The organism is Streptococcus infantis (genome assembly GCF_021497965.1).
Lineage (GTDB): Bacteria > Bacillota > Bacilli > Lactobacillales > Streptococcaceae > Streptococcus > Streptococcus infantis_B.
The window spans coordinates 114,634-172,304 of the sequence record NZ_CP046525.1; the positions used below are offsets into that span (position 1 = coordinate 114,634).

General features: G+C 40.5%; 55 protein-coding genes, 11 tRNA genes, 3 rRNA genes and 1 riboswitch (2 of these 70 only partly in view). Of the genes, 64 read left to right on the forward strand and 5 right to left on the reverse strand.

Annotated features, from left to right (window positions below):
- From secY to gap, 23 genes are all read left to right on the forward strand, one after another.
- On the forward strand, positions 1–1,153 hold the 3' portion of the coding sequence (gene secY, locus GOM46_RS00570; RefSeq protein ID WP_235083651.1) for a preprotein translocase subunit SecY. It extends 158 nt beyond the left edge of the window; 1,153 of the gene's 1,311 nt are visible here — the last part of the coding sequence; the start codon falls outside the window, past its left edge; the stop codon is at positions 1,151–1,153.
- Between the two features lie 155 nt (positions 1,154–1,308).
- Positions 1,309–1,947, forward strand: a complete 639-nt coding sequence (locus tag GOM46_RS00575) for an adenylate kinase (protein WP_045613186.1) — start codon at positions 1,309–1,311, stop codon at positions 1,945–1,947.
- 117 nt (positions 1,948–2,064) lie between these two features.
- A complete protein-coding gene (gene infA / locus GOM46_RS00580; protein WP_001029883.1) occupies positions 2,065–2,283 on the forward strand; it encodes a translation initiation factor IF-1 in 219 nt (72 codons plus the stop codon).
- Between the two features lie 24 nt (positions 2,284–2,307).
- Positions 2,308–2,424, forward strand: a complete 117-nt coding sequence (gene rpmJ, locus GOM46_RS00585) for a 50S ribosomal protein L36 (protein ID WP_001808836.1) — start codon at positions 2,308–2,310, stop codon at positions 2,422–2,424.
- A 17-nt stretch (positions 2,425–2,441) separates the two neighbouring features.
- Positions 2,442–2,807, forward strand: a complete 366-nt coding sequence (rpsM, locus tag GOM46_RS00590) for a 30S ribosomal protein S13 (RefSeq protein ID WP_006151054.1) — start codon at positions 2,442–2,444, stop codon at positions 2,805–2,807.
- A 17-nt stretch (positions 2,808–2,824) separates the two neighbouring features.
- Positions 2,825–3,208 carry a 30S ribosomal protein S11 gene (rpsK, locus tag GOM46_RS00595; RefSeq protein ID WP_001118385.1) on the forward strand — a complete coding sequence of 128 codons (384 nt, stop codon included), beginning with the start codon at positions 2,825–2,827 and terminating at the stop codon, positions 3,206–3,208.
- Between the two features lie 43 nt (positions 3,209–3,251).
- A complete protein-coding gene (locus GOM46_RS00600; protein ID WP_004251121.1) occupies positions 3,252–4,187 on the forward strand; it encodes a DNA-directed RNA polymerase subunit alpha in 936 nt (311 codons plus the stop codon).
- Between the two features lie 11 nt (positions 4,188–4,198).
- The gene (gene rplQ, locus GOM46_RS00605) at positions 4,199–4,585 is read left to right on the forward strand and encodes a 50S ribosomal protein L17 (protein ID WP_004251124.1); all 387 of its coding nucleotides are present in this window, start codon (positions 4,199–4,201) and stop codon (positions 4,583–4,585) included.
- A 258-nt stretch (positions 4,586–4,843) separates the two neighbouring features.
- Entirely contained in the window at positions 4,844–5,110 is a 267-nt protein-coding gene (locus GOM46_RS00610) for an ACT domain-containing protein (RefSeq protein ID WP_006151049.1), read from the forward strand.
- Between the two features lie 9 nt (positions 5,111–5,119).
- Entirely contained in the window at positions 5,120–6,457 is a 1,338-nt protein-coding gene (locus GOM46_RS00615) for a PFL family protein (protein WP_235083652.1), read from the forward strand.
- A gap of 305 nt (positions 6,458–6,762) precedes the next feature.
- Positions 6,763–7,134 carry a ribonuclease P protein component gene (gene rnpA, locus GOM46_RS00620; RefSeq protein WP_235083653.1) on the forward strand — a complete coding sequence of 124 codons (372 nt, stop codon included), beginning with the start codon at positions 6,763–6,765 and terminating at the stop codon, positions 7,132–7,134.
- A complete protein-coding gene (locus GOM46_RS00625; protein ID WP_235083654.1) occupies positions 7,109–7,924 on the forward strand; it encodes a YidC/Oxa1 family membrane protein insertase in 816 nt (271 codons plus the stop codon). Before rnpA ends, GOM46_RS00625 begins: the two co-directional genes overlap by 26 nt.
- A 14-nt stretch (positions 7,925–7,938) precedes the next feature.
- Positions 7,939–8,895, forward strand: a complete 957-nt coding sequence (gene jag, locus GOM46_RS00630) for an RNA-binding cell elongation regulator Jag/EloR (protein WP_235083655.1) — start codon at positions 7,939–7,941, stop codon at positions 8,893–8,895.
- Between the two features lie 54 nt (positions 8,896–8,949).
- Positions 8,950–9,570, forward strand: coding sequence for a ribonuclease P (locus GOM46_RS00635; protein WP_235083656.1), 621 nt, complete (start codon positions 8,950–8,952; stop codon positions 9,568–9,570).
- Between the two features lie 118 nt (positions 9,571–9,688).
- On the forward strand, positions 9,689–11,665 hold the full coding sequence (gene tkt, locus GOM46_RS00640) for a transketolase (protein ID WP_235083657.1): 1,977 nt from the start codon (positions 9,689–9,691) through the stop codon (positions 11,663–11,665).
- Between the two features lie 116 nt (positions 11,666–11,781).
- Positions 11,782–12,102, forward strand: coding sequence for a preprotein translocase subunit YajC (gene yajC, locus GOM46_RS00645; RefSeq protein WP_235083658.1), 321 nt, complete (start codon positions 11,782–11,784; stop codon positions 12,100–12,102).
- 48 nt (positions 12,103–12,150) lie between these two features.
- Complete coding sequence (locus tag GOM46_RS00650) at positions 12,151–12,588, forward strand: low molecular weight protein-tyrosine-phosphatase (RefSeq protein WP_235083659.1); 438 nt, start codon at positions 12,151–12,153, stop codon at positions 12,586–12,588.
- Positions 12,581–12,994 (forward strand): MORN repeat-containing protein, encoded by a 414-nt coding sequence (locus GOM46_RS00655; protein WP_235083660.1) that lies wholly within the window; start codon positions 12,581–12,583, stop codon positions 12,992–12,994. The genes GOM46_RS00650 and GOM46_RS00655 overlap by 8 nt, the downstream gene beginning before the upstream one ends.
- 353 nt (positions 12,995–13,347) lie before the next feature.
- Entirely contained in the window at positions 13,348–15,933 is a 2,586-nt protein-coding gene (gene adhE, locus GOM46_RS00660; RefSeq protein WP_235083661.1) for a bifunctional acetaldehyde-CoA/alcohol dehydrogenase, read from the forward strand.
- Positions 15,934–16,066: 133 nt separating this feature from the next.
- The gene (locus GOM46_RS00665; protein WP_235083662.1) at positions 16,067–16,978 is read left to right on the forward strand and encodes a helix-turn-helix domain-containing protein; all 912 of its coding nucleotides are present in this window, start codon (positions 16,067–16,069) and stop codon (positions 16,976–16,978) included.
- 161 nt (positions 16,979–17,139) lie between these two features.
- Positions 17,140–17,823, forward strand: a complete 684-nt coding sequence (locus tag GOM46_RS00670) for an ABC transporter ATP-binding protein (protein WP_235083663.1) — start codon at positions 17,140–17,142, stop codon at positions 17,821–17,823.
- Positions 17,792–19,093, forward strand: a complete 1,302-nt coding sequence (locus tag GOM46_RS00675; RefSeq protein WP_235083664.1) for an ABC transporter permease — start codon at positions 17,792–17,794, stop codon at positions 19,091–19,093. The genes GOM46_RS00670 and GOM46_RS00675 overlap by 32 nt, the downstream gene beginning before the upstream one ends.
- 164 nt (positions 19,094–19,257) lie before the next feature.
- Positions 19,258–20,268: a type I glyceraldehyde-3-phosphate dehydrogenase gene (gap, locus tag GOM46_RS00680; protein WP_006151032.1), complete on the forward strand. Its 1,011-nt coding sequence runs from the start codon at positions 19,258–19,260 to the stop codon at positions 20,266–20,268.
- A gap of 69 nt (positions 20,269–20,337) precedes the next feature.
- On the opposite strand, the gene GOM46_RS00685 is transcribed toward gap, so the two are convergent.
- Positions 20,338–21,213 (reverse strand): RluA family pseudouridine synthase, encoded by an 876-nt coding sequence (locus GOM46_RS00685; protein WP_235083665.1) that lies wholly within the window; start codon positions 21,211–21,213, stop codon positions 20,338–20,340.
- A gap of 88 nt (positions 21,214–21,301) precedes the next feature.
- On the opposite strand from GOM46_RS00685, the gene pbp2a reads away from it, so the two are divergent.
- The 26 genes from pbp2a to GOM46_RS00815 all read left to right on the forward strand — a co-directional run bounded on the left by pbp2a (position 21,302) and on the right by GOM46_RS00815 (position 40,387).
- Positions 21,302–23,527 carry a penicillin-binding protein PBP2A gene (pbp2a, locus tag GOM46_RS00690; protein WP_235083666.1) on the forward strand — a complete coding sequence of 742 codons (2,226 nt, stop codon included), beginning with the start codon at positions 21,302–21,304 and terminating at the stop codon, positions 23,525–23,527.
- A gap of 181 nt (positions 23,528–23,708) precedes the next feature.
- On the forward strand, positions 23,709–24,185 hold the full coding sequence (locus GOM46_RS00695) for a sigma-70 family RNA polymerase sigma factor (RefSeq protein ID WP_235083667.1): 477 nt from the start codon (positions 23,709–23,711) through the stop codon (positions 24,183–24,185).
- 69 nt (positions 24,186–24,254) lie between these two features.
- Positions 24,255–24,326: transfer RNA gene (locus GOM46_RS00700), tRNA-Glu, on the forward strand.
- A 226-nt stretch (positions 24,327–24,552) separates the two neighbouring features.
- A 16S ribosomal RNA gene (locus GOM46_RS00705) occupies positions 24,553–26,100 on the forward strand.
- Positions 26,101–26,150: 50 nt separating this feature from the next.
- Positions 26,151–26,223: transfer RNA gene (locus GOM46_RS00710), tRNA-Ala, on the forward strand.
- A gap of 125 nt (positions 26,224–26,348) precedes the next feature.
- A 23S ribosomal RNA gene (locus tag GOM46_RS00715) occupies positions 26,349–29,250 on the forward strand.
- Positions 29,251–29,327: 77 nt separating this feature from the next.
- Positions 29,328–29,443 (forward strand): 5S ribosomal RNA (gene rrf, locus GOM46_RS00720).
- Together the 16S, 23S and 5S rRNA genes with 11 tRNA genes alongside form the textbook arrangement of a ribosomal RNA operon.
- A 4-nt stretch (positions 29,444–29,447) precedes the next feature.
- Positions 29,448–29,520, forward strand: a tRNA-Val gene (locus GOM46_RS00725).
- Between the two features lie 2 nt (positions 29,521–29,522).
- Positions 29,523–29,595, forward strand: a tRNA-Asp gene (locus GOM46_RS00730).
- 18 nt (positions 29,596–29,613) lie between these two features.
- Positions 29,614–29,686: transfer RNA gene (locus tag GOM46_RS00735), tRNA-Lys, on the forward strand.
- 5 nt (positions 29,687–29,691) lie between these two features.
- Positions 29,692–29,773, forward strand: a tRNA-Leu gene (locus tag GOM46_RS00740).
- Between the two features lie 12 nt (positions 29,774–29,785).
- Positions 29,786–29,858, forward strand: a tRNA-Thr gene (locus GOM46_RS00745).
- Positions 29,859–29,885: 27 nt separating this feature from the next.
- A tRNA-Gly gene (locus GOM46_RS00750) sits at positions 29,886–29,957 on the forward strand.
- A gap of 7 nt (positions 29,958–29,964) precedes the next feature.
- A tRNA-Leu gene (locus GOM46_RS00755) sits at positions 29,965–30,050 on the forward strand.
- An 11-nt stretch (positions 30,051–30,061) separates the two neighbouring features.
- Positions 30,062–30,135 (forward strand) — tRNA-Arg (locus GOM46_RS00760).
- Between the two features lie 14 nt (positions 30,136–30,149).
- A tRNA-Pro gene (locus tag GOM46_RS00765) sits at positions 30,150–30,223 on the forward strand.
- Positions 30,224–30,411: 188 nt separating this feature from the next.
- A complete protein-coding gene (locus GOM46_RS00770) occupies positions 30,412–31,683 on the forward strand; it encodes a glycosyltransferase (RefSeq protein WP_235084130.1) in 1,272 nt (423 codons plus the stop codon).
- On the forward strand, positions 31,683–32,663 hold the full coding sequence (locus GOM46_RS00775) for an NAD-dependent epimerase/dehydratase family protein (protein ID WP_235083668.1): 981 nt from the start codon (positions 31,683–31,685) through the stop codon (positions 32,661–32,663). The genes GOM46_RS00770 and GOM46_RS00775 overlap by 1 nt, the downstream gene beginning before the upstream one ends.
- Positions 32,638–33,453 (forward strand): MBL fold metallo-hydrolase, encoded by an 816-nt coding sequence (locus GOM46_RS00780; protein WP_235083669.1) that lies wholly within the window; start codon positions 32,638–32,640, stop codon positions 33,451–33,453. Before GOM46_RS00775 ends, GOM46_RS00780 begins: the two co-directional genes overlap by 26 nt.
- Entirely contained in the window at positions 33,431–34,693 is a 1,263-nt protein-coding gene (locus tag GOM46_RS00785; protein ID WP_235083670.1) for a F390 synthetase-related protein, read from the forward strand. The genes GOM46_RS00780 and GOM46_RS00785 overlap by 23 nt, the downstream gene beginning before the upstream one ends.
- A gap of 14 nt (positions 34,694–34,707) precedes the next feature.
- A complete protein-coding gene (locus GOM46_RS00790; protein WP_235084131.1) occupies positions 34,708–35,652 on the forward strand; it encodes a 3-oxoacyl-[acyl-carrier-protein] synthase III C-terminal domain-containing protein in 945 nt (314 codons plus the stop codon).
- Positions 35,653–35,823: 171 nt separating this feature from the next.
- Complete coding sequence (gene cls, locus GOM46_RS00795) at positions 35,824–37,356, forward strand: cardiolipin synthase (protein WP_235083671.1); 1,533 nt, start codon at positions 35,824–35,826, stop codon at positions 37,354–37,356.
- 80 nt (positions 37,357–37,436) lie between these two features.
- A riboswitch (TPP riboswitch) is annotated at positions 37,437–37,539 on the forward strand.
- A 72-nt stretch (positions 37,540–37,611) separates the two neighbouring features.
- Positions 37,612–37,902, forward strand: a complete 291-nt coding sequence (locus GOM46_RS00800) for an MTH1187 family thiamine-binding protein (RefSeq protein ID WP_235083672.1) — start codon at positions 37,612–37,614, stop codon at positions 37,900–37,902.
- On the forward strand, positions 37,865–38,623 hold the full coding sequence (locus GOM46_RS00805; RefSeq protein WP_235083673.1) for an ABC transporter permease: 759 nt from the start codon (positions 37,865–37,867) through the stop codon (positions 38,621–38,623). The genes GOM46_RS00800 and GOM46_RS00805 overlap by 38 nt, the downstream gene beginning before the upstream one ends.
- A 34-nt stretch (positions 38,624–38,657) precedes the next feature.
- Positions 38,658–39,665, forward strand: a complete 1,008-nt coding sequence (locus tag GOM46_RS00810) for an ABC transporter substrate-binding protein (RefSeq protein WP_235083674.1) — start codon at positions 38,658–38,660, stop codon at positions 39,663–39,665.
- Positions 39,665–40,387, forward strand: a complete 723-nt coding sequence (locus tag GOM46_RS00815) for an ABC transporter ATP-binding protein (protein WP_235083675.1) — start codon at positions 39,665–39,667, stop codon at positions 40,385–40,387. The genes GOM46_RS00810 and GOM46_RS00815 overlap by 1 nt, the downstream gene beginning before the upstream one ends.
- Before the next feature lie 114 nt (positions 40,388–40,501).
- On the opposite strand, the gene GOM46_RS00820 is transcribed toward GOM46_RS00815, so the two are convergent.
- Complete coding sequence (locus tag GOM46_RS00820) at positions 40,502–41,062, reverse strand: DUF308 domain-containing protein (protein ID WP_235083676.1); 561 nt, start codon at positions 41,060–41,062, stop codon at positions 40,502–40,504.
- Between the two features lie 270 nt (positions 41,063–41,332).
- On the opposite strand from GOM46_RS00820, the gene GOM46_RS00825 reads away from it, so the two are divergent.
- The 3 genes from GOM46_RS00825 (at position 41,333) to GOM46_RS00835 (ending at position 45,077) form a co-directional block, all read left to right on the forward strand.
- Positions 41,333–41,791 carry a CtsR family transcriptional regulator gene (locus GOM46_RS00825; protein WP_235083677.1) on the forward strand — a complete coding sequence of 153 codons (459 nt, stop codon included), beginning with the start codon at positions 41,333–41,335 and terminating at the stop codon, positions 41,789–41,791.
- 6 nt (positions 41,792–41,797) lie between these two features.
- On the forward strand, positions 41,798–44,230 hold the full coding sequence (locus GOM46_RS00830; protein ID WP_235083678.1) for an ATP-dependent Clp protease ATP-binding subunit: 2,433 nt from the start codon (positions 41,798–41,800) through the stop codon (positions 44,228–44,230).
- A 73-nt stretch (positions 44,231–44,303) separates the two neighbouring features.
- Positions 44,304–45,077, forward strand: a complete 774-nt coding sequence (locus tag GOM46_RS00835) for an NUDIX domain-containing protein (protein WP_235083679.1) — start codon at positions 44,304–44,306, stop codon at positions 45,075–45,077.
- A gap of 49 nt (positions 45,078–45,126) precedes the next feature.
- Here the strand turns inward: GOM46_RS00835 and GOM46_RS00840 are convergent, their stop codons facing one another.
- The gene (locus GOM46_RS00840; protein ID WP_006144770.1) at positions 45,127–45,357 is read right to left on the reverse strand and encodes a hypothetical protein; all 231 of its coding nucleotides are present in this window, start codon (positions 45,355–45,357) and stop codon (positions 45,127–45,129) included.
- Between the two features lie 266 nt (positions 45,358–45,623).
- Between GOM46_RS00840 and GOM46_RS00845 the strand changes: the two genes are divergently transcribed.
- Positions 45,624–46,313, forward strand: a complete 690-nt coding sequence (locus tag GOM46_RS00845) for a hypothetical protein (RefSeq protein WP_235083680.1) — start codon at positions 45,624–45,626, stop codon at positions 46,311–46,313.
- 127 nt (positions 46,314–46,440) lie between these two features.
- Positions 46,441–47,127 (forward strand): YoaK family protein, encoded by a 687-nt coding sequence (locus GOM46_RS00850; protein WP_235084132.1) that lies wholly within the window; start codon positions 46,441–46,443, stop codon positions 47,125–47,127.
- A 52-nt stretch (positions 47,128–47,179) separates the two neighbouring features.
- Here GOM46_RS00850 and dusB read toward each other — a convergent pair whose 3' ends face one another.
- Together dusB and hslO are read right to left on the reverse strand one after the other, a co-directional pair.
- A complete protein-coding gene (gene dusB, locus GOM46_RS00855; RefSeq protein ID WP_235083681.1) occupies positions 47,180–48,160 on the reverse strand; it encodes a tRNA dihydrouridine synthase DusB in 981 nt (326 codons plus the stop codon).
- Positions 48,147–49,019, reverse strand: coding sequence for an Hsp33 family molecular chaperone HslO (gene hslO, locus GOM46_RS00860; RefSeq protein WP_235083682.1), 873 nt, complete (start codon positions 49,017–49,019; stop codon positions 48,147–48,149). Before hslO ends, dusB begins: the two co-directional genes overlap by 14 nt.
- Positions 49,020–49,304: 285 nt before the next feature.
- On the opposite strand from hslO, the gene GOM46_RS00865 reads away from it, so the two are divergent.
- The 10 genes from GOM46_RS00865 to GOM46_RS00910 form a co-directional block, all read left to right on the forward strand.
- Entirely contained in the window at positions 49,305–49,436 is a 132-nt protein-coding gene (locus tag GOM46_RS00865; protein ID WP_006150987.1) for a teichoic acid D-Ala incorporation-associated protein DltX, read from the forward strand.
- A 17-nt stretch (positions 49,437–49,453) separates the two neighbouring features.
- Positions 49,454–51,004 carry a D-alanine--poly(phosphoribitol) ligase subunit DltA gene (dltA, locus tag GOM46_RS00870; RefSeq protein WP_235083683.1) on the forward strand — a complete coding sequence of 517 codons (1,551 nt, stop codon included), beginning with the start codon at positions 49,454–49,456 and terminating at the stop codon, positions 51,002–51,004.
- Positions 51,001–52,245: a D-alanyl-lipoteichoic acid biosynthesis protein DltB gene (gene dltB / locus GOM46_RS00875; RefSeq protein WP_235083684.1), complete on the forward strand. Its 1,245-nt coding sequence runs from the start codon at positions 51,001–51,003 to the stop codon at positions 52,243–52,245. Before dltA ends, dltB begins: the two co-directional genes overlap by 4 nt.
- A 14-nt stretch (positions 52,246–52,259) precedes the next feature.
- On the forward strand, positions 52,260–52,499 hold the full coding sequence (dltC, locus tag GOM46_RS00880; protein ID WP_000351968.1) for a D-alanine--poly(phosphoribitol) ligase subunit DltC: 240 nt from the start codon (positions 52,260–52,262) through the stop codon (positions 52,497–52,499).
- On the forward strand, positions 52,492–53,760 hold the full coding sequence (gene dltD / locus GOM46_RS00885; protein ID WP_235083685.1) for a D-alanyl-lipoteichoic acid biosynthesis protein DltD: 1,269 nt from the start codon (positions 52,492–52,494) through the stop codon (positions 53,758–53,760). Before dltC ends, dltD begins: the two co-directional genes overlap by 8 nt.
- A gap of 248 nt (positions 53,761–54,008) precedes the next feature.
- Positions 54,009–54,449 carry a zinc-dependent transcriptional regulator AdcR gene (gene adcR / locus GOM46_RS00890; RefSeq protein WP_235083686.1) on the forward strand — a complete coding sequence of 147 codons (441 nt, stop codon included), beginning with the start codon at positions 54,009–54,011 and terminating at the stop codon, positions 54,447–54,449.
- A complete protein-coding gene (locus GOM46_RS00895; protein WP_235083687.1) occupies positions 54,449–55,153 on the forward strand; it encodes a metal ABC transporter ATP-binding protein in 705 nt (234 codons plus the stop codon). The genes adcR and GOM46_RS00895 overlap by 1 nt, the downstream gene beginning before the upstream one ends.
- On the forward strand, positions 55,146–55,952 hold the full coding sequence (locus tag GOM46_RS00900) for a metal ABC transporter permease (protein ID WP_006150990.1): 807 nt from the start codon (positions 55,146–55,148) through the stop codon (positions 55,950–55,952). The genes GOM46_RS00895 and GOM46_RS00900 overlap by 8 nt, the downstream gene beginning before the upstream one ends.
- 9 nt (positions 55,953–55,961) lie before the next feature.
- The gene (locus GOM46_RS00905; protein WP_235083688.1) at positions 55,962–57,464 is read left to right on the forward strand and encodes a zinc ABC transporter substrate-binding protein AdcA; all 1,503 of its coding nucleotides are present in this window, start codon (positions 55,962–55,964) and stop codon (positions 57,462–57,464) included.
- A 129-nt stretch (positions 57,465–57,593) separates the two neighbouring features.
- Positions 57,594–57,671, forward strand: partial view of a VOC family protein gene (locus GOM46_RS00910; protein ID WP_235083689.1) — the start only. 777 nt of this gene lie beyond the right edge of the window; the window shows 78 of its 855 coding nt (coding positions 1–78); it begins with the start codon at positions 57,594–57,596; its stop codon lies beyond the right edge, outside the window.

Sequence of the window (57,671 nt, forward strand, 5' to 3'; positions counted from 1 at the left end):
CTTGAATATGTTGAGCTTGGTGTCAGGGAATGCCATGAAAAACTTCTCAGTTTTTGCACTTGGTGTTAGTCCCTACATCACAGCCTCAATCGTCGTCCAACTCTTGCAAATGGATTTATTGCCAAAATTTGTAGAGTGGGGCAAACAAGGGGAAGTAGGTCGTAGAAAGTTAAATCAAGCGACTCGATACATTGCCCTTGTGCTTGCATTTGTTCAATCAGTCGGGATTACTGCTGGTTTTAACGCTCTGTCTGGAGCTAAACTATTGACTGTACCACTTACACCACAAGTATTCCTTATAATTGGTGGAATTTTAACAGCAGGAAGCATGATTGTAACCTGGTTGGGAGAGCAAATCACAGATAAAGGATATGGGAATGGTGTTTCAATGATTATCTTTGCAGGGATTGTTGCTTCAATTCCTGATATGATTAAGGGCATCTATGTAGATTACTTTGTCAATGTACCAAGCAGTCGTTTGACATCGTCTCTCATTTTTGTTGCCATCTTAATCATTGCTGTATTGGTAATTGTTTACTTTACAACTTACGTTGAACAAGCTAAGTACAAGATACCAATTCAGTATACAAAGGTAGCTCAAGGTGCACCATCAAGTTCCTATCTTCCTTTGAAGATTAACCCTGCTGGGGTTATCCCTGTTATCTTTGCCAGCTCAATTACAGCAGCGCCGGCAGCAATCTTACAATTCGTAAGTGCATCTGGTCTTAACTGGGAGTGGGTAAAAACAGCTCAAGAGTTGGTATCTACATCAACTCCTTCAGGTGTTGCTTTGTATGCTCTGTTGATTATTCTCTTTACATTCTTCTATACATTTGTACAGATTAATCCAGAGAAAGCTGCAGAGAATTTACAAAAGAGTGGAGCTTATATCCATGGTGTCCGTCCAGGTAAAGGGACAGAAGAGTACATGTCAAAACTTCTTCGTCGTCTCGCTACTGTCGGATCCCTCTTCCTAGGTGTTATTTCTATCTTACCTATAGTAGCTAAAGATTTATTTGGCCTTTCAGAAGTTGTTGCTTTTGGGGGAACAAGTTTGCTCATCATTATCTCTACAGGTATTGAAGGAATTAAACAATTGGAAGGTTATCTATTGAAACGTAAATATGTTGGTTTCTTAGATACAACAGAATAATTGTAATAGAAAATAAAATTCACTATTGCTCAGAGAGTGGAGTGTAAAAATCAAAGACCTAGTCAGATTTTTATCTCCTCTCTTCTATTTTGTTTTTAAATAGGAGTTGAAATGAATTTTTGCTTCTATTTAAAAATAAAAAAGGAGTTTGAATCATGAATCTTTTGATTATGGGTTTACCTGGTGCAGGTAAGGGAACACAAGCAGCAAAAATTGTTGAACAATTTCACGTTGCTCACATCTCAACAGGTGACATGTTCCGTGCAGCAATGGCTAACCAAACTGAAATGGGTGTGTTAGCGAAGTCATATATTGACAAAGGCGAGTTGGTTCCAGATGAAGTTACAAACGGAATCGTTAAAGAACGTCTTTCTCAAGATGATATTAAAGAAACTGGCTTCTTGTTGGATGGGTATCCACGTACTATTGAACAAGCACATGCTTTAGATAAAACATTGGCTGAACTTGGTATTGAGCTAGAAGGTGTCATCAACATCGAAGTAAATCCAGATAGTCTTTTAGAGCGTTTGAGCGGACGTATCATTCATCGTCAAACTGGAGAAACTTTCCATAAAGTATTCAATCCACCAGTTGATTACAAAGAGGAAGATTACTACCAACGTGAAGATGATAAACCTGAGACAGTAAAACGTCGTTTGGATGTTAATATTGCTCAAGGCGAACCAATCATTGCTCACTATCGCGCTAAAGGTCTTGTACATGATATCGAAGGTAACCAAGATATCGATGATGTCTTTAAAGATATCGAAAAGGTATTGACAAATTTGAAATAAAAGCGTTTTTCAGACTTGCAAAATGTCTTGACAAATGTTATACTGAGTTAGTCTGACTTATAATTGTTGTCTCTGTGTCTAGAGGCATCAAATCGAAATTTAGGGAGGTACTTTTGCGTGGCAAAAGACGATGTGATTGAAGTTGAAGGCAAAGTAGTCGATACAATGCCGAATGCAATGTTTACGGTTGAACTTGAAAATGGACATCAGATTTTAGCAACAGTTTCTGGTAAAATTCGTAAAAACTATATTCGTATTTTAGCGGGAGATCGTGTTACTGTTGAAATGAGTCCATATGACTTGACACGTGGACGTATCACTTACCGCTTTAAATAATCGAAAAACTTGGAGGGATAAGAAATGAAAGTAAGACCATCGGTCAAACCAATTTGCGAATACTGTAAAGTAATTCGTCGTAATGGCCGTGTTATGGTAATTTGCCCAGCAAATCCAAAACACAAACAACGTCAAGGATAAGATAGAAAGGAGAAAACATGGCTCGTATTGCTGGAGTTGACATTCCAAATGACAAACGTGTAGTTATCTCATTGACTTATGTCTATGGTATCGGACTTGCAACATCTAAGAAAATCTTAGCAGCTGCTGGAATTTCAGAAGATATTCGCGTTCGCGACCTTACATCAGATCAAGAAGATGCTATCCGTCGTGAAGTTGATGCAATTAAAGTTGAAGGTGACCTTCGTCGCGAAGTAAACTTGAACATCAAACGTTTGATGGAAATCGGTTCATACCGTGGTATCCGTCACCGTCGTGGACTTCCTGTCCGTGGACAAAACACTAAAAACAACGCTCGCACTCGTAAAGGTAAAGCTGTTGCGATTGCTGGTAAGAAAAAATAATATAGGAGGTAAAAGTCTTGGCTAAACCAACACGTAAACGTCGTGTGAAAAAGAATATCGAATCTGGTATTGCGCATATTCACGCTACATTTAATAACACTATTGTTATGATTACTGATGTGCATGGTAATGCAATCGCTTGGTCATCAGCTGGTGCTCTTGGTTTTAAAGGTTCTCGTAAATCTACACCATTTGCTGCTCAAATGGCTTCAGAAGCTGCTGCTAAATCTGCACAAGAACACGGTCTTAAATCAGTTGAAGTTACTGTAAAAGGTCCAGGTTCTGGTCGTGAGTCAGCTATTCGTGCTCTTGCTGCCGCTGGTCTTGAAGTAACAGCAATTCGTGATGTGACTCCAGTGCCACACAATGGTGCTCGTCCTCCAAAACGTCGCCGTGTATAATCATTACCTTTACACTGCTTTTCGTTTAAGAGGGAGTAACTAAATGATCGAGTTTGAAAAACCAAATATAACAAAAATTGATGAAAATAAAGATTATGGCAAGTTTGTAATCGAACCACTAGAACGTGGATACGGTACAACACTTGGTAACTCTCTTCGTCGTGTACTTCTTGCTTCTCTTCCAGGGGCAGCTGTTACATCTATCGACATTGATGGAGTATTACATGAGTTTGATACAATTCCAGGTGTTCGCGAAGACGTGATGCAAATCATTCTGAACATTAAAGGGATTGCAGTTAAATCATATGTAAAAGACGAAAAGACTATTGAACTTGATGTTGAAGGACCTGCTGAAGTTACAGCTGGAGACATTTTGACTGATAGTGATATCGAAATCGTAAATCCAGATCATTATCTTTTCACAATCGGAGAAGGTGCTTCATTTAAAGCGACTATGACTGTAAACACTGGTCGTGGCTATGTACCTGCAGATGAAAATAAAAAAGATAATGCACCTGTTGGAACACTTGCTGTAGATTCTATTTATACACCAGTTACAAAAGTTAACTATCAAGTTGAACCTGCTCGTGTAGGAAGCAATGATGGTTTCGACAAATTAACCCTTGAAATCTTGACAAATGGAACTATTATTCCAGAAGATGCTTTAGGGCTTTCAGCACGCATTTTGACAGAACATCTTGATTTGTTTACAAATCTTACAGAGATTGCTAAATCTGCAGAAGTGATGAAAGAAGCTGATACTGAATCGGACGACCGTATTTTGGAACGTACGATTGAGGAACTTGACTTATCTGTACGCTCATATAACTGTTTGAAACGTGCTGGTATCAATACTGTGCATGATTTGACAGAAAAATCTGAAGCAGAGATGATGAAAGTAAGAAATCTTGGACGCAAGAGTTTGGAAGAAGTGAAACTCAAACTCATTGATTTGGGTCTTGGATTAAAAGATAAATAAAGGAGGAATACATGGCTTACCGTAAACTAGGACGCACTAGCTCACAACGTAAAGCAATGCTTCGCGATTTGACAACTGACCTTTTGATCAACGAATCAATCGTGACAACTGAAGCTCGTGCTAAAGAAATCCGTAAAACTGTTGAAAAAATGATTACTCTAGGTAAACGTGGTGATTTGCATGCACGTCGTCAAGCTGCTGCTTTCGTACGTAATGAAATCGCATCTGAAAACTATGATGAAGCAACTGATAAGTACACTTCTACTACAGCACTTCAAAAATTGTTCTCAGAAATCGCACCTCGTTACGCAGACCGTAACGGTGGATACACTCGTATCCTTAAAACTGAACCACGTCGTGGTGATGCAGCGCCAATGGCGATCATTGAATTAGTATAAAATCATCAATTTTGTTGAGTGTTATGATGATGGAGCCCTGTGCTCTTAGTCTAGCTCTGGTCTACCGCTAGGACTTTTGTCCTAGCGGGAACACTCATCATAAGATGGTCGGTAGACGCTTGTTTACGAAATTGTTTTTCTTTTAAGAACAATTTCGTAAGCAGGCGTTTTTTAGTTTTTTTGTTGTAAATGTGCTATACTGAGAAAAAAGAAAATCACAAAATTAGATTTTCTATAGTTTAAAAATGGAGGGTCGATATGAAAGCTATCATAACTGTAGTTGGAAAAGATAAAGGTGGGATTGTTGCAGGTGTTGCGACTAAGATTGCTGAATTAGGCTTAAATATTGATGATATTTCACAAACTGTCTTGGACGAGTTCTTCACAATGATGGCTGTGGTATCTAGTGAAGAAAAACAAGATTTTACTCATTTGAGAAATGAGTTTGAGGCTTTTGGTCAGACTTTGAATGTCAAAATCAATATTCAGAGTGCTGCGATTTTTGATGCTATGTATAATATCTAGGAGGCGTGTATGGATATTAGACAAGTCACTGAAACAATCTCAATGATTGAAGAGCAGAATTTTGATATCAGAACAATTACCATGGGAATTTCACTTCTAGATTGTATAGATCCAGATATTAATAAGGCTGCAGATAAAATTTATGATAAGATAACTAGCAAGGCCGCAAATTTAGTTGCTGTCGGGGATGAAATTGCAGCTGAACTTGGGATTCCAATCGTTAACAAACGCGTATCGGTAACGCCTATTTCTTTGATTGGAGCAGCAACAGATGCGACAGATTATGTAGTGTTAGCAAAAGCTTTGGATAGAGCTGCTAAAAAAATAGGTGTTGATTTTATTGGGGGATTTTCTGCCTTGGTACAAAAAGGTTACCAAAAAGGTGATGAAATTCTCATAAATTCTATCCCTCGTGCTTTGGCTGAAACGGATAAGGTCTGCTCCTCTGTCAATATCGGTTCAACCAAGTCAGGAATTAACATGACTGCTGTAGCTGATATGGGACGAATTATCAAGGAAACAGCTGAACTTTCAGAAATGGGAGCTGCGAAGCTAGTAGTTTTTGCCAATGCAGTCGAAGATAATCCTTTTATGGCGGGTGCCTTCCATGGTGTTGGTGAAGCAGATGTTATCATCAATGTAGGTGTTTCTGGTCCGGGTGTTGTTAAACGTGCCTTGGAAAAGGTTCGTGGGGAAAGTTTTGATGTAGTTGCTGAAACTGTTAAAAAGACAGCTTTCAAGATTACCCGTATCGGTCAACTAGTTGGACAAATGGCTAGCGAGCGCCTTGGAGTTGACTTCGGGATTGTAGATTTGAGCTTGGCGCCAACTCCAGCAGTAGGTGATTCTGTAGCTCGAGTTCTCGAGGAAATGGGGCTGGAAACTGTTGGCACTCACGGAACTACTGCAGCCTTAGCTCTGTTGAATGATCAGGTTAAAAAGGGTGGAGTTATGGCTTGTAACCAAGTTGGTGGCTTATCCGGTGCCTTTATCCCAGTATCTGAGGACGAGGGTATGATTGCTGCTGTGCAAAATGGTTCTCTTAATCTTGAAAAATTAGAAGCCATGACAGCTATTTGTTCGGTTGGTTTAGATATGATTGCTATCCCTGAGGATACTCCTGCTGAAACCATTGCGGCTATGATTGCTGATGAAGCTGCTATCGGGGTTATCAATATGAAAACAACTGCAGTTCGCATTATTCCTAAAGGTAAAGAAGGGGATAAGATCGAGTTTGGTGGTCTTTTAGGAACTGCTCCAGTTATGAAAGTAAACAAAGCATCATCTGTTGATTTTATTTCTCGTGGGGGTCAGATTCCTGCTCCAATCCATAGCTTTAAAAATTAGAGAAAAAAGTGAAGCTTTAAGTTCAATTTAAGGAAAACGGTATATACTACAATCATTAAATAAAGACCTCCTAACTTTATTTAATAGAATCCTAAACTTTTTCATAATAATCTCCGACAAAAGTCACTCTAAGAGTGACTTTTGTTTTTGATTTTGAAAACAGTAGTAAATTTTCGCTGAATTCTGGTCATTCATTTTTTAAATGGCCATTTTTTATGGCACAAATAGCCCGAAACCTTGCTATGATTGGCTTTTTGAAATTTTATGGTATAATAGTAGTAGTTTTATTAGATGGAGTATGATTTTTGAGAAAAAACTTTCGTGTAAAAAAAGAGAAAGATTTCGATGCCATATTTAAAGAGGGAGAAAGTGTAGCTAATCGAAAATTTGTTATTTATCGGTTAGAGAATCAGCAACAACATTTTCGAGTAGGGTTATCAGTTAGCAAGAAGTTAGGAAATGCTGTAACAAGAAATCAAATCAAGAGAAGAATTCGTCATGTTTTGATTGAAAATAGTAACCAGATAGTTGATAATGTAGACTTTGTTGTTATTGCTCGAAAAGGCGTTGAAACTTTAGAATATGCAGAAATCGAAAAAAACTTACTTCATGTTTTGAAATTAGCAAAGATATACCAGGAAGGAAATAGGAGTGAAGAAGAAATTACAATTGACTAGTTTGTTAGGTTTGTCCTTATTGGTAATGACTGCTTGTGCAACTAGTGAAGTCTCTGCTGATTCGTCAGATGTTTGGAGTAAACTTGTTTATTTTTTTGCTGAAACCATTCGTTTTTTGTCCTTTAATGTAAGTATTGGTTTAGGGATCATTATTTTCACAGTCTTGATTCGAACAATCTTATTACCGGTCTTTCAAACACAAATGGTAGCATCCAGAAAAATGCAAGAAGCGCAACCGCTAATAAAGGAATTGCGCGAACGTTATCCTGGTCGCGATATGGAAAGTCGTACTAAACTAGATCAGGAAACACGTAAATTATTTAAAGAATTAGGGATTAAGCAGTCTGCATCATTATGGCCACTTTTGATTCAAATGCCAATTCTATTGGCTCTTTTCCAAGCCTTATCGTACGTTGATTTTTTGAAGACTGGCCATTTTTTGTGGTTCAATCTAGGTGGAGTTGACACGACCTTGGTATTGCCAATTTTAGCTGCCCTGTTCACTTTCTTCAGTAGTTGGCTTTCAAACAAAGCCTTGCCCGAAAAAAATGGTGCAATGACAGCTATGATGTATGGAATGCCTGTCATCATCTTCTTTTTTGCAATGTCTGCACCAAGCGGTGTTGCTCTTTATTGGACGGTTTCAAACGCTTATCAAGTATTGCAAACTTACCTTTTGAACAACCCCTTCAAAATCATTGAAGAGCGTGAAGCGGATGTGAAGGCTAAGAAGGATTTAGAAGCTAAGAAAAGAAAAGCTCTGAAGAAAGCACAGAAAAAGAAAAAGTAAGGAGAAATCTGATAATGGTATTATTTACAGGTTCAACTGTTGAAGAAGCAATCCAAAAAGGATTGAATGAATTAAATATTCCGAGAATGAAAGCTCATATCAAGGTTGTTTCGAAAGAGAAAAAAGGATTTTTTGGGCTTTTCGGAAAGAAACCAGCTCAAGTTGATATCGAAGCAATTAGTGAGACTACTGTTGTAAAAGCAAATCAGCAGGCTATCAAAGGCGTTCCAAAAGAAATTAATGATCAAAATGACCCAGTTAAAACAGTCAGTGAAGCGACAGTTGATTTAGGGCATGTAGTTGCAGCTATCAAGAAAATTGAAGAAGAAGGTCAAGAAATTTCTGAAGAAGTCAAGGCTGAAATTCTTAAAAACGATAAAGAAGCAAGTACGATTTTAGAGGAAACAGGGCATATTGCTGTTTTAAAAGAATTGGAACCTGAAGAAACTCAAGATAATGATGACGAAGAGCAAAGTAGTGATTTAGAAAACCTTGGTTTGAAAGTCGAACCAACTTATGACACTGAAAAGGTTGTTGAAGAAGTGACGGACTATGTTCAAGCAATCATCGATGATATGGATGTTGAGGGAACTATTTCTAGTACCTCTAACCGTCGCTCTATCAATATGCAAATTGATACAAATGAGCCAGGTCGTATTATTGGTTATCATGGTAAAGTTTTGAAATCTCTTCAACTTTTGGCACAAAATTACCTTTATAACCGTTATTCAAAAACTTTCTACATCACTATTAACGTGAATGACTATGTGGAACATCGTGCAGAAGTGTTGCAGAGCTATGCGCAAAAATTGGCTACACGTGTCTTGGAAGAAGGACGTAGTCAGATGACAGATCCAATGTCAAGTAGCGAGCGTAAAATTATTCATCGCATCATCTCACGAATGGAAGGTGTAACGAGTTACTCGGAAGGTGATGAACCAAACCGTTACGTTGTAGTTGATACAGAATAAGATAAATGAAAAATCAGGTTTTCCTGATTTTTTTCTAACTAAAGAAGGAATCAAATGAAAGAAATCAAAGATTATCTTGCTTATCAAGGAGAACAGTACCGGAACCCTGACAAAGCAGGAGTTGAAAGAGATAAAATGTTATCCATGCGTAGCAAAGGGCAGGGAGCACGAAAGTCATTTACTCACCTAGCTGAATGTTTTCAAGCTAGGCATTCCGATTGGAAATTACACCCAACCAGTCAATGGATGAATCAAGCTCAACGTCTTCGCCCTCATTTTTGGGCTTATTTACAGGCAGAAGGATCAGTTGCGGACCCCATGATGGCTCTTCGTTTGTATGGAAGTCAGAATAATTGGGGAATCTCTTTAGAAGTTAGCTTTATAGAGAGAAAGAAGGATGAAGCTACCTTATCAAAACAGGCTAAAGTTTTGGATGTGCCAGTGGTTGAGGGAATCTATTATTGGGTTCAGAAAAACGATGAGAGTTATAGAGTACAAGCCACAGAGAAGAATAGGCAACTTTTGAAGCAAGAATTATCCAGTCAGGAGATTCGTAAGGTTTTAGTAAAAGCGGATGTTCTAGTAATTGATAAAGAAACTCTGGATACAGTTTTAGATGAACTGGACCAAACTTTTGAAAAATTATTGCCTTTTTATCAAGCGACTAGAAATTAGTTTAATCGGCTGAGTCATTTTATAGTAAATTGTTTTATTGCTATTCTAGGTATTTTTTCATATAATAGTAAAATAGGATGAGTGGTATACTTATCACCTCAAAGAGAAAGGAATTTCTATGTCAAATCTATCTGTTAATGCGATTCGTTTTCTAGGTATTGACGCTATCAATAAAGCAAACTCAGGTCACCCAGGGGTGGTTATGGGAGCTGCACCGATGGCATACAGCCTATTCACTAAAGAACTTCGTATCAATCCAGCTCAACCAAACTGGATTAACCGCGACCGTTTTATTCTTTCAGCTGGTCACGGGTCAATGCTCCTCTACGCCCTTCTTCATCTCTCTGGATTTGAAGATGTGAGCATGGATGAAGTGAAGAGCTTCCGTCAATGGGGTTCTAAAACACCAGGTCACCCAGAATTTGCTCATACAGCAGGAGTTGATGCAACAACAGGTCCTCTAGGACAAGGGATTGCGACTGCGACAGGTTTTGCACAAGCAGAACGTTTCCTTGCAGCTAAGTACAACCGCGAAGGTTATAACATCTTTGACCACTACACATATGTTATTTGTGGAGATGGTGACTTGATGGAAGGTGTCTCAAGTGAAGCTGCATCTTATGCAGGTTTGCAAAAACTTGACAAGTTGGTTGTTCTTTATGACTCAAATGATATCAACTTGGATGGTGAGACAAAAGATTCCTTCACAGAAAGTGTTCGTGACCGTTACAATGCCTACGGTTGGCATACAGCATTGGTAGAAGATGGGACAGACTTAGAAGCTATTCATGCTGCTATTGAAGAAGCTAAGGCTTCAGGAAAACCATCTTTAATCGAAGTGAAAACAGTTATTGGTTATGGTTCTCCAAACAAACAAGGGACTAATGCTGTACACGGCGCTCCTCTTGGAGCGGATGAAACTGCAGCAACTCGCCAAGCACTTGGTTGGAACTACGAACCATTTGAAATTCCAGCAGAAGTTTATGCTGATTTCAAACAAAATGTTGCGGACCGTGGTGCATCAGCGTATGAAGCATGGACAAAACTAGTTGCAGACTATAAAGAAGCTCACCCAGAATTGGCTGCAGAAGTGGAAGCCATCATCGAAGGACGCGATCCAGTTGAATTGACTCCAGAAGACTTCCCAGCTTTAGAAAATGGTTTCTCTCAAGCGACTCGTAACTCAAGCCAGGATGCCTTGAATGTAGTAGCTGCTAAATTGCCAACCTTCCTTGGTGGATCAGCTGACCTTGCTCATTCAAATATGACTTACATCAAAACTGACGGACTTCAGGACGATGCAAATCGCTTGAACCGTAATATCCAATTTGGTGTTCGTGAATTTGCAATGGGAACTGTTTTGAACGGAATGGCTCTTCATGGTGGACTTCGTGTTTATGGCGGAACATTCTTCGTATTCTCAGATTACCTTAAAGCGGCAGTTCGTTTGTCAGCCCTACAAGGTCTTCCTGTAACCTATGTCTTTACTCACGATTCAATCGCAGTTGGTGAAGATGGGCCAACTCATGAACCGATTGAGCACTTGGCAGGCCTTCGTGCGATTCCAAACCTCAACGTTTTCCGTCCAGCAGATGCGCGTGAAACTCAAGCAGCTTGGTATCTCGCAGTGAAGAGTGAGAAAACACCAACTGCCCTTGTCTTGACTCGCCAAAACTTGACTGTTGAGGGAGGAACAGACTTCGAGAAGGTTGCAAAAGGTGCTTACGTTGTCTATGAAAATGCAGCAGACTTTGACACTATCTTGATTGCAACAGGTTCAGAAGTGAATCTAGCTGTTGCAGCTGCTAAAGAATTGTCAAGCCAAGGTGGAAAAGTTCGCGTAGTCAGCATGCCATCTACAGATGTATTTGATGCACAAGATGCAGCATACAAAGAAGAAATCTTACCAAATGCAGTTCGTCGCCGTGTAGCAGTCGAAATGGGAGCAACCCAAAACTGGTATAAATACGTCGGTCTTGATGGAGCGGTTCTCGGTATTGATACCTTTGGTGCGTCTGCTCCAGCTTCAAAAGTTTTAGCAGAATATGGATTTACAGTTGAAAACTTAGTTGAAATTGTAAACAACTTGAAGTAAGAAAAATCAGAGCTTTGCTCTGGTTTTTTATTGTCCCAAAACCAGGGTATAATCTTGTAAAAACAAGTGAAATTTGATATAGTAGTTTTATCTGAATTACAAAGGAGTAAAAAATAATGGGTGGGAATTTAACATTCTTGATTATGCTTGTTTTGATGTTCGGCTTGATGTTCTTCATGCAACGTTCTCAAAAGAAACAAGCTGAAAAACGCATGGAGAGTCTCAATAAACTTCAAAAAGGTTATGAAGTCATTACTATCGGTGGTTTATACGGTACAGTAGATGAAGTTGATACCGAAAACAGAACGATCGTACTTGATGTAGACGGAGTTTACTTGACTTTTGAACTCGGAGCAATCAAATCAGTCTTGCCATTGAAAGAAGCTGTCACACCTGAAGGTACAGTTGTTGACGGCGAAAGTGCGATTGAAGAATAAAACGGGGTTGATCTTATACCCCTTTTTCTATGAAGATGAGGAACGATGATGAAAAAGATTGTTTTTGTTTGCCTTGGTAATATTTGTCGAAGCCCGATGGCAGAATTTGTGATGAAATCTTTAACCGATGATTATGAGATTGAAAGTCGAGCAACTTCTTCTTGGGAACACGGCAACCCAATTCACAAAGGAACTCAGAAAATCTTTAAAACTCACGGTATTCCTTATGATTCATCAAAAACATCACAACAAATCTCTAAGGATGATTTTGAATATTTTGATTATATCATTGGTATGGACGAATCGAATCTCCTTGACTTGACTCGAATGTGTCCTCAAAAACAACAGCACAAGATAGAAGCGTTCGCTTCTGAAAGTGTTCCAGATCCATGGTATACAGGTGATTTCAATGAAACTTATGATCGAGTTTTAGCTGGTTGCCAAGCATGGCTATCACGTTTAGAAAATGAGGCAAAAAATGGATAATTTAAAGAAACTCTATGATAAATACAGTGTCTATATAACGCGTCCTCGTTTAGAAATTGCGACGGTAGTAATCATAGTTCTTTGTGCAATTTTTGTATTTATAGGGAATATGCCCAAGCAAGGAGTCCTAAAGCTAGATGGTGACTCAATTGTATACGATGGGAGCATCGTCCGTGGAAAGATGAATGGTCAAGGCACAATGACCTTCTCAAATGGCGACACTTATACTGGTGAATTTAAAAATGGAGCATTTAACGGTAAAGGTACCTACCAAGCAAAGGATGGCTGGGTTTATGAAGGTGATTTTGTTAACGGCCAAGCTGAAGGAAAAGGAAAACTGACTACAGAGCAAGAAGTTGTCTATGAAGGTGACTTTAAACAAGGGCTCTTCCAACAAGCACAATAACCTCCTGATAAGGAGGTCTTTTATCAGGGTAAAAAGAAAGCGCTTCCTTAATTTTTGTATTAAAAATACCATAAAAAAGTTTGTGAAATAAAATAATTTCAATAATATTTTCACAAAGTTTGATAAAAGAGTGCATAAAAACAATAGTTTGATAAAAAATTCACAATAAAATGAAAATTCTTTGTGAAATATCTATGAAACTGTTTACAAAGTATAAAAAAAGAGTTATAATAAACTTGTGAAAAATTTAACAAAGGATTTTAACCCTTGATGGCTATGGAGGAAAATATGGCTGATAAAAAACTGTAACACCTGAACAAAGACAACTTGCTGCAGAGAAGCACGTAGATGGTTTGGTACAAAAAGGTTTAGTTGCACTTGAAGAAATGCGTAAGTTGAACCAAGAACAAGTTGACTACATCGTGGCAAAAGCATCTGTTGCAGCACTTGATGCACACGGAATTCTTGCTCAACATGCAATCGAAGAAACAGAACGTGGTGTATTTGAAGATAAAGCTACAAAGAACTTGTTTGCCTGTGAACACGTTGTAAACAACATGCGCGGTGTTAAAACTGTTGGAGTTATCGAAGATGATCCAATTACTGGCTTGACTAAAATTGCAGAACCAGTTGGGGTTATCTGTGGAGTTACACCTACAACAAACCCAACTTCTACAGCAATCTTTAAAGCATTGATCTCATTAAAGACACGTAATCCTATCGTCTTTGCTTTCCACCCATCTGCTCAAGAATCTTCTGCACACGCTGCTCAAATTGTTCGTGATGCTGCGATTGCTGCTGGAGCTCCTGAAAACTGTGTTCAATGGATTACAGAACCATCAATGGAAGCAACTGGAGCACTTATGAATCACGAAGGTGTTGCGACTATCCTCGCAACTGGTGGTAACGCTATGGTTAAAGCCGCTTACTCATGTGGTAAACCAGCTCTTGGAGTAGGTGCCGGAAACGTTCCTGCCTATGTTGAAAAATCAGCTGACCTCCGTCAAGCTGCTCATGATATCGTTATGTCTAAATCATTTGATAATGGTATGGTCTGTGCGTCAGAACAAGCAGTTATCATTGATAAAGAAGTTTACGATGAATTTGTAGAAGAATTCAAATCTTACCACACTTACTTTGTTAACAAAAAAGAAAAAGCTCTCTTGGAACAATTCTGCTTTGGCGCTAAAGCAAACAGCAAGAACTGTGCTGGAGCAAAATTGAATGCTGACATCGTTGGTAAACCAGCCACATGGATTGCGGAACAAGCAGGTTTCTCTGTTCCAGAAGGAACAAATATCTTGGCTGCAGAATGTGCAGAAGTAGGACCAAAAGAACCATTAACTCGTGAAAAATTGTCACCAGTAATCGCTGTCCTAAAAGCTGAAGATACTGAAGATGGTCTTAAAAAAGCTCGTCAAATGGTTGAGTTCAATGGACTTGGTCACTCAGCAGCTATCCATACAAAAGACGAAGAACTTGCTAAACGTTATGGTACAGAAATCAAAGCAATGCGTATTATCTGGAACTCTCCATCTACTTTTGGTGGTATCGGTGACGTATACAATGCCTTCATTCCATCATTAACACTTGGATGTGGTTCATACGGACGCAACTCAGTTGGTGATAACGTGAGCGCTATTAACCTTCTAAACATCAAGAAAGTAGGGAAACGTAGAAATAATATGCAATGGTTTAAAGTTCCTTCAAAAATTTACTTCGAACGCAATTCTATCCAATACCTTCAAACCTGTGAAGATATTGAACGCGTTATGATCGTTACTGACAAATCAATCGAAAAACTCGGTTTCGTTCAACGTATTATCGACCAATTGAACAAACGTAGCAACCGTGTAACTGTCCAAGTCTTCTCAGATGTTGAACCAGATCCAGATATCACAACCGTAGAACGTGGTACTGAAGTGATGAGAGCATTTGAACCAGACACAATCATCGCTCTTGGTGGTGGTTCACCGATGGATGCTGCTAAAGTAATGTGGCTCTTCTACGAACAACCAGAAATCGACTTCCGTGACTTGGTTCAAAAATTCATGGATATCCGTAAACGTGCCTTCCGCTTCCCATCACTTGGTAAGAAAGCGAAGTACATCGGTATCCCAACAACTTCAGGTACAGGTTCAGAAGTAACACCATTTGCCGTTATCTCTGATAAGAAAAACAACCGTAAATATCCATTGGCTGACTACTCATTGACACCAACGATTGCGATTGTTGACCCTGCTTTGGTTGAATCAGTTCCTGACTTCATCGCTGCTGATACAGGTATGGACGTGTTGACTCATGCTACTGAAGCTTACACCTCAAACTTCGCTAACGATTATACAGATGGTATCGCGCTTCAAACAATCAAGCTTGTCTTTGAATGGTTAGAAAAATCAGTTAAGACAGCTGACCCAGAAGCTCGCGAAAAAATGCACAATGCATCTACAATGGCTGGTATGGCCTTCGCTAATGCCTTCCTTGGTATGAGTCACTCAATGGCCCACAAGATTGGTGCTGTTCACCATACTGTTCACGGACGTACAAATGCAATCTTGCTTCCATACGTTATCCGCTACAACGGTACTCGCCCATCTAAGACTACTACATGGCCTAAATACAACTACTGGAAAGCTGACGAAAAATTCCAAGATATTGCTAGAATGCTTGGCTTGCCTCACTCAACTCCAGAAGAAGCAGTTGAAGCTTATGCCAAAGCGGTTTACGATCTGGGTGTTGCAGTAGGTATCAAGATGAACTTCAAGGATCAAGGAATTGATGAAAAAGCTTGGAAAGATAGCTTGCATGAAATTGCTTTGCTTGCATATGAAGACCAATGTTCACCTGCAAACCCACGCTTGCCAATGGTAGCTGACATGGAAGAAATCATGGCAGATGCTTACTATGGTTATGCAGAACGTCCAGGACGTCGTAAATAATAGATTATCAGCCTAGAGACAGGAGTAATCCTGTCTCTTTTTTTGTACATTTTATTGAAAAATGTTATAATAAGTGTATATGTTTGTTTGACTATCAAAGTTTTTGTATCGAGCTGAGAGAGAAATGTAAGAGATGAATGATTTAGGGGAAAAGGTAAGACTTCTTAGAGAAGAGAAAGGACTTAGTCGTCCAGTTTTTTGTGGAGATGAGTCAGAACTGTCAGTTCGTCAGTTGGTCCGCATCGAAAAAGGAGAATTTCGTCCTACGATAAAAACACTAGAATACATTGCGGATAGGCTAGGCATTCCATCTTATGTCTTGATGCCAGACTATAAGGAATTACCCAAGCGTTACCAAGAATTAAAATACTTTCTTCTTCATCATCCTGACTATGGAGACAAAGAGTTACAGGAACAGAAGGAAGAATATTTTGATGAGATTTTTGAATGTTTTTATGATGATTTGCCAAGTGATGAGAAAGTACTAGTGGATTGTCTTCAAGCTATAGATGAAGTGAGAGCGACTAGTAATTCCTTATACGGAAGCAGTGTGATTGAGGGCGGTCTTCAAGACTTACTATCCAGAGATGTATATAAAGTTGAGGACCTTTTGAAATTGAGACTGTATTTCAACTGTCAGTTAATGGATGGTTTAAATGTGGGTGAGATAAAAGAATCTGAGCATGAAACCATTCTTTGTTTTCATGAGAAACTAAGTTCGCAGATTGATAAGATAGAGTTCGATTGTTTGGACTTGCTTAGAGATTCCTTGTTAGCTTCTTTAGCTTGTATAGAAATTATGGGACTGTTTCATTATTTTAAGAGGGCAGTTGAAACGTTATATAAAATAGGACAGAAAACACGAGATTTTCAAAAACAACCGATTGTCTTGATGGTGGAGTGGAAATATTATATTCAGACAGATTATGATACAGCCAAACAAAAGTATGAGGAGGCAAAAATGATGGCGAGAATGTTTGGCAATGAGAAGTTAATCGTTAGTTTAGATAATGAATGGGCCGAGGACCTAGAAAGATACCGTTAAATAGTTTATAGGAGTGACATTTCTGTCATTGGGGGAATGTCGCTTTTTTGTTACAATGAATTCGTAAAAAAGAGAAAGGAATTTTTTGATTCCTTTTGAATCTGATTGATAAATATAGTTTGTATCGTTATACGATATCACAAGTGATTAAAGGAGATGCCATGTCCATTTTATCCATTAAAAATATTTCAAAATTTTACGCCTTGGATGGCAAGCATAAAGAGCAGGCTCTAAGAAATATTAACCTGCAGATTGCTGAAGGGAAAATCACGGCGATTTATGGTCCGTCAGGCTGTGGCAAAACCAGTCTACTCAATATCATCAGTGGTCTTGATAGAGAGTATGAGGGAGTTTTAGCTTTTAAAGGAGAACCTCTCAGGGATTTATCAGAGATTGAATTAACTCAATTTCGTAAAGATAATATTGGATTTGTCTTTCAAAACTTCAATCTCATTCCTCACCAGTCTGTTTTGGACAATGTTAAGTTGCCTCTCTATGTCAAAGATTTATCCGATAAAGAAATGACAAGGATAGCTCAAGAGCAACTAGTCAGTTTAGGTATGGAACCTTTTATGGCTAAAAATGTCAAGCAACTTTCTGGAGGTCAAAAGCAACGTGTAGCGATTGCGCGTGCTCTGGTCAATCAACCGGATATGATTGTAGCTGATGAACCAACAGGATCGCTGGATTCTCAATCCCAAGAAATTGTATTAGAAGTATTTAAAAGTTTGGCCAAATCTGGGAAAACAGTACTGATTGTGACTCATAACCCAGAAGTAGCTGAATATGCGGATGTAATTATCAAAATGAAGGATGGTGAAGTCGTTGAAGAAGTCAAAAAATAAAGGATTATCCTTTAAAAATAAATTCAAACTTTCTTTAAGTAACTTTATGGAAAGAAAATGGCGAAACTTGTTGATTGCAGTAGCAACCTCGATCGGTTTTGTAGGCGTGTTGATTTCTTTTGGTCTAGGGAATGCCTTGATTTCGATGATTGATGAAAATACCAACGGAGGTAAGCTCCCTTCCCAAGTTCAGATTGCACTGAATTCAAGCGTTGCTGGAAGAGGTTTTCTAAACCAAGAAGATAAGAACTATATCACAGATACAATTGGGAAAGAAAATATTAAATATCTAGAGAGTCCCTTTGGTATGACCATGTCAAAGATGAGCATAGACGGACACGAAGTGGATTTTAGCCAAGCCCTGCCTTCTTATGCTCAGGTCGTGAGTTTGTATGAAGATACAAGTATTTCTGTTACTAGCAATGAAAAAGAAAAAGTGCTAGCAGGCTCTCTTTATACGGATGTTAACGAACAGGGATTAACGATTCCGATGAGTTTGCTCAAAAATTGGAATGAACAAACAGGGAACAATCTGACAGCTAGTGATGTTATTGGCAAAAAAGTATCGGCAACCATTGTAGAAAATGCTGCTGAAGGTAGCAAGACTTCTCAATTTCAAACTCATATTGTACGTGTGATCAATGATGAAGATGACATGGAGGACAGTAACAGTTTTATGCCAGCCTATCAAATGGAAACGATTTTGAAAGAAGCTGGATTTACAAAGACTGTATCTTATTTTATTTTGGAACTCAAAGACCCATCTCGTACGAAAACAGTAACAGAAGAATTGCAGAAAAATAAGAAGTATACAGTTCTTTCTCAACAGGCTGTTCTTGATATTGTGATTACCTTTATTCGTGTCATCCAGGGATTACTGATTGTGCTTTCTTCACAAGCGATTGTGGTGGCAGCAGTTATGATAGGCATCATCATTTATATCAATATCATGCAACGTTCCAAGGAAATCGGTGTCATGAAGGCCGTTGGCTATCAAAATAGAGATGTGAAAGGAATTTTTATCTACGAAGCTCTTTGGATTGTAGGAATTGCCTTGTTTATAGCTTTCATCATTGCTCAAGGGATAGGCAGTCTAGCGAATGTTATTGTTCACCATTTCTATCCATCAATCTCTAAAGTTTTTGAATTAAATCTTCTCTCTATTTTAGGGACTTTGGTTTTTGCTTTCTTTCTTGGCTATGGTTCAGCCTTCTTCCCAGCACGTAAGATTAGCAAAATGGATCCAGTTGAATCTTTACGCTATGAATAGGGGGAGCACGGTATTAAAAAGAAAGTAGTTTGAAAATCAAGGCCAGTACTTGCAATTTAGCTTAAATAGTTATATAATAAGAACGTTGAAAGGTGATTTGTAGTGATTCAAGTTACTCTTTTCACAATAAAATTTTCATGATTTTCATAAGGAGGAAATCACTAATGGTAGTTAAAGTTGGTATTAACGGTTTCGGACGTATCGGTCGTCTTGCTTTCCGTCGTATCCAAAACGTAGAAGGTGTTGAAGTTACTCGCATCAACGACCTTACAGATCCAGTTATGCTTGCACACTTGTTGAAATACGATACAACTCAAGGTCGTTTCGACGGAACTGTGGAAGTTAAAGAAGGCGGATTCGAAGTTAACGGTAAATTCGTTAAAGTTTCTGCTGAACGTGATCCAGAACAAATCGACTGGGCTAACGACGGTGTAGAAATCGTTCTTGAAGCAACTGGTTTCTTTGCTAAGAAAGAAGCTGCTGAAAAACACTTGCACCCAGGTGGAGCTAAGAAAGTTGTTATCACTGCTCCTGGTGGAAACGACGTTAAAACAGTTGTATTCAACACTAACCACGACGTTCTTGACGGTACTGAAACAGTTATCTCAGGTGCTTCATGTACTACAAACTGTTTGGCTCCTATGGCTAAAGCTCTTCAAGACAACTTTGGTGTTGTAGAAGGATTGATGACTACTATCCACGCTTACACTGGTGACCAAATGATCCTTGACGGACCACACCGTGGTGGTGACCTTCGTCGTGCTCGTGCTGGTGCAGCTAACATCGTTCCTAACTCAACTGGTGCTGCTAAAGCTATCGGTCTTGTAATCCCAGAATTGAACGGTAAACTTGACGGATCTGCACAACGCGTTCCAACTCCAACTGGATCAGTTACTGAATTGGTAGCTGTTCTTGAAAAGAATGTTACTGTTGATGAAGTGAACGCAGCTATGAAAGCAGCTTCAAACGAATCATACGGTTACACAGAAGATCCAATCGTATCTTCAGATATCGTAGGTATGTCTTACGGTTCATTGTTTGACGCAACTCAAACTAAAGTTCTTGATGTTGACGGTAAACAATTGGTTAAAGTTGTTTCATGGTACGACAATGAAATGTCATACACTGCACAACTTGTACGTACTCTTGAATACTTCGCTAAAATCGCTAAATAATTCTTGAGTCGATAAAAGCAAGACCAACTGGTCTTGCTTTTTTGTTTATAATAAAAATGGATGGTTTTATCATCCATTTTGTTTTAATTCTCTTTCAAATGTATCTGATAGCGCAGTAAAACTTAACTTGTTTAAAGTTAGAGGGTGGACAAAGGATAGTTTGAATGCGTGTAGCATCAGTCTACTAACTTTTGAATGTGGGTTATAGAGAGGGTCTCCAAGAATTGGATGTCCGTGGTGAGCTAGATGAACTCGAATCTGATGAGTACGTCCTGTTTTCAATCTACACTGAACGAGACTGGTTTTGTTTTGAAATTGTTTCAAACGAGTTACTTGGGTTTCGGCGTATTGACCATTTTTTGGATCCACTACCCGTTTCCTACGGTCGTGTCGATTGCGACCGATTTTATCTCGGAAGACAAGTTCTTTAGCCTCGATTTTTCTGTCAACTAGAGCCCAATATTCTCGAGAAATTTCTTTTTTTTCTAATAGTCGATTTAGAATAGGTAATATAAACGGATTTTTAGCAAATAGTACGAGACCACTAGTTTCTTTATCTAGTCTATGGACAACATAGCAAGTTTGACCAACATAGGCACTAACATGATTGAGAAGAGCAATCTCATCGGGCTGATTCCCATGTGTTTTCATGCCCTCGGGTTTATTGACGATAATTAAATGTTGGTCTTGATAGATTTCTTTTACAAGTTTGGGGTTTCCAAAAGCAATTTCTTTTGTAGGATAATCTTCCTCATCGAAAATTAATTGGCATTCGTCTCCTGCTTTGATAGCTTGGTGCCAATGAACTTCTCTTTTGTTGATAAGGATATGTTTCTTAACTCTCAAGAAATGACGTATTTTTCTAGGGATTAACAGTTGCTCTTCCAGGAAAAGTTTAACTGTCATTTCAGGTAGAGACTCAGGGATAGTAAAGGTAAATTTCATACTGATATTGTAACAAAAATCAGTTTATTTGGACAGGGGAACTAGCAAAATTCTTGTCTTCCTATGGGGAAGATGATAAAATATACGCATGAAATTAGATACCTTATTTGAAAAATTTCTTTCCTTATTTAAGAAAGAAGAATCTGAAATTGAAGAAACAGAAATGAATGAAGTCGAACAAGAAGAAAATGTGTCGAGCAATTTACGGCGTTCAAGAGCAGGACGAAAGAAAGCTGGGGCAGTTGGTCCTATTCGAAAATTCTGGCGCCGTTATCATTTGACAAAGATCTTTCTGATTATAGGACTAAGTGCCAGCCTTTTTGTTGGGGTCTATCTATTTGCGCTAGCAAAATCGACAAATGTTACAGACTTACAAAATGCTTTAAAAACACGTACTCTGATTTTTGACAGAGAAGAAAAAGAAGCAGGCGCCCTGTCAGGTCAAAAAGGCACCTATGTCGAACTTTCGGATATTAGTGAAGATTTGCAGAATGCTGTTATTGCGACAGAAGATAGAAGTTTCTATAAAAATAGTGGAATTAACTATGCTCGTTTTTTCCTAGCGATAGTGACGGCTGGACGCTCAGGTGGTGGTTCTACAATTACTCAGCAGTTGGCGAAAAATGCCTATCTTTCTCAAGACCAAACTGTTCAGAGAAAGGCAAAAGAATTCTTTCTAGCTTTAGAGTTAACTAAAAAGTATAGTAAGAAAGAGATTCTGGCTATGTACTTGAACAATGCCTACTTCGGGAATGGGGTTTGGGGTGTTGAAGATGCAAGTAAAAAATACTTTGGGGTTTCAGCTTCTCAACTGACGCTTGATGAAGCTGCGACTTTAGCAGGAATGCTGAAAGGACCGGAATTATACAACCCTTTGAATTCTATTGAAGATTCTACTAACCGTAGAGACACCGTCTTACAAAACATGGTCGCTGCTGGCTATATTGATAAGGACAAAGAAGCGGAAGCTGCAAGCGTTGATATGGCCTCTCGGCTTCAGGATACTTACGAGGGGAAAATTTCAGACTACCGTTATCCTTCTTACTTTGATGCAGTTGTTAATGAAGCTATTGAAAAGTATAATCTAACTGAAGAAGAAATCGTGAACAACGGCTATCGTATCTATACTGAGTTGGATCAAAATTACCAAGCTAATATGCAGGTCATTTATGAAAACACAGCTCTCTTTCCAACCGCAGAAGATGGAACTCATGCTGAGTCTGGCAGTGTTGCTCTAGAACCAAAAACAGGAGGAGTTCGAGGAGTTGTTGGTCGTGTAGCAGGAGATGATAAAGCGGGCTTCCGAAATTTCAACTACGCAACTCAATCAAAAAGAAGTCCAGGTTCAACTATTAAGCCCTTAGTTGTCTACACCCCAGCGGTCGAAGCCGGTTGGGCTCTAAATAAAGAGTTGGATAATCATACTATGGAGTATGGTGATTACAAGGTCGATAACTACGCAGGAATCAAAACATCTCCTGAAGTTCCAATGTACCAAGCTTTAGCTGAGTCCCTAAACCTCCCTGCCGTAGCAACAGTTAAACAACTTGGCATCGACAAGGCTTTTGAATCAGGTGAAAGATTTGGACTTGATTTAACGAATGTGGATCGTGTGTTGGGTGTTGCCCTGGGTGGTGGAGTGGAAACTAGTCCACTACAAATGGCACAAGCTTATGCAGCATTTGCAAACGAAGGTTTGATGCCAGAAGCGCATTTTATTACTCGCATTGAAAATGCAAGTGGGGAAGTCATTGCTACGCATAAGAATTCTCAAAAACGAGTGATAGACAAGTCCGTAGCGGATAAAATGACTAGCATGATGCTAGGAACCTTCACAAATGGTACAGGAATAAGTTCTTCACCTGATGGTTATGTTATGGCTGGGAAAACTGGAACGACAGAGACTGCTTTTAACCCAGAATATACGAGTGACCAATGGGTTGTTGGGTATACACCTGATGTAGTCATTAGTCACTGGCTTGGTTTCCCGACTACCGATGAAAACCATTATCTAGCAGGTTCGACATCAAATGGCGCCGCTCATGTTTTTAGAAGTATGGCAGAAACAATTCTTCCATATACGCCAGGAAGTACCTTTACTGTTGAGAATGCTTATGAACTAAACGGTATAGCTCCTAGAAATTCTCAAAATCAAGCAACCGACAATGGTGGTGCGCAATCAAGTGATTCTATAACTGACATCCGAGATCGAGCCCAGAATCTTATTGATGAAGCAGAAAAAGCTATTTCAGATGCAAAAATTAAAGAAAAGGCAAAAACGGTCTGGGATACAATTGTAGATTTGTTCCAATAATTCTTAAATGACAAGAATAATTTCTTGTCATTTTTTTATCCTGAAATGACTTTAAAATAATCGAAGAGAGATGTATTGGTCTCCAAAGTGTCAATTTAGACAAGTATATAATCAGAATAAATCATAAAGGCATTTATGAAGGTTGACTCTGCTATACTAAATGCAGAAAAGGAGGGTAATCATGTTAGAAAATAATTACCAAGAAGTAAGAGCTATCGTACACAAGTGCCGAAAGGAGTACTATCTTCATTTATGGGAAAAAGAAGATTGGGACCAAGAAGGAATGATTTGTCTTCATGAATTAATGGAGAACCACCCAGAATTCAAGGAGAAAAAAAATAAACAATTCTATATTTACTTTAAAACAAAATTTCGAAATCGGATTTTAGATGCTGTGCGAAAGCAAGAGAGTTATAAAAGAAAATTAGATCGTCAAGCATATGAAGAAGTGGGTGAAATTAGCCACAGATTAAGGGAGGGAGGACTTGTCTTGGATGAATCGTACGCTCTACAAGAAATGCTTAAGAAATATCGAGCTGGTTTAGGAAAGGAGAAGTTGGAATATTTCGAGCGATTGATGGCAGATGAACGATTTAAAGGCAGAAAAGCTATGCTTAAAGAGTTGCAACTTGTCTTAAAAGATTTTGGACCAAAATAATAAAAAATCAGAAAAACCAGTTGACAAGCGTCAAAAAGTAGGTATAATAGAAAGAGTTGAAAAGCTCAAGGTCCGTTGGTCAAGGGGTTAAGACACCGCCTTTTCACGGCGGTAACACGGGTTCGAATCCCGTACGGACTATGGGTGTATCGCGGTTAAGGTTGATAGGATTTTAAAAAAGTTAAAAAAACCTGTTGACAGAGAAAAACGACTGTGATATACTAATATAGTTGTCGCAAGCGCGACAAAGACCTTTGAAAACTGAACAAGACGAACCAATGTGCAGGGCACTATAACTAAGGTTATAGTACTGAACAATGAAAAACAATAAATCTGTCAGTGACAGAAATGAGTGAGAACTCAAACTTTTAATGAGAGTTTGATCCTGGCTCAGGATGAACGCTGGCGGCGTGCCTAATACATGCAAGTAGAACGCTGAAGCTTGGTGCTTGCACCGAGCGGATGAGTTGCGAACGGGTGAGTAACGCGTAGGTAACCTGCCTGGTAGCGGGGGATAACTATTGGAAACGATAGCTAATACCGCATGACAACAGTTATTGCATGATAACTGTTTAAAAGGGGCAATTGCTCCACTACCAGATGGACCTGCGTTGTATTAGCTAGTTGGTGAGGTAACGGCTCACCAAGGCGACGATACATAGCCGACCTGAGAGGGTGATCGGCCACACTGGGACTGAGACACGGCCCAGACTCCTACGGGAGGCAGCAGTAGGGAATCTTCGGCAATGGACGGAAGTCTGACCGAGCAACGCCGCGTGAGTGAAGAAGGTTTTCGGATCGTAAAGCTCTGTTGTAAGAGAAGAACGAGTGTGAGAGTGGAAAGTTCACACTGTGACGGTATCTTACCAGAAAGGGACGGCTAACTACGTGCCAGCAGCCGCGGTAATACGTAGGTCCCGAGCGTTATCCGGATTTATTGGGCGTAAAGCGAGCGCAGGCGGTTAGATAAGTCTGAAGTTAAAGGCTGTGGCTTAACCATAGTACGCTTTGGAAACTGTTTAACTTGAGTGCAAGAGGGGAGAGTGGAATTCCATGTGTAGCGGTGAAATGCGTAGATATATGGAGGAACACCGGTGGCGAAAGCGGCTCTCTGGCTTGTAACTGACGCTGAGGCTCGAAAGCGTGGGGAGCAAACAGGATTAGATACCCTGGTAGTCCACGCCGTAAACGATGAGTGCTAGGTGTTAGACCCTTTCCGGGGTTTAGTGCCGTAGCTAACGCATTAAGCACTCCGCCTGGGGAGTACGACCGCAAGGTTGAAACTCAAAGGAATTGACGGGGGCCCGCACAAGCGGTGGAGCATGTGGTTTAATTCGAAGCAACGCGAAGAACCTTACCAGGTCTTGACATCCCTCTGACCGCTCTAGAGATAGAGTTTTCCTTCGGGACAGAGGTGACAGGTGGTGCATGGTTGTCGTCAGCTCGTGTCGTGAGATGTTGGGTTAAGTCCCGCAACGAGCGCAACCCCTATTGTTAGTTGCCATCATTCAGTTGGGCACTCTAGCGAGACTGCCGGTAATAAACCGGAGGAAGGTGGGGATGACGTCAAATCATCATGCCCCTTATGACCTGGGCTACACACGTGCTACAATGGCTGGTACAACGAGTCGCAAGTCGGTGACGGCAAGCTAATCTCTTAAAGCCAGTCTCAGTTCGGATTGTAGGCTGCAACTCGCCTACATGAAGTCGGAATCGCTAGTAATCGCGGATCAGCACGCCGCGGTGAATACGTTCCCGGGCCTTGTACACACCGCCCGTCACACCACGAGAGTTTGTAACACCCGAAGTCGGTGAGGTAACCATTTGGAGCCAGCCGCCTAAGGTGGGATAGATGATTGGGGTGAAGTCGTAACAAGGTAGCCGTATCGGAAGGTGCGGCTGGATCACCTCCTTTCTAAGGATAAGGAAAGCACATTGGTCTTGTTTAGTCTTGAGAGGTCTTGTGGGGCCTTAGCTCAGCTGGGAGAGCGCCTGCTTTGCACGCAGGAGGTCAGCGGTTCGATCCCGCTAGGCTCCATTGGTGAGAGATCACCAAGTAATGCACATTGAAAATTGAATATCTATATCAAATAGTAACAAGAAAATAAACCGAAAACGCTGTAGTATTAATAAGAGTTTATGACTGAAAGGTCAAAAAAGTAAGGTTAAGTTAATAAGGGCGCACGGTGGATGCCTTGGCACTAGGAGCCGAAGAAGGACGTGACAAACGACGATATGCCTTGGGTAGCTGTAAGTAAGCGATGATCCAGGGATTTCCGAATGGGGGAACCCAACAGGTACTACCTGTTACCCATATCTGTTAAGGATATGAGGAGGAAGACGCAGTGAACTGAAACATCTAAGTAGCTGCAGGAAGAGAAAGCAAAAGCGATTGCCTTAGTAGCGGCGAGCGAAACGGCAGGAGGGCAAACCGAAGAGTTTACTCTTCGGGGTTGTAGGACTGCAATGTGGACTCAAAGATTATAGAAGAATGATATGGGAAGATCAGCCAAAGAGAGTGAGAGCCTCGTATTTTAAATAGTCTTTGTACCTAGCAGTATCCTGAGTACGGCGGGACACGTGAAATCCCGTCGGAATCTGGGAGGACCATCTCCCAACCCTAAATACTCCCTAGTGACCGATAGTGAACCAGTACCGTGAGGGAAAGGTGAAAAGCACCCCGGGAGGGGAGTGAAATAGAACCTGAAACCGTGTGCCTACAACAAGTTCGAGCCCGTTAATGGGTGAGAGCGTGCCTTTTGTAGAATGAACCGGCGAGTTACGATATGATGCGAGGTTAAGTTGAAGAGACGGAGCCGTAGGGAAACCGAGTCTGAATAGGGCGCATTAGTATCATGTCGTAGACCCGAAACCATGTGACCTACCCATGAGCAGGTTGAAGGTGCGGTAAGACGCACTGGAGGACCGAACCAGGGCACGTTGAAAAGTGCTTGGATGACTTGTGGGTAGCGGAGAAATTCCAAACGAACTTGGAGATAGCTGGTTCTCTCCGAAATAGCTTTAGGGCTAGCGTCGACATTAAGATTCTTGGAGGTAGAGCACTGTTTGGGTGAGGGGTCCATCCCGGATTACCAATCTCAGATAAACTCCGAATGCCAATGAATTATGGTCGGCAGTCAGACTGCGAGTGCTAAGATCCGTAGTCGAAAGGGAAACAGCCCAGACCACCAGCTAAGGTCCCAAAATAATTGTTAAGTGGAAAAGGATGTGGGGTTGCACAGACAACTAGGATGTTAGCTTAGAAGCAGCTATTCATTCAAAGAGTGCGTAATAGCTCACTAGTCGAGTGACCCTGCGCCGAAAATGTACCGGGGCTAAAACAATTTACCGAAGCTGTGGATACCTTTATAGGTATGGTAGGAGAGCGTTCTATGTGTGGCGAAGGTGTACCGTGAGGAGCGCTGGAACGCATAGAAGTGAGAATGCCGGTATGAGTAGCGAAAGACAGGTGAGAATCCTGTCCACCGTAAGACTAAGGTTTCCAGGGGAAGGCTCGTCCGCCCTGGGTTAGTCGGGACCTAAGGAGAGACCGAAAGGTGTATCCGATGGACAACAGGTTGATATTCCTGTACTAGAGTATGTAGTGATGGAGGGACGCAGTAGGCTAACTAAAGCAGACGATTGGAAGTGTCTGTCTAAGCAGTGAGGTGTGAACTGAGTCAAATGCTTAGTTCTATAACATTGAGCTGTGATGGGGAGCGAAGTTTAGTAGCGAAGTTAGTGACGTCACACTGCCAAGAAAAGCTTCTAGCGTTAAACATACTCTACCCGTACCGCAAACCGACACAGGTAGTCGAGGCGAGTAGCCTCAGGTGAGCGAGAGAACTCTCGTTAAGGAACTCGGCAAAATGACCCCGTAACTTCGGGAGAAGGGGTGCTGACTTTAGGTCAGCCGCAGTGAATAGGCCCAAGCAACTGTTTATCAAAAACACAGCTCTCTGCTAAATCGTAAGATGATGTATAGGGGGTGACGCCTGCCCGGTGCTGGAAGGTTAAGAGGAGTGCTTAGAGGTAACTCGAAGGTATGAATTGAAGCCCCAGTAAACGGCGGCCGTAACTATAACGGTCCTAAGGTAGCGAAATTCCTTGTCGGGTAAGTTCCGACCCGCACGAAAGGCGTAATGATTTGGGCACTGTCTCAACGAGAGACTCGGTGAAATTTTAGTACCTGTGAAGATGCAGGTTACCCGCGACAGGACGGAAAGACCCCATGGAGCTTTACTGCAGTTTGATATTGAGTGTCTGTACCACATGTACAGGATAGGTAGGAGTCTATGAGATCGGGACGCCAGTTTCGAAGGAGACGTTGTTGGGATACTACCCTTGTGTTATGGCCACTCTAACCCGGATAGGTGATCCCTATCGGAGACAGTGTCTGACGGGCAGTTTGACTGGGGCGGTCGCCTCCTAAAAGGTAACGGAGGCGCCCAAAGGTTCCCTCAGAATGGTTGGAAATCATTCGCAGAGTGTAAAGGTATAAGGGAGCTTGACTGCGAGAGCTACAACTCGAGCAGGGACGAAAGTCGGGCTTAGTGATCCGGTGGTTCCGTATGGAAGGGCCATCGCTCAACGGATAAAAGCTACCCTGGGGATAACAGGCTTATCTCCCCCAAGAGTTCACATCGACGGGGAGGTTTGGCACCTCGATGTCGGCTCGTCGCATCCTGGGGCTGTAGTCGGTCCCAAGGGTTGGGCTGTTCGCCCATTAAAGCGGCACGCGAGCTGGGTTCAGAACGTCGTGAGACAGTTCGGTCCCTATCCGTCGCGGGCGTAGGAAATTTGAGAGGATCTGCTCCTAGTACGAGAGGACCAGAGTGGACTTACCGCTGGTGTACCAGTTGTCTTGCCAAAGGCATCGCTGGGTAGCTATGTAGGGAAGGGATAAACGCTGAAAGCATCTAAGTGTGAAACCCACCTCAAGATGAGATTTCCCATGATTTTATATCAGTAAGAGCCCTGAGAGATGATCAGGTAGATAGGTTAGAAGTGGAAGTGTGGCGACACATGTAGCGGACTAATACTAATAGCTCGAGGACTTATCCAAAGTAACTGAGAATACGAAAGCGAAGTTTTTTCTAAGTATTTGATAGATATTCAATTTTGAGTAGGTATTACTCAGAGTTAAGTGACGATAGCCTAGGAGATACACCTGTACCCATGCCGAACACAGAAGTTAAGCCCTAGAACGCCGGAAGTAGTTGGGGGTTGCCCCCTGTGAGATATGGAAGTCGCTTAGCTCTAGGGAGTTTAGCTCAGCTGGGAGAGCATCTGCCTTACAAGCAGAGGGTCAGCGGTTCGATCCCGTTAACTCCCATAGGTCCCGTAGTGTAGCGGTTATCACGTCGCCCTGTCACGGCGAAGATCGCGGGTTCGATTCCCGTCGGGACCGTAATAACGAAAGTTATTTGACTCGTTAGCTCAGTTGGTAGAGCAATTGACTTTTAATCAATGGGTCACTGGTTCGAGCCCAGTACGGGTCATATTTGCGGGTTTGGCGGAATTGGCAGACGCACCAGATTTAGGATCTGGCGCTTAACGGCGTGGGGGTTCAAGTCCCTTAACCCGCATAATAGAAATCAGCCGGCTTAGCTCAGTTGGTAGAGCATCTGATTTGTAATCAGAGGGTCGCGTGTTCAAGTCATGTAGCCGGCATTTTTTTTAGGTTAAAGCAGAGTCGATGCGAACGTAGTTCAGTGGTAGAACACCACCTTGCCAAGGTGGGGGTCGCGGGTTCGAATCCCGTCGTTCGCTTAGAGAGGCCGGGGTGGCGGAACTGGCAGACGCACAGGACTTAAAATCCTGCGATTGGTAACGATCGTACCGGTTCGATTCCGGTCCTCGGCATATAATGATGAGCACCCTTAGCTCAACTGGATAGAGTACCTGACTACGAATCAGGCGGTTAGAGGTTCGACTCCTCTAGGGTGCATTAAACATTTAATTCGGGAAGTAGCTCAGCTTGGTAGAGTACTTGGTTTGGGACCAAGGTGTCGCAGGTTCGAATCCTGTCTTCCCGATTGGTCAATACTTAAATTGAGGCAGTTGCCTTTTTTTTATTTTTAAATTTGATTTTTATCATTATTATCTGTAAATTCATATTGCACTTTCTTAAATGTTTTGTTACCTTTTTATGTCAAAACTAATAAATAAGCAAAGAATTATCTTATTGATAGTTCTTTTTTTTATTTTTTGGTATTCTAGACATATGAAAAGTATCAAAATTGATGTTGTGGTTGTCCCTTTAAGTGGCCATCTTTATCCAACAATGAATCTCTTAGCACCTTTGCTTAATAATCCTCAGTATGAAATTCGTTTATTTACAGGTCCTCAGAAGAAAGCTGTGGCTGAAGCAGCTGGTTTTAATGTTGTTACTATACTTGAAGGTCATATTGAGGAGTTTGAGAAGGCAGCAAATAATGATGAGCAGTTAGGAATTTTATCAGCCTATCAACAACTTTCTGCTAGTTTGGATTTAATTAATTTAGTTTCAGATCAATTGTCGGAAGAATGGCGAGAGAATCGTCCTGATATTGTTATTGCTGATTTTATAACCTTATCTGGTGGTCTTGTAGCTAATCAACTTGGTATTCCTTGGATAACTACCATGGCTACACAATTTGTTTTAGAAACGACTGATGGTCCACCGTGTTTAATCGGTGGAATGGGAAGTCCTAAGAATGGCTGGGACGCTTCAATACAATATGTCGGGAGAAAAGCAACCCGTTTAGTTAAACGTACTGTATCTTTTTTATTGCGTGATCGTTTAAAGAGATATGATTTTAAATTATATAATCAACTTGATCAAGAGACCATATATTCTCAATATTCAATTCTTGGTATTGGAATGAAAGAACTAGAGTTAAAAAAGGGATTTCCAGAACACTACAAGTGGGTGGGGCCTTCAGGAGCTTCAGTAGAGGCTGGAAAGGATTATCCGTTAGATTTATCAAGCTTTCCTAATCAGAAGAAAGTCTTGGTGACTTGTGGTACGCAACTTGCTTGGGCTAAAGAAAATCTTATCTATCAAGCTAAGCAACTTGCTAAAGCTCATCCAGACTGTTATTTTTTTGTGACACGTGGTGTGGGTGGAGAAGTTTTTCAATGTGAGAACCTTATGGAAAACCTTTCTGTAGTTTCCTATCTCCCTTATAAGGAATACATTCCTCAGATGGATTATGTCATTCATCATGGAGGAGCTGGTATTTTTTATCAATGTATCATTTACGGAAAACCAGCCTTAATCCTTCCTCATGATTATGATCAATTTGACTATGCAGTTCGGGGCGTAGAAGCAGGAGTTGCACTGTCTGCTAACAAAGAGGATACGAGAGCGATTGGACAAGCTTTTGATAATCTATTAGCTAAAGAGGATTGGTCAGAATTAGAAATTTTACGCCAGGCTGCACAATCCTATCATCCAACAGAAATTTTGGAAAGCGAAATCCAACGTCTGTTAACAGATAAGGAGAAAGAATAATGAAAAAAGTATTAGTTACAGGAGCCACTGGTTTCTTGGGTAAATATGTCGTAGAAGAATTAGTTGAACATGGTTATCAAGTGCGAGCTTTTGGCAGAAACAGTAAGGTAGGTCGCTCTTTAGAGAATACTTCAGTTAGTTTTTTTCAGGGTGATTTGACCAAAGCTGATGATGTGCTAGAGGCTTGCAAGGGGATGGATCTGGTCGTTCATGCGGGAGCCCTTTCAACAGTTTGGGGTCCTTGGGAAGATTTTTATCGGGCTAATGTTTTAGGGACAAAGTATGTTCTCGAAGCTTGTCGTCAAACAGATATTCAACGTTTAGTCTATGTATCCTCACCAAGCGTCTATGCTGCTCCTAAGGATCAGTTGGCTATCAAAGAAAGTGATGCTCCAGAGGAAAATAATCTCAATAATTATATCCGTAGCAAATTGGCTTCAGAGAAGCTCTTTAAAGATTATCCAGATGTTCCGAGTATTATCTTGAGGCCTCGGGGACTGTTCGGGATTGGAGATACTAGCATCTTGCCACGGGTGATCAATCTGAGTCAAAAAATTGGTATTCCTTTAATTGGAGATGGGCGTCAGCTCATGGACATGACTTGTGTGGAAAATGTTGCTCTGGCAATCCGTTTGGCCATAGAAGCTCCAGAAGCCAAAGGTGAGGTTTATAACATTACTAATGATGAACCGAGGGCTTTTAGAGATTTGTTAGAGGAAAGTTTGACAGGTCTGGGTTATCCAATCAAATATAGAAAAATTCCAGCATCTCTCTTATCGGGAATTGCAAGTAGTTTAGAGTTTCTTTACAAGTCCTTGAATCTGAAAGGGGAACCACCTTTAACACGATATACCTATTATCTGCTCCGTTATAGTCAAACTCTAGATATTAGCAAGGCTGAGAGGGAATTGGGGTATCGTCCGAAAATTAGTATTTCAGAAGGGATTGAACAATATGTCCAAGATTATCGAAAGCATTGAGTATTTCCCAGCGGGATATTGTACGAGTTATGCCGGTTTGCTTTTTAAGGGTGTCAAAAATAGAAAGATGACTTTCCCAGCAGGCGTCTTTTTGATCAAACATAGGGATAAGGGCTATGTACTTTATGATACCGGCTATCACTACGATATTAAGACGAAACTTCGTTATGCTTTTTACCGTTTGGGGACGCCCGTTCAAATGACAGAACAGGATCAGATTTCGCACTTGCTGAAGGCTAAAGGAATTAAACCAGAAGAAATTAATTTTGTCCTGCTGTCTCATCTACATCCAGATCATTTGGGAGGAGCTAGCTTCTTTCCGAATGCAAACTTTATCCTGACCCAGGAAGTCTATGATGTTTACAAGAAACCAAAACTAAAAGATTTAATTTTTAAAGAATTTTTGCCGAGTGACTTCGAGGAAAGATTGACAGTCATCAAGGCAGATCAGCAAAACTCCAACTTTTCTTATCGTTCCACCAAGGATCTTTTTGGAGATGGTAGTATCTTCGTTGCTTCTATTGATGGGCATGCTAAGGGCCAAGCTTGCCTCTTTATGCCAGATTATCATCTCTTTATTGCAGCAGACCTTTGTTGGGGAATTGACCTTTTACCCTATACGAAACAGATGCATCTGATTCCTTCCTTGGTTCAAGATAGTAAGGCTGACTATATCAAAGGAACAGAACTCTTAGAAGAGGTTTTAAAGGATGGAATAGAAGTGCTAGTTAGCCATGACCCTGTAGAAAGGATTGAGCGGATCTTGTATGAAAAAAATAACCTTTCTTAAAACTTTTATACAGACTCGTTGGCTTCATAATTTTAAGTCTCGAGAAGCCTTAGAAAGCTATCAGAAAAAGCAACTAGATGCCTATATGGAATTTCTAAAACGTGAGTCACCTTATTTTAAAAATGGTGTGCCTCACGACTTTGACCATATGGATAAAGCGTTTATGATGACGCATTTCAATGAACTTAATACTCAAGGAGTGGATCGAGATGAGGCCTTGGCTTTGGCTATCGAAAGTGAAAAGACCAGGAATTTTACAGAGCTCAAGGGAGAAATAGCTGTTGGGTTGTCTTCTGGGACATCTGGACACCGGGGACTCTTTATCACAACTGAAAAAGAGAGGAGTATGTGGGCAGCAGCTATCTTGGCAAAGATGTTGCCCAAAGGTCACCTTTTTGGGCACCGCATAGCCTTTTTCCTCAGAGCGGATAATGAATTGTATCAGACCATCAATACGGCGCTTATTCGTTTAGAGTACTTTGATATTTTCAAGAATACAGATGAGCATATCGAGCGTCTCAACAATTATCAACCAACCATTGTGGTGGCGCCTGCTTCTATGTTGATTGAATTGAGCAAGCGTCTAAAAGCTGGGGAGTTAGTCATTCACCCACAAAAAATCGTTTCGGTGGCTGAAATCTTGGAAGATAGTGATAAAGAGCGAATTTCGAGCGCTTTTGCATTATCGATTATTGATCAGGTTTATCAAGCAACGGAAGGTTTCTTAGCTTGTACGTGCTCGGCTGGGAATCTTCATCTCAACGAAGACATCATTTTTGTGGAAAAACACTACTTGGATGACCGTCGTTTTTATCCAGTCATTACTGATTTTAAGCGGAGCAGTCAGCCTGTTTATCGCTATCAGCTCAACGATATCTTGGTTGAAAATCCTGAACCTTGTCCTTGTGGATCTCATTATACAAGGATTGACAAGGTTGAAGGGCGTTCTGATGATATCTTCTACTTTGAAGGACTGGATGGAGGTCAGGTCACGATTTATCCTGACTTTATCAGACGTTGCATTCTCTTTGTGGAGAATGTCGGAGACTATCAAGTCAAACAACATTCTGAGAAGTTAGTGGAAGTTTGTCTGAGTCGAAGGGACGAACAAGTAGAAACAGCAATCACAGAGCAATTCAGACTCTTAGCTCAACAGAAAGAGTTTAAAGCACCTGAAATTCGATTTTCAGATTATCACTGGGATACAAGTCGTAAGCTCAAGCGTATCCAACGTTTATGAAAGGACAAAAGATTATGACAGAAGTAAAAAGACATGTAGAAATTGCAGGCTATGGAGTTTGCCTCCCAAAAAACACAGTGCAATTTAAAGACCAAACGCGTTATCGTGTCGTAGAAAATGAAGAAACACAGCTAGATTTGGCAGAAGCAGCTATCCAAGCTGCGCTTGAAAATGCAAATTTGAGTATGAAAGACATTGATTGCCTCGTATCAGCTAGTGCGGTTGGTGTTCAACCTATTCCGTGTACAGCTGCTTTGATTCATGAGCGCGTGGCAAAAGGACTCTCTATTCCAGCTATGGATATCAATACGACTTGTACAAGTTTTATCTCTGCTCTATCAACGATGTCACATTTGATTGAAGCAGGAGAATATCATCGTGTTTTGATTGTTTCCAGTGAAGTCGGTAGCTTAGGTCTCAATCCAAAGCAAAAAGAAAGTTATGAACTCTTTGGTGATGGGGCCGCAGCCTTTATTTTCCAAGCAAGTAACAGGGATAAGGGAGTGATAGCAAGCCTTCAATGTACTTGGTCGGAGGGAGCTCACGATACTGAAATCCGTGGAGGTTTGACTTCATATCAACCAAAAGAGTACTCTGAAGAAACGAAGACCAATTTCATGTTTGATATGAAAGGGAAGAAGATCCTCTTGCTTTCTGCTCGTGTCATTCCAGAAATGTTCCAAGAATTCCAAGAGAAATCTGGTATTTCTAAAGATGCTGTAGACTATATTATTCCACACCAAGCTAGTCGAGCATTACCACTTGTCATGGATAAATTAGGAGTTAGCAAAGACAAGTATCTCAATATTGTCAGTGAGTATGGGAATATGGTTTCCGTTGCGGTACCTTTTGGATTGGCCTATGCACTAGATCATGGCTATGTGAAGGAAGGAGATATCATCTTCTTGATGGGAACTGCAGCTGGTATGACGGTTAATATGTTGGCTTTGAAATTGTAAAATAAGAGCAGGCACCTATAAGTGGCCTGCTTTTTAAATTAGTTTTAAACGTAGAACTATCGACCTATACAGAAAAAGCTTGCTAACTTTTATGAAACTAAGTATACTAGAAGGTAATAAGCGTTTTCAGACAGTATATTAGGGAGTATACTTAGAAATTGAGAGGAAGATATGGGAATCAGAAAATTTCGATTATTGATGTCCAAGTATGGCTTTAGTATTGCGATAATTCTGGTAGAATTATTTGTTATTTTTGGCATTATTCTTTACATGAGCCAGATTGCACCAATTATTTGGGTGACTCTTGTATTTTTTATCAGCGTAGCAACCGTTATAGCGATTGTCAATCGTTCCATGTCGCCAGAGAGCAAGGTGACTTGGTTGATTGTGACCTTTGTGCCTGTGTTTGGTCCATTACTTTATATCATGTTTGGTGAGCGCCGACTATCAAAAAAAGAGCTGAAACAACTCAGAGAATTGCGTTCGATTACTTTACAAGAGAAGCATGAAGATAGTCTTCATCAGAACCTACAAGAAACAGATAAATCTGCCTACGGGATTATCAACGCTTTGCTACATATGGATAGCAATGCGGAAGTCTATGAGCATACAGATTCACAATTTTTCGCAAATGGAGAAGAAATGTGGCAGCAGATGTTGGAGGATCTAAAGAGAGCTAAAAAATTTATTTTTCTAGAATACTACATTGTCGAAGAGGGCTTGATGTGGGATAGCATGCTCGAAATTCTAGAAGAAAAGGTAGCCCAGGGAGTTGAAGTCAAGATGCTCTACGACGATATTGGTTGTATGGTGACCTTGCCGGGAGATTATACGGTTCATTTGCGTTCTAAAGGAATTGATGCTCATAAGTTTAATAAGGTGATTCCTCGTATGACGGTGGCCTATAATAACCGTGACCACCGAAAAATATTAGTCATTGATGGGCAAATTTCCTATACTGGAGGGATCAACCTCGCAGACGAATATATCAATCAGATTGAACGGTTTGGCCACTGGAAAGATAGTGGAATTCGCATAGATGGTCCGGCGACTCAAGCCTTTACAAGACTATTTCTCATGAACTGGTACATCAACCGTGGGGAAATCAGTGACTTTGATCAGTATCATTTGGAAAATCAGACACGGTCTGGTAGTGGTCTTTGTATCCCTTATGGCAGTGGACCGAAACCAATCTACCAGATGAAGGTGGGTAAAATTGTCTATCAAAATCTGATTAATCAAGCAGAGGATTTTGTTTATATCACAACGCCTTATCTCATTATCGATTATGATTTAACAGAGGATATAAAGAATGCGGCTATGCGAGGCGTAGATGTAAGAATAGTCACACCCCATATACCGGATAAAAAACTCATTCAACTTGTAACACGGGGAGCTTATCCAGATCTTTTATCTGCGGGTGTTCGCATTTTTGAATACACACCTGGTTTTATCCATAGTAAGCAAATGATTGTTGATGATCGATTCGCGGCTGTAGGTACGATTAACTTGGATTATCGTAGCTTGGTTCATCACTATGAAAATGCAGTACTACTCTACAAAACAGAGTCGATAGCGGATATTCGCAAAGATTTTGAAGAAATTTTTGAAGTTTCGCAAGAAATCTTCTCGGATACCATAAATCCTACATGGTATCAAATGATGATTAAAGAAGTGACACAGTTATTTGCACCTATGCTTTGATTGAAAGAGACGGTTTACCGTCTCTTTTTTTCTGCAAGCAGTTTCCTTGACATCTTATTTTTTTTGCGCTATCATATGTCCATATAATATATGGGAGTCTGTGTACAGTCTGAGAGGAAGTGTTAAACTTCGACCGCACCTGATCTGGGTAATGCCAGCGTAGGGAACGAATACTTGGCCTAATTTTGCACCTTTTTCATATATGAAAAAGGTTTTTCTTTTTGTTAAAAGAAAACCTGAGAAGAGGAGGTTTTTATGAAAGCAAGCATTGCCTTGCAAGTTTTACCCTTATCACAAGGGATTGACCGCATAGTTCTTATCGATCAAGTCATTGCTTATCTGCAAGCTCAAGAAGTTACCATGGTAGTGACACCCTTTGAAACGGTCTTAGAGGGAGACTTTGATCAACTCATTCGCATTCTAAAAGAAGCGCTAGAGGTAGCAGGTCAAGGGGCAGACAATGTTTTTGCCAATGTGAAAATAAATGTAGGAGAGATTTTAAGCATCGATGAGAAACTTGAAAAATATAATGAGACGGCATATTAGTCTGCTAGGATTTTTGGGTGTCTTATCTCTTTGGCAGATAGCGGGTTTGTTAAAACTCCTACCAAAGTTTATCTTGCCGACACCACTTGAAATCCTTCAGTCTTTTGTTCGTGACAGAGAATTTCTTTGGTACCATAGTTGGGCCACCTTGAGAGTAGCTTTACTCGGTTTGGTGTTAGGTGTCTTGATAGCCTGTATCATGGCCGTCCTTATGGATAGTTTGGGTTGGCTCAATGACTTGATTTACCCAATGATGGTGGTTGTCCAGACCATACCGACCATTGCCATAGCGCCTATTCTGGTTTTATGGCTCGGTTATGGAATCTTGCCCAAGATTGTCTTGATTATCTTGACGACAACCTTTCCTATCATCGTCAGCATTTTGGATGGTTTTAGGCATTGTGACAAGGACATGCTGACCTTGTTTAGTCTGATGCGAGCCAATCCTTGGCAAATCCTTTGGCATTTTAAAATCCCTGTCAGCCTGCCCTACTTTTATGCAGGAATGAGGGTCAGTGTCTCCTATGCCTTTATCACAACAGTGGTATCTGAGTGGTTGGGAGGCTTTGAAGGACTAGGTGTCTACATGATTCAGTCCAAGAAACTGTTTCAGTATGATACCATGTTTGCCATTATTATTCTGGTATCGCTTATCAGCCTTCTGGGTATGAAGCTGGTCGATATCAGTGAAAAATATGTGATTAAATGGAAACGCACTTAAAGAGCGTTTTGGAAAAAGAAAAGAGGAAATAAAAATGAAGAAAACATGGAAAGTGTTTTTAACGATTGTAACAGCTTTTGTGGCTATCGTGCTGGTGGCTTGTGGCCAAGGAACTGCTTCTAAGGATAGCAAAGAAGCAGAACTCAAAAAAATTGATTTTATCCTAGACTGGGCACCAAATACCAACCATACAGGGCTTTATGTAGCCAAGGAAAAAGGCTATTTCAAGGAAGCTGGAGTGGATGTTGATTTGAAATTGCCGCCAGAAGAAAGCTCATCAGACTTAGTTATCAATGGTAAGGCACCGTTTGCTATCTACTTCCAAGACTACATGGCTAAGAAATTAGAAAAGGGGGCAGGCATTACTGCCGTTGCAGCGATTGTAGAACACAACACATCAGGAATTATCTCTCGTAAGTCTGATAATATCAATAGTCCTAAAGACTTGGTCGGGAAGAAATACGGAACCTGGAATGATCCAACTGAGCTTGCTATGTTGAAAACCTTAGTAGAATCTCAGGGTGGAGACTTTGAGAAGGTTGAAAAAGTACCAAATAACGACTCAAACTCTATCACACCGATTGCCAATGGCGTTTTTGATGCTGCTTGGATTTACTACGGTTGGGATGGAATCCTTGCTAAATCGCAAGGTGTGGATGCCAACTTTATGTACTTGAAGGACTATGTCAAAGAGTTTGACTACTACTCACCAGTTATCATCGCTAACAACGATTATCTGAAAGACAACAAAGAAGAAGCTCGCAAAGTCATCCAAGCCATCAAAAAAGGCTACCAATATGCCATGGAGCACCCAGAAGAAGCAGCCGATATCCTCATCAAGAATGCACCTGAACTCAAGGATAAACGTGACTTTGTCATCGAATCTCAGAAATACTTGTCAAAAGAATACGCAAGCGACAAGGACAAATGGGGACAATTTGATGCGGACCGTTGGAATGCTTTCTACAAATGGGATAAGGAAAATGGGATCCTCAAGGAAGACTTGACTGACAAAGGTTTCACTAACGAATTTGTAAAATAATGACAGAAATTAGACTAGAACACGTAAGCTATGCCTACGATGATGAAAAGATTTTAGAGGATATTAACCTAGAAGTGACTTCAGGTGAAGTTGTCTCTATCCTAGGCCCCAGTGGTGTAGGAAAGACCACTCTCTTTAACCTGATTGCAGGGATTTTAGAAGTCCAGTCGGGGCGAATCATTCTTGACGGAGAGGAAAATCCCAAGGGGCGCGTGAGTTATATGCTACAAAAGGATCTGCTCTTGGAACATAAGACGGTGCTAGGAAATATCATCTTGCCCCTCTTGATTCAAAAGGTAGATAAAGCAGAAGCCATTGCTCGTGCAGGTGAAATCCTTGCTACCTTTCAGTTGACGGCCGTACGGGACAAGTATCCTCATGAGCTTAGTGGTGGGATGCGCCAGCGTGTGGCCTTACTCCGCACTTACCTTTTTGGGCATAAACTCTTTCTTTTAGATGAGGCCTTCAGTGCCTTAGACGAGATGACCAAGATGGAACTCCACGCCTGGTATCTTGATATTCATAAGCAGCTAGGATTGACGACACTCATCATCACCCATAGTATCGAGGAAGCCCTTAACCTTAGTGATCGGATTTATATCTTGAAAAACAGGCCTGGGCAAATCGTTTCTGAAATCAAACTAGACTGGTCTGAAAGTGAAGACAAGGAAGTTCAAAAAATTGCTTATAAACGTCAGATATTAGAAGAGTTAGGCTTGTAGCTGTAATTACAAACTTGAGAAAACAATTCACACTACAAAAAAACTTCGGTACACCATTAATGATACCGAAGTTTTATTTTTAGATGTTTATATTCACGTCTGTAGATCGATGCTTTATTCTAATCCCATCGATACTTTAGAGATGAGCAAGTATGTACCATCCTCTTGTTTGTCAAATGTCAGAGTAACAGACTTGATGTTATTGCCTGTTGATACATAAGAAATGACTTTATTTTCACGATCTTTTTTCTTAGTTGTACTTTCTTTAGATGGTTGTCCGTGTTCTTTTATGACATCATCGTAATTTGTACCACCAGCTCCGCGTTGAAGAATATCACCTTGTTTAAGAGCATCGAATTGTTCTTTGGTCCATGTAAATTCTTCTTCTGATTGATTCGTAGCCGCGGCATTTTGAACAGCATTCTTTTGGATTTGATTATAGATAACTTGACTACCCACAGCAAAAACAATAGATACCACAGAAAGAACCGTACCAATAATAGCTAATACTTTTTTATTTTTACGGTTTATGCATAATCCTACAATACCGAGGATAAGTGCAAGAATAGCGATTAAGAATGAAATTTGATTGATACCAGGAATCCAAGAACCAAGGAGTGCAATAGCTCCCAAAATAATAGCTAGAATCCCAAAAATTTTATTTTCCTGTTTCATAACGAAACCTTTCTCAGCTTTTATTGTGAATCAGTATTTGCACATATTTGCTACTCATTTACATACTTTCAAAGGATTTGAAAGCTAGCTGTAACTTTTTTATTATAACATAAGTGTAGAATAGAGAGTGGAATAAGGCATAGTTTGTTACCGATAAATATTTTTAAAAGTCAGTATTTTCAAGGCTTGAGCCCTAAAAATTTGACTTATAGAGTCTTAAATGATAGTATAGTCAAAGATAGTCAAAGTTTACGAAGGAGGTAGCAAGCTATGAAATTTAAAAATACATCGGATCATATTGAAGCCTATATCAAGGCAATTTTAGAACAATCTGGTATCGTAGAATTGCAACGAAGCCAGCTAGCGGATACCTTTCAAGTGGTACCTAGCCAGATTAACTATGTGATTAAAACTCGTTTTACAGAGAGTAGAGGGTATCTAGTTGAGAGTAAGCGAGGAGGTGGGGGCTATATTCGGATTGGCCGAATTGAATTCTCAAACCACCATGAAATGCTCCGCGATTTATTGTATTCAGTAGGTGAAGAAGTTAGCCCAGTCATCTTTGAAGATGTTTTAAAACTTTTACTTGAACAAGAACTCTTGACTCGTCAGGAGATGAATCTGTTAGTTGCAACGGCCTCAGATCGTGTTTTGGGTGAGGAAGCTGATTATATTCGTGCCAATATGCTTAAGCAGTTACTACAAGAGGTAGATAGAAAAGGAAAATAAAATTACATGAAATATTCAAAAGCATTGAGAGAATGTATAGACAGTGCCTTTCTAGTGGCGAGTCGCTTTGGAGCAGACTACCTGGAGTCTTGGCACCTACTGATTGCCATGGCCAATCATAGCTACAGTGTTGCTGGAGCAACTTTGAACGAGTTCCCGTATGAGATTGATCGTTTAGAGGAGGTCGCTGTTGAATTAACAGAGGCCAACTATAGCCACAAGGAAGATTATCAGGAACTCCCTTTTTCTTATCGTTTAAACGTCTTGATGTTGGAGGCGGAACATGTTGCCTCCGTTGTACATGCAAAAGCATTGGGAACTGAGCACCTTCTCTACGCAATCTTGCATGACGGTAATGCTTTAGCTACTCGTATTTTGGAAAAAGCAGGTTTTTCTTATGAAGACCAGAAGGACCAAGTCAAAATTGCTGGACTTCGTCGTAACCTTGAAGCGCGTGCTGGTTGGACAAAGGAAGATTTGAAGGCTCTACGCCAGCGGCACCGCTCAGTAGCAGATAAGCAAAATTCTATGGCCAATATGATGGGCATGCCTCAAACTCCAAGTGGTGGTTTGGAAGATTATACTCATGATCTCACAGAGCAAGCTCGTTCAGGCAAATTGGAGCCAGTTATCGGACGTGATCAAGAAATCTCTCGTATGATTCAAATCTTGAGCCGTAAGACCAAAAACAATCCAGTTCTAGTTGGAGATGCGGGTGTTGGTAAAACAGCTTTAGCACTTGGCCTTGCGCAGCGAATTGCAAATGGAGATGTACCAGCTGAAATGGCTAAGATGCGTGTTCTAGAGCTTGATTTGATGAATGTGGTTGCAGGAACTCGCTTCCGTGGGGACTTTGAAGAACGTATGAATAATATCATCAAAGATATCGAGGAAGATGGTAAGGTTATCCTCTTTATCGATGAGCTTCATACCATTATGGGTTCAGGAAGTGGGATTGACTCGACCTTGGATGCGGCCAATATCCTAAAACCTGCCTTGGCACGTGGAACTCTGAGAACTGTCGGAGCAACCACTCAGGAAGAATACCAAAAACATATCGAAAAAGACGCTGCCCTTTCTCGTCGCTTTGCTAAAGTGATGATTGAGGAGCCGAGCGTGGCTGATAGTATGGCTATCTTACAAGGATTAAAGACAATCTATGAGAAGCACCACCATGTCCAAATTACAGACGATGCTGTCGAAACAGCTGTTAAAATGGCGCATCGCTATTTGACAAGTCGTCACTTGCCAGACTCAGCGATTGACCTTTTGGATGAAGCAGCAGCGACAGTCCAAAACAAATCGAAGCATGTGAAAGCAGACGAGTCAGGTCTATCTCCAGCTGATAAGGCCTTGATGGATGGCAAATGGAAGCAAGCAGCGCAACTCATTTCAAAAGAGCAGGAAGCACCTGTTTACAAAGATGTAGTAAAAGAATCTGATATTTTGACAACCTTGAGTCGCTTGTCAGGTATTCCAGTTCAAAAATTGACACAAACGGATGCCAAGAAGTATCTCAACCTTGAAGCTGAGCTGCATAAACGTGTTATTGGACAAGAACAAGCTGTCTCTAGTATCAGTCGTGCCATTCGCCGAAATCAATCAGGTATTCGCAATAACAAACGTCCAATTGGATCCTTTATGTTCTTAGGACCAACTGGTGTTGGTAAAACTGAATTGGCTAAGGCTTTGGCAGAAGTTCTCTTTGATGACGAATCTGCCCTTATCCGCTTTGATATGAGTGAATACATGGAGAAATTTGCAGCTAGCCGTCTCAACGGAGCTCCTCCAGGTTATGTAGGCTATGAAGAAGGTGGAGAGCTGACCGAGAAGGTTCGCAACAAACCATATTCAGTCTTGCTTTTTGACGAGGTAGAAAAGGCTCACCCAGATATCTTTAATGTTCTTTTGCAGATCTTGGATGATGGTGTCTTGACGGACAGTAAGGGCCGTAAGGTTGATTTTTCAAATACCATCATTATCATGACATCAAACCTCGGTGCGACAGCACTTCGTGATGATAAAACAGTCGGCTTTGGAGCTAAGGACATTCGTTTTGATCAAGAAAATATGGAAAAACGGATGTTTGAAGAGCTAAAAAAGGCTTATCGTCCAGAGTTTATCAACCGTATTGATGAGAAGGTAGTCTTCCATAGCTTGTCAAGTCAAGATATGCAGGACGTGGTTAAGATTATGGTCAAACCATTGATTGCAAGCCTGGCAGAAAAAGGGATTGACTTGAAACTTCAAGCATCTGCCCTTAAGCTTCTGGCTCAGAAGGGCTATGATCCAGAGATGGGAGCTCGTCCACTACGCAGAACTTTGCAAACAGAAGTAGAAGACAAACTAGCAGAACTCCTTCTTACAGGTGAACTGAAAGAAGGCAAGACACTGAAGATTGGTGTCAAAGCTGGTCAATTGAAATTTGATATTGTATAAAACAAGAACTAAGAATCTATAATTTGTAGATACGACCTCTTCATTGCCATCAATTGCAGAAAGGAAGTAGAAGATGATGAATCAGAAAATTCCAACCGGGATGACAGAAAAAGAGTATTTTGAAGTTCATGCAAGCCAGGAGGAGTTTCTTGAGTGGTATCACCAGCAAGAACTCCCTCAGTATGAAAAGCCAAGTGTGACTGTGGATATGGTAGCCTATTGCTTTGTAGAAGGGAAAATGAAACTCTTTCTGATTCGTCGGAAGGCACATCCTTTCCAAAATTGTTTAGCACTAGTTGGCGGATTTATGGATAAGGGGGAAGATGCTGCCCATGCTTGTCAGCGTGAAGTGAAAGAAGAAATCAATCTTGAACTTCCCTTAGAAAAGATTGAACAGTTAGTAACAGTATCGACTCCTGCTCGTGATCCCAGAGGTTGGACGGTTACCATTGCCCACTTGGTTTACCTACCGAGACAAGCAATTGATCTAGCTAAGGCTGGAGACGATGCAAAAGAAGTCGTTCTTGTAGATGTTGATTTTCACACAGGTAAGTGTTATTTGGATGGAAAAGAACTGGAAGAGAAGGACTTTGCATTTGACCATTTATCCATTATTCAAACATCCATCAAGAAAATTAAAAAAGCTATCGACTATGACCCTCGTTTCCTTTATCTACTAGAGGATGAGTTCACAGTGGATGACGGCCTAGCTCTCATTGAGACTCTATGCCCAGAGAAATCCTGTACAAGTGATAGTTTCTTAGAGAAATATGGTCATAGCATAGAGGAAGTTGGCTTTAAACGGATTCCTCAGAAGGAAGTTATCACTATTTATCGATTAAAATAAAAAGTGAGGTCGGAAAAATTTCCGGCCTCTTTTTGTTGTTATTTTATGTTTAAGGATGTTTATCTTTTTTAGGATTACTCATAAAACGAATGAATAAATCTTTGTATTTGTATTTCAAATAATGTTCGTGTAAGTATAGTAGAGACATATAGACAATCATGAAGATTGTGGTTAAATAAAATAAATCAAATGTAGTCTGGGCATAGCGACTTGCAGACTGATAAGAGCAGAAAGCACCTAAAATTATCCAAGGAAGATATTTGTAATATTTGCTTGACATAAGTCTACACCTCCAATATCCTATTTCAATTTTATTATAGCCCTTCAAGAAAAAATGCAAGCGATTACACTTTTAAAATATAGCATTTCAGTAGAAAGAATCTTCTTTTTTAAATACTTTACGAATAGTAGAGATAGGAGGATTAAAAAGGAACAAGTATAAATAAAAAACATATATAAATAGTTGACAAACAAGCAAGCAAATATTACAATAATATTACAGAAGTATTGCACAACATTTCAAAAAGATTACAGGAGAAAAATATTATGAAAACAAAAAACTCAATTCGATTGCTAGCAGTTGCCGTATTGGCTTCAACATTGCTCTTGGGAGCATGCGGCAATAAAAAAGAAGAAGCTAAAAATGACAATGCTAATAAGACAACGCAAACGACATCAAGTTCAAAGACAAGCTCTTCTAACAAAGATAGTAAATCTCAAACTTCAACAAGCACCACTACTTCAGAAAAAGCTAAGTTCCCTTCTGATCAGTCAGCGGCTACTGCAAATCAATCGCAAGCAACAACAGCGCCAGAAACAAAGCGGAATCAAAAATCTTCTGCTAAGCAGACGCCTTCTCAAGTCCCATCAAATCAAGAAGGAACACAAGCAAAATCGAATCAGTCAACTTATGATCCAACAACTGATCGCAAACTTCAAGACAAGCAGGCAGAACATAACAAACGTTATAAAGGAGTCTTGACTATGGTGGACAAAGATTTTTCGGCTGCAGCTGGAAATTGGAAGGGCGCTAATGGTGAAACTATCACTGTTTCATCAGGTGGCAAGTTTACAGTAGAATCTGCTGATGGTAAGAAAGAAAACTATTCTATCCAAAGCTATTCTTATACTCTTGATGATGGGAAATACAATGCTGAAGTAGGTGGTGGAAAAGTCATCCAAATTACAACAGGTGCAGATGGTACGGTATCTAGTGTTGTTTTGATTCAACCATAGAAAGCCGCCTCGCCTCAAATCTTGTCTAGACTTAGATTTATAAAAGAGTAGTTCAACTGTTTTTCACTTAATTTCTCTAATAGAAGTGGTATAATAAATGAATCAAAAGGGAATGAGTGATAAATCAATGGCGGATAAATTAATTTTACCTCAAAATACACGACTCATGGGAGTGTTTCTTGGCTTTATCGGTGGTTCTTTGGATGTGTTCTGTCACATCCAGTACCATAGTTTGGTGGCGACACAGACAGGGAATATTCTCCTACTGATATCAGATTGGCACGATTCACATGTCATCAATACCATGTTGCGGTTCTGCTCCATTATTTTCTTTTCCCTAGGATTTCTGTTTGCATTACACATGAAAGAATATCGCAAAACAGCCTATTGGCGGGTTAAGATGCTGCTTCCCTTATTTATTGGAACTCTTCTTTTGCCCTTCTTTTCTCGATTTCCTTTACTAGAAGTACCTTTTATTGCTTTTGGAACAGGTATGATGATGCTAACATTTACGGGTAGTTTGATTGAAGATCATCCTTATGTCATTTTTATGACTTCTGGAAATTACCGAAAGATGTTGACTGCTTTGTATCGCATCGTTAGAGGAGAAGGAGATGTTCAAGAATATCGTCGCCAATCCTTGAACTATGGAATTGTTGTAGGGAGTTTCGTTTTGGGGGCAATTAGTTTAGCTGTATCGATGCATTTTTTCCATGAATGGTCTATTTGGATTGTCAGTTTCAATCTGTTTTTGATTATGTCCTACTATATTGCTAGAGTGAAGCAACTAGATTTGCAAGTTGAAAATATATAAAAAGGCAAGGCTCGTTTTTGAGCTTTGCCTTTTTTGTGAGGTGGATAGAAGATTATGCTTTCTCTAACTGTAAGAGAGTTTCAATCTCTGCCAGTGTGCTTGCTTGTGAAATAGCTCCACGAAGTTTAGCAGCTCCGGATGTACCACGGAGATAGTGAGGAGCTAGTCCACGGAATTCACGGACAGCAACCTTTTCTCCCTTGAGATCAATCAAGCGTTTCAAGTGTTCATAAGCGATTTTCATTTTATCTTCGAAGGTCAAATCAGGAAGGATTTCTCCCGTTTCGAAATAATGATTGATTTGATTGAAGAGATAAGGATTACCCATAGCAGCTCGACCAATCATAACAGCATCAGCACCGACTTCTTCAATGCGTTGTTTGGCATCTTGGACAGTGCGGATGTCACCATTAGCAATAAATGGAATCTTAGTCAGCGCTTGTGCAACCTTGTGAAGAGTTTCGAGGTCAGCGTGACCAGTATACATTTGCTCACGGGTACGACCATGCATGGCAAGGGCAGAAACACCTGCAGCTTCAGCGGCAAGGGCATTTTCTACTGCTAGGGATGGGTCAGACCAGCCTGTACGCATTTTGACAGTGAGAGGGATATCAAGGACTGATTGAACCTTGTTAACGATAGAATAGATCTTGTCTGGATCCTTGAGCCACATAGCACCAGCCTCGTTTTTTACGATTTTATTAACTGGGCAGCCCATGTTGATATCGACGATATCGGTCTTAGTATTTTCCTGGATGAATTCTGCTGCGCGTGCTAGGCTATCTTCGTCACTTCCAAAGAGCTGGATCGATACTGGGTTTTCCCCTTCATCGATGTGGAGCATATGTAGGGTCTTTTCATTGTTATATTGGATACCCTTGTCAGAGACCATTTCCATAACAACAAGTCCGGCCCCGAGTTCTTTTACAATAGTGCGGAAGGCAGAGTTTGTCACACCGGCCATGGGTGCGAGGACCGTCCGGTTTGGGATCTCGACGTTCCCAATCATAAAAGGTGTATTAAGATTTGTCACGAATGAGTTCCTCCAAGTCGTTTTCATCAAAGTTGTAAGTAGTTTGGCAGAACTGACAAGTAATTTCTGCCCCGTGGTCTTCATCCTTCATTTCCTGTAAATCTGAGCTCGGAAGGCTCGCAAGAGCGTTCATAAATCGTTCTTTGCTACAGTCGCATTGGAAACGAATTTCTTCTTCAGACAGGCGTTTGTATGGTTCGTTACCGTAGATAGCCTTGATAAGGGCTTCGATATGGTCGTCGCTTTCTAGAAGAGTCGAAATGGCTGGCATTTCTTGGATGCGTTTTTCAAAACGGGCGATTTCTTCTTCCTTGGCATTTGGCAATACTTGTAGCAAGAAGCCGCCTGCAACCTTAACCTTATCGTCTTCGTCTAAAAGGACATTAAGCCCTACAGCTGAAGGGGTTTGTTGGCTTTCTGCCAAGTAGAAAGCTAGGTCTTCACCGATTTCTCCAGAAATAAGAGGGGTCATGGAATTGTATGGATTTCCAGTACCGTAGTCTGTGATCACTAGGAATTGGCCATTGCCGACAAAAGGTCCGACTAGAACTTCACCAGTAGCAGTTTTTTTGATGTCAACGCCAGGATTTTGTACATAGCCTTTGACATTCCCCTTAGTATCTGCAACGGTGATGATGGCTCCGAGTGAGCTAGTTCCGAGGACTTTGACAGTAATTTTGGTATTTCCCTTTTCGTTGGCGGCGAGAATTTGACTGGTAATGAGGGTACGGCCAAGTGCGACCGTTGAGCTAGCTTGAGTTTGATGTTTTTCTTGAGCAGTGCGGACGGTTTCAGTGCTGTCTAGTACATAAGCACGAAAAGATCCACTTTCTGATATTGTTTTAATAATTTTATCCATAGCTACTATTTTAGCATAAAAATGCCCAAAGGGGGAGCCGTGTGTTTGCTAGTCTTTCAAATTGTTTGATTTATAATTTGCTGGTATTAGGATGTCATAAGATTTAGATTTTCAAAGGATGTTTTTATCAAGATTTTGCCTTGTCTTAAAATAAGCTAAAATCAACTTCTAAAAAATGGTAAACAGTTGAAAACAAAGGGAATAAAGTGGTAAAATGGGAACGAGATAAAATAGTAATTGTATTTTTGCAAAAATTTATGAAAATTTACAGAAAAGAAATCAATCATGAATAAAAAGAAATCATACTATGTTTTTTTAGGGCAAACTGTCCTGTATTTTATTGTTTTGCTGGGTTTACTTTATTTCTTTAGTTATTTAGGGCAAAGTCAGGGAAGCTTTATTTACAATGAATTTTAGTTTAAGGAGAGAGCGTCGTGTCTAATAAGCCGCTTAGAGATATGATTGAAAGAATTGAGCATTTCGCTCAAACTCAGCCCAATTTTCCGGTATACAATGTCCTTGGTGAGGAACATACCTATGGCCAATTGAAGGCTGATTCAGATAGCTTGGCTGCTCACATCGACCAAATGGGACTTCCCGAAAAGTCACCTGTAGTGGTCTTTGGTGGACAAGAATATGAAATGTTAGCAACCTTTGTGGCCTTGACAAAATCTGGCCATGCCTATATCCCAATTGATAGTCACTCTGCCTTGGAGCGCGTGTCTGCCATTGTTGAAGTAGCAGAGCCAAGCTTGATTATTGCCATCAATGAATTTCCATTGGAAAACCCAGCTGCTCCAATCATGTCCTTGGAGCAAGTGCGTGAAGCTTATGCGGCTCAGCATGCCTATGACTTGCAACATCCGGTCAAAGGGGATGATAACTACTACATCATCTTTACCTCAGGGACAACTGGGAAACCAAAAGGGGTGCAAATTTCGCACGATAACTTGCTCAGTTTTACCAACTGGATGATTACGGACAAGGAATTTGCAACGCCAGAGCGTCCGCAAATGTTGGCACAACCGCCCTATTCCTTTGACTTGTCTGTCATGTACTGGGCACCGACCTTGGCTCTTGGAGGAACCCTTTTTGCCCTTCCATCAGCCATCACTCAAGACTTCAAACAACTCTTTGCGACCATCTTTTCTCTTCCGATTGCTATCTGGACTTCGACACCATCTTTTGCAGATATGGCCATGTTGTCTGAAGATTTCAATGCTGAAAAGATGCCAGGGATCACCCATTTCTACTTTGATGGGGAAGAGTTGACCGTTAAAACCGCTCAAAAATTGCGCGAGCGTTTCCCAAATGCGCGTATCATCAATGCTTACGGGCCAACAGAAGCAACTGTTGCTTTGTCGGCTGTAGCCGTAACAGATGAGATGTTAGCGACTTTGAAACGTCTGCCAATTGGTTATACCAAAGAAGATTCTCCAACCTTCATCATTGATGAGGCAGGTAACAAATTGCCAAATGGTGAGCAAGGGGAGATCATCGTATCTGGCCCAGCCGTTTCAAAAGGTTATATGAATAATCCAGAGAAAACAGCAGAAGCTTTCTTCGAATTTGAAGGTCTTCCAGCCTACCATACAGGAGATGTCGGAACCATGACGGATGAAGGCCTCCTTCTCTACGGTGGACGGATGGACTTCCAAATCAAGTTTAACGGTTATCGTATCGAGCTAGAGGATGTCTCTCAAAACTTGAATAAATCGAAGTATATTGACTCAGCAGTCGCAGTACCGCGTTATAATAAAGATCACAAGGTCCAAAATCTCTTGGCCTATGTTATCTTAAAAGAGGGCGTCAAAGAACAATTTGAGCGCGAAATTGATATCACGAAAGCCATCAAAGAAGACTTGGAAGATATCATGATGTCTTACATGATGCCGTCTAAGTTCCTTTATAGACAAGATTTGCCACTAACTCCAAATGGAAAAATCGATATTAAAGGGTTGATTAGCGAGGTAAACAATAGATGATGGATTTCCTAAAACAGCTACCTCATATTGAGCCTTATGGGAATCCACAGTACTTTTTGTACGTAATTACGGCTACCTTGCCAATCTTTATCGGACTTTTTTTCAAAAAACGTTTTGTCTGGTATGAAATATTGGTTAGTTTGTTCTTTATCGTTACTATGTTGACGGGGGGCAAGACTAATCAAATAGCTGCCTTAGGAATTTATCTGATATGGCAAATATTACTGGTACTTTTTTACAAGCAGTATCGAAAAGTCCGAGATGGCAAATGGATTTTCTACTTGGTGAGTCTATTATCGTTACTTCCCATCATTTTTGTGAAAGTGCAACCGGCTATTAACGGCACACAGTCTTTATTAGGATTTATTGGTATTTCCTATTTGACTTTTCGTTCGGTGGGAATCATTATTGAACTCAGAGATGGGGTCATTAAGGATTTGAAAATGTGGGAGTATTTACGTTTTCTCCTCTTCATGCCGACATTTTCAAGTGGTCCCATTGATCGATTCAAGCGTTTTAATGAAAATTATCAGACGATTCCAGAACGTGATGAGTTGATGGACATGCTAGCTGAGTCAGTTCGATATATCATGTTGGGGTTTCTGTATAAATTTATCTTGGCTCATATTTTAGGCGAAATTATGTTAACGCCCCTAAAAAATCTAGCTCTACAGGCAGGTGGATTCTTTAACTATTATGTAGTGGCAGTCATGTATACATTTGGTTTGGATCTTTTCTTTGATTTTGCGGGCTATTCTCTGTTTGCTTTAGCAATTTCAAATCTGATGGGAATTCGTAGTCCGATCAATTTCAACAAACCTTTCTTGTCGAGAGATTTGAAAGAGTTTTGGAATCGTTGGCACATGAGTTTATCTTTCTGGTTCCGTGACTTTGTCTTTATGCGCATGGTTCTGTTGATGACGAGAAAGAAATTGTTTAAGAATCGAAATATGACTTCAAGTGTCGCTTATATCTTGAACATGCTCCTTATGGGATTCTGGCATGGGATAACATGGTTTTATATCGCTTACGGACTCTTTCATGGGGTAGGCTTAGTGATGAATGATGCCTGGATTCGGAAGAAAAAAACGCTCAATAAGGAACGTAAGAAAGCAGGGCAACCTCCCTTGCTTGAGAATCGTTGGGCTCAGTTACTTGGCATGGTGCTAACCTTCCATGTCGTAATGGTTTCATTCTTAATCTTTTCTGGATTTTTGAATGATTTATGGTTTAAAAAATAGAAGGAATTAAAAAAATGGATATCAAATCAGAAGTTATTGAAATTATCGATGAATTGTTCATGGAAGATGTTTCTGACATGATGGATGAAGATCTTTTTGATGCAGGTGTCTTGGATAGTATGGGAACAGTTGAATTGATCGTGGAAATCGAAAATCGCTTTGATATTCGTGTCCCGGTTACAGAATTTGGTCGTGACGACTGGAATACAGCCAATAAAATCGTAGCAGGGATTACGGAGTTAAAGAATGCTTAAACGTCTGTGGTTAATTTTTGGGCCACTCCTTGTTGCTGCTTTATTGCTTCTTCTACTTATCCTTTTTTATCCTGGTAGCAAAAGTCACAATCTTATGGAGGAAAAATACTCTGCAGCCTCAATAAGTGCAGAAAGCTTTAAGGAGAGAAGTCAAAAAGTGAGAGCTCTTACAGACCCTGACATGCGTTTTATCCCTTTCTTTGGGTCCAGTGAGTGGAATCGCTTTGATAATATGCACCCGGCGGTACTAGCTGAAAAGTATAATCGTTCTTATCGCCCTTACTTTCTGGGGCAGGCAGGAGCAGCGTCTCTTAGCCAGTATTTTGGGATGCAACAAATCACATCTGAACTTGAGAATAAACAAGCGGTATTTGTAATCTCTCCACAATGGTTTACAAAAGAGGATCATGACCCGACTATTTTCCAAACTTACTTTAATAATGATCAACTAACTTCTTTTTTGGAAAATCAATCTGGAGATGCTGCCTCTCAGTTTGCTGCCAACAGACTTTTGAAACAAAATCCAGGAATCTCTCTGAAAGGGATTGTTGAAAAGTTGGCTAAGAATGAACAGTTGTCAGACTTCGATCATTCAATAATTACAGCTTCTGCAGAATTCAACGAAAAACAATCTGCTCTTTTTGGGCAATTCTCCATTCGAGGGCGATTAAGTTACAAAGATCACGTTGAAAAATATTTGGGCAATCTCCCAGATCAATTTTCTTATGAAGAATTGGAAGCTATCGCTCGAAAAGAGGGGGAAGAAAATACGACCAATAATGATTTGGGAGTAGATAATCATTTTTACAATACTCAGCTAAAGAAGGATCTCAAAAAGTGGGAAGGCTCTCAAAAGAATTTTAACTTTCTAAAATCGCCTGAGTACAATGATCTACAGTTAGTACTCGATCAATTTGCCAAGTCTAAGGTCAATGTGATTTTTGTTTTTCAACCTGTCAATAAAAAATGGATGGATTATACAGGCTTGAGTGAAGAAATGTATCAACACACTGTCGAAAAAATTCGATACCAATTGGAAAGTCAAGGGTTCACCAACATCGCTGACTTTTCAAAAGATGGTGATGAACCATACTTTGTCAAGGATACGATTCATATCGGTTGGTTAGGTTGGTTGGCGTTTGATAAGGTTGTAAATCCTTTTTTGAGCAATCCAACAACAGCACCTAATTACCAAATGAATAATCGATTTTTCAGCCAAGATTGGGCGGATTACGATGGGAACATCAAAGATTTTCAATAAATAGCAAAAGAGTCTGAACCTTGGTTTGGGCTTTTTGTAATCAATGAATTTTGGGTAAAGGTTAGTATAGTAGTGAAGTTTCCTTTTGAATGAAGGAAGTAAAAAGTCTGTAGAGGAAATGAAAACATATCAGATCTTTTCATCTTTTTTCTTGACTTTTAACTGGGATGTGATATACTTAACTGGTAAAGAAACGAAGTAAAAATCTTGTATTTTAAAGTAATTCTGTTCTGAGAAAGGAGCAAATCATGAGACAATTGGCGAAGGATATTGATCAATTTTTAAATGAGATTATTTTAAAAGCTGAAAATCAGCACGAAATTTTGATTGGTCATTGCACGAGTGATGTGGCTTTGACAAATACCCAAGAGCATATCCTCATGCTCTTATCAGAGGAATCGTTAACCAATTCTGAGTTAGCTCGACGTCTCAATGTCAGCCAAGCGGCTGTCACCAAGGCTATTAAATCTTTGATTAAAGAGGGGATGTTAGAAACATCTAAGGATCCCAAGGATGCTCGAGTGATTTTTTATCAATTGACAGACCTGGCTCGACCAATTGCTGAAGAGCACCATCATCATCATGAACATACGCTCTCTATTTATGAGCAGGTCGCGACTCAGTTCACGCCAGATGAACAAGAAATTATCCAGCGGTTTTTAACTGCTTTAGTAGGAGAAATCAAGTAATGAGATACATCACAGTAGAGGATTTATCCTTCTATTATGACAAGGAACCTGTGCTTGAACATATCAATTACAGTGTTGATAGTGGGGAGTTTGTTACCCTAACGGGAGAAAACGGAGCAGCCAAGACCACTCTTATCAAGGCTAGTCTTGGAATTCTTCAACCACGAATTGGGAAAGTAACCATCTCAAAAACAAATATTCATGGAAAAAAACTAAGAATTGCCTATCTTCCTCAGCAGATTGCAAGTTTTAATGCAGGTTTTCCCAGCACCGTTTATGAATTTGTCAAATCAGGTCGCTATCCAAGAAAGGGCTGGTTCCGTCGGTTGAATGCCCATGATGAGGAACATATCAAGGCTAGTCTGAACTCTGTCGGTATGTGGGAACATCGGGACAAACGCATTGGTTCACTCTCCGGTGGGCAAAAGCAAAGAGCTGTCATTGCACGTATGTTTGCTTCAGATCCCGATATCTTTATCTTGGATGAGCCAACGACAGGGATGGATGCGGGAACCAAGGATGAATTTTATAAGCTCATGCACCATAGTGCTCACCATCATGGCAAGGCTGTTTTGATGATTACACACGATCCTGAAGAAGTCAAGGACTACGCAGATCGTAATATTCACCTGGTCCGAGACCAAGATTCGCCATGGCGTTGCTTCAATGTCCATGAAAGTGACCAGGAGGTGGAGCATGCTTAATCTATTGTCTTATGATTTTATGCAGCGGGCCTTTTTGGCTGTTATCGCTATGAGCCTCTTTTCACCAGTACTTGGGACCTTCCTCATCTTGCGTCGTCAAAGTCTCATGAGTGATACACTGAGTCACGTATCGCTATCAGGTGTGGCCTTTGGTTTGGTTTTAGGGATTTCTCCGACCATCTCGACGATTGCCATTGTCTTGATTGCGGCGGTCTTTCTTGAATATCTCCGTACGGTTTACAAGAGCTTTATGGAGATTGGAACAGCCATCCTCATGTCAACAGGTCTTGCGGTTTCACTCATTGTTATGAGTAAGGGTAAGAGCTCTAGCTCGATGAGTTTGGACCAATATCTGTTTGGTTCTATTGTGACCATCAGTCAAGAACAGGTAATTGGACTATTTGTCATTGCAGCAGTTGTTTTAATTCTGACCTTCCTCTTTTTGAGACCCATGTACATCTTAACTTTTGACGAGGATACAGCTTTTGTAGATGGCCTTCCAGTGCGTACTATGTCCATTCTCTTTAACATGGTAACGGGTGTGTCCATTGCACTCATGATTCCAGCCGCAGGAGCACTTTTGGTATCAACTATCATGGTCTTGCCAGCTAGTATCGCTTTACGTCTAGGGAAGAACTTTAGTTCGGTGATGATTCTTGCCAGCGTTATTGGTTTTCTAGGTATGGTAGCAGGGCTTTATATATCCTATTATGCAGAGACACCGCCGAGTGCAAGTATTACCCTTATCTTTGTAGTTGTCTTTTTGTTAGTCAGCTTACTCAAACGTTTTATCAAATAGGAGAAGAAAATGAAAAAACTAGGCCTACTTTTGGCAAGTCTTGTAACACTATTCTTAGTCGCTTGTTCCAATCAAAAACAGGCAGACGGAAAATTAAATATTGTCACAACTTTCTACCCTGTCTACGAATTTACCAAGCAAGTAGCAGGAGATACAGCCAATGTCGAGCTCTTGATTGGAGCTGGGACAGAACCACATGATTATGAACCATCGCCTAAGGCAGTCGCTAAAATTCAAGACGCTGATGCCTTTGTTTATGAAAATGAGAACATGGAAACATGGGTTCCAAAGCTTTTAGATTCACTAGATGAGAAAAAAGTAAAAACAATCAAGGCTACTGGAGATATGTTACTTCTTCCAGGTAGTGAAGAAGAGGAAGACCATGATCATGGCGAAGAAGGTCATCATCACGAGTATGATCCTCACGTGTGGTTGTCTCCTGCGCGTGCAATCAAACTTGTAGAACACATCCGTGATAGTCTTTCAGCTGACTATCCAGATAAGAAGGCGACTTTTGAACAAAATGCAGCAGCTTATATCGAAAAACTGCAAGCTTTGGACAAGGCTTATACTGAAGGACTTTCTAGTGCAAAACAAAAGAGTTTTGTGACTCAACACGCGGCCTTTCGTTATCTAGCATTGGACTACGGACTTAATCAAGTCTCTATCTCAGGTCTGTCGCCAGACGCTGAACCGTCAGCAAGTCGCTTGGCAGAGTTGACCGAGTACATCAAGAAAAACAAGATTTCTTATATTTACTTTGAAGAAAATGCCTCTCAAGCTCTAGCCAATACTCTTTCAAAAGAAACAGGAGTTAAGTTAGACGTTCTGAATCCTCTTGAAAGCTTGACCGAAGAGGACATGAAGGCTGGAGAAAACTATATCTCTGTCATGGAGAAAAATCTCAAGTCTCTCAAGCAGACAACTGATCAGGCAGGAGCAGAGATTGAACCAGAAAAGGCCGAGGAAACTAAAACCGTTCAAAATGGCTACTTTGAGGATGCAGATGTTAAGGACCGTACTTTGAGTGACTATGCTGGCAACTGGCAGTCTGTCTATCCTTTCCTTGAGGATGGGACTCTTGACCAAGTCTTTGACTACAAGGCTAAATTGACTGGTAAGATGACCAAGGATGAGTATAAGGCCTACTATCAAAAGGGTTACCAAACAGATGTGACCAAGATTAACATCACGGATAATACTATGGAATTCATCCAAGGTGGTCAAAGTAAGAAATATACTTACAAGTATGTCGGCAAGAAAATCTTGACTTATAAGAAAGGCAATCGTGGAGTACGCTTCCTCTTTGAAGCGACAGATTCGGATGCTGGACAATTTAAGTATGTTCAGTTTAGCGACCATAATATTGCTCCAGTCAAGGCAGAGCATTTCCATATCTTCTTTGGAGGAACTAGCCAGGAAGCCCTCTTTGACGAAATGGACAACTGGCCAACCTATTATCCAGAGAATTTATCTGGTCAAGAAATCGCCCAAGAAATGTTGGCTCATTAAATCGAAACAATTCTTCCTACATGGGAGGATTTTTCTTTCATTTATCATATCTAAGCATCTGAATTGACATTGGTTGATAAGGGAGTATAATAGATGTAACTAAAAAAGTTACAACAAAGGAGTTTTTCTATGGTTTATGAATATAATAGTCGCATTCATTTGGCAGAGGTGGCTTTAAATGTTAGAGATTTAGGAAGCCAGACGGCT

Excerpts from the sequence above, each read along its gene's own strand:
- dltC (WP_000351968.1), top strand. The coding sequence starts at position 52,260 with ATGGATATCAAATCAGAAGTTATTGAAATTATCGATGAATTGTTCATG.
- GOM46_RS00895 (WP_235083687.1), top strand. The coding sequence starts at position 54,449 with ATGAGATACATCACAGTAGAGGATTTATCCTTCTATTATGACAAGGAA.
- rpsM (WP_006151054.1), top strand. The coding sequence starts at position 2,442 with ATGGCTCGTATTGCTGGAGTTGACATTCCAAATGACAAACGTGTAGTT.
- GOM46_RS00600 (WP_004251121.1), top strand. The coding sequence starts at position 3,252 with ATGATCGAGTTTGAAAAACCAAATATAACAAAAATTGATGAAAATAAA.
- dltB (WP_235083684.1), top strand. The coding sequence starts at position 51,001 with ATGATGGATTTCCTAAAACAGCTACCTCATATTGAGCCTTATGGGAAT.
- jag (WP_235083655.1), top strand. The coding sequence starts at position 7,939 with ATGGTATTATTTACAGGTTCAACTGTTGAAGAAGCAATCCAAAAAGGA.
- GOM46_RS00635 (WP_235083656.1), top strand. The coding sequence starts at position 8,950 with ATGAAAGAAATCAAAGATTATCTTGCTTATCAAGGAGAACAGTACCGG.
- GOM46_RS00615 (WP_235083652.1), top strand. The coding sequence starts at position 5,120 with ATGGATATTAGACAAGTCACTGAAACAATCTCAATGATTGAAGAGCAG.
- GOM46_RS00655 (WP_235083660.1), top strand. The coding sequence starts at position 12,581 with ATGGATAATTTAAAGAAACTCTATGATAAATACAGTGTCTATATAACG.
- GOM46_RS00840 (WP_006144770.1), bottom strand. The coding sequence starts at position 45,357 with ATGTCAAGCAAATATTACAAATATCTTCCTTGGATAATTTTAGGTGCT.
- GOM46_RS00575 (WP_045613186.1), top strand. The coding sequence starts at position 1,309 with ATGAATCTTTTGATTATGGGTTTACCTGGTGCAGGTAAGGGAACACAA.
- pbp2a (WP_235083666.1), top strand. The coding sequence starts at position 21,302 with ATGAAATTAGATACCTTATTTGAAAAATTTCTTTCCTTATTTAAGAAA.
- gap (WP_006151032.1), top strand. The coding sequence starts at position 19,258 with ATGGTAGTTAAAGTTGGTATTAACGGTTTCGGACGTATCGGTCGTCTT.
- GOM46_RS00800 (WP_235083672.1), top strand. The coding sequence starts at position 37,612 with ATGAAAGCAAGCATTGCCTTGCAAGTTTTACCCTTATCACAAGGGATT.
- cls (WP_235083671.1), top strand. The coding sequence starts at position 35,824 with ATGGGAATCAGAAAATTTCGATTATTGATGTCCAAGTATGGCTTTAGT.
- GOM46_RS00845 (WP_235083680.1), top strand. The coding sequence starts at position 45,624 with ATGAAAACAAAAAACTCAATTCGATTGCTAGCAGTTGCCGTATTGGCT.
- GOM46_RS00650 (WP_235083659.1), top strand. The coding sequence starts at position 12,151 with ATGAAAAAGATTGTTTTTGTTTGCCTTGGTAATATTTGTCGAAGCCCG.
- GOM46_RS00780 (WP_235083669.1), top strand. The coding sequence starts at position 32,638 with ATGTCCAAGATTATCGAAAGCATTGAGTATTTCCCAGCGGGATATTGT.
- adcR (WP_235083686.1), top strand. The coding sequence starts at position 54,009 with ATGAGACAATTGGCGAAGGATATTGATCAATTTTTAAATGAGATTATT.
- yajC (WP_235083658.1), top strand. The coding sequence starts at position 11,782 with ATGGGTGGGAATTTAACATTCTTGATTATGCTTGTTTTGATGTTCGGC.
- GOM46_RS00820 (WP_235083676.1), bottom strand. The coding sequence starts at position 41,062 with ATGAAACAGGAAAATAAAATTTTTGGGATTCTAGCTATTATTTTGGGA.
- GOM46_RS00865 (WP_006150987.1), top strand. The coding sequence starts at position 49,305 with ATGAATAAAAAGAAATCATACTATGTTTTTTTAGGGCAAACTGTCCTG.
- GOM46_RS00665 (WP_235083662.1), top strand. The coding sequence starts at position 16,067 with ATGAATGATTTAGGGGAAAAGGTAAGACTTCTTAGAGAAGAGAAAGGA.
- GOM46_RS00675 (WP_235083664.1), top strand. The coding sequence starts at position 17,792 with ATGGTGAAGTCGTTGAAGAAGTCAAAAAATAAAGGATTATCCTTTAAA.
- GOM46_RS00905 (WP_235083688.1), top strand. The coding sequence starts at position 55,962 with ATGAAAAAACTAGGCCTACTTTTGGCAAGTCTTGTAACACTATTCTTA.
- GOM46_RS00785 (WP_235083670.1), top strand. The coding sequence starts at position 33,431 with ATGAAAAAAATAACCTTTCTTAAAACTTTTATACAGACTCGTTGGCTT.
- GOM46_RS00610 (WP_006151049.1), top strand. The coding sequence starts at position 4,844 with ATGAAAGCTATCATAACTGTAGTTGGAAAAGATAAAGGTGGGATTGTT.
- GOM46_RS00805 (WP_235083673.1), top strand. The coding sequence starts at position 37,865 with ATGAGAAACTTGAAAAATATAATGAGACGGCATATTAGTCTGCTAGGA.
- GOM46_RS00695 (WP_235083667.1), top strand. The coding sequence starts at position 23,709 with ATGTTAGAAAATAATTACCAAGAAGTAAGAGCTATCGTACACAAGTGC.
- tkt (WP_235083657.1), top strand. The coding sequence starts at position 9,689 with ATGTCAAATCTATCTGTTAATGCGATTCGTTTTCTAGGTATTGACGCT.
- GOM46_RS00825 (WP_235083677.1), top strand. The coding sequence starts at position 41,333 with ATGAAATTTAAAAATACATCGGATCATATTGAAGCCTATATCAAGGCA.
- dltD (WP_235083685.1), top strand. The coding sequence starts at position 52,492 with ATGCTTAAACGTCTGTGGTTAATTTTTGGGCCACTCCTTGTTGCTGCT.
- GOM46_RS00900 (WP_006150990.1), top strand. The coding sequence starts at position 55,146 with ATGCTTAATCTATTGTCTTATGATTTTATGCAGCGGGCCTTTTTGGCT.
- GOM46_RS00835 (WP_235083679.1), top strand. The coding sequence starts at position 44,304 with ATGATGAATCAGAAAATTCCAACCGGGATGACAGAAAAAGAGTATTTT.
- GOM46_RS00830 (WP_235083678.1), top strand. The coding sequence starts at position 41,798 with ATGAAATATTCAAAAGCATTGAGAGAATGTATAGACAGTGCCTTTCTA.
- GOM46_RS00790 (WP_235084131.1), top strand. The coding sequence starts at position 34,708 with ATGACAGAAGTAAAAAGACATGTAGAAATTGCAGGCTATGGAGTTTGC.
- GOM46_RS00770 (WP_235084130.1), top strand. The coding sequence starts at position 30,412 with ATGAAAAGTATCAAAATTGATGTTGTGGTTGTCCCTTTAAGTGGCCAT.
- GOM46_RS00775 (WP_235083668.1), top strand. The coding sequence starts at position 31,683 with ATGAAAAAAGTATTAGTTACAGGAGCCACTGGTTTCTTGGGTAAATAT.
- rplQ (WP_004251124.1), top strand. The coding sequence starts at position 4,199 with ATGGCTTACCGTAAACTAGGACGCACTAGCTCACAACGTAAAGCAATG.
- hslO (WP_235083682.1), bottom strand. The coding sequence starts at position 49,019 with ATGGATAAAATTATTAAAACAATATCAGAAAGTGGATCTTTTCGTGCT.
- GOM46_RS00810 (WP_235083674.1), top strand. The coding sequence starts at position 38,658 with ATGAAGAAAACATGGAAAGTGTTTTTAACGATTGTAACAGCTTTTGTG.
- GOM46_RS00685 (WP_235083665.1), bottom strand. The coding sequence starts at position 21,213 with ATGAAATTTACCTTTACTATCCCTGAGTCTCTACCTGAAATGACAGTT.
- GOM46_RS00670 (WP_235083663.1), top strand. The coding sequence starts at position 17,140 with ATGTCCATTTTATCCATTAAAAATATTTCAAAATTTTACGCCTTGGAT.
- GOM46_RS00815 (WP_235083675.1), top strand. The coding sequence starts at position 39,665 with ATGACAGAAATTAGACTAGAACACGTAAGCTATGCCTACGATGATGAA.
- rpmJ (WP_001808836.1), top strand. The coding sequence starts at position 2,308 with ATGAAAGTAAGACCATCGGTCAAACCAATTTGCGAATACTGTAAAGTA.
- GOM46_RS00850 (WP_235084132.1), top strand. The coding sequence starts at position 46,441 with ATGGCGGATAAATTAATTTTACCTCAAAATACACGACTCATGGGAGTG.